The organism is Christiangramia sabulilitoris, from assembly GCF_007050985.1.
Taxonomy (GTDB): domain Bacteria; phylum Bacteroidota; class Bacteroidia; order Flavobacteriales; family Flavobacteriaceae; genus Christiangramia; species Christiangramia sabulilitoris.
On sequence record NZ_VHSF01000001.1, the window covers coordinates 1,384,117 to 1,441,787 of the forward strand.

General features: G+C 40.6%; 41 protein-coding genes and 2 tRNA genes (2 of these 43 only partly in view). 25 read left to right on the plus strand and 18 right to left on the minus strand.

The features are described 5' to 3' along the window. Positions 1 to 438 carry the 3' portion of a hypothetical protein gene (locus FGM01_RS06360; protein ID WP_143410278.1) on the plus strand. Its footprint begins 384 nt before the window's first position, so the window shows 438 of its 822 coding nt (coding positions 385-822); its start codon lies beyond the left edge, outside the window; its stop codon occupies positions 436 to 438. 81 nt (positions 439 to 519) lie between these two features. Here the strand turns inward: FGM01_RS06360 and FGM01_RS06365 are convergent, their stop codons facing one another. Then, a complete protein-coding gene (locus FGM01_RS06365; protein WP_143410279.1) occupies positions 520 to 2,892 on the minus strand; it encodes a S9 family peptidase in 2,373 nt (790 codons plus the stop codon). 146 nt (positions 2,893 to 3,038) lie between these two features. Between FGM01_RS06365 and FGM01_RS06370 the strand changes: the two genes are divergently transcribed. Continuing rightward, positions 3,039 to 4,595, plus strand: coding sequence for a M20/M25/M40 family metallo-hydrolase (locus tag FGM01_RS06370; protein WP_143410280.1), 1,557 nt, complete (start codon positions 3,039 to 3,041; stop codon positions 4,593 to 4,595). Positions 4,596 to 4,611: 16 nt separating this feature from the next. Here the strand turns inward: FGM01_RS06370 and FGM01_RS06375 are convergent, their stop codons facing one another. The 5 genes from FGM01_RS06375 to FGM01_RS06395 form a co-directional block, all read right to left on the minus strand. Further along, positions 4,612 to 5,766: a DUF3095 family protein gene (locus FGM01_RS06375; protein ID WP_143410281.1), complete on the minus strand. Its 1,155-nt coding sequence runs from the start codon at positions 5,764 to 5,766 to the stop codon at positions 4,612 to 4,614. Between the two features lie 63 nt (positions 5,767 to 5,829). After that, positions 5,830 to 6,192, minus strand: coding sequence for a hypothetical protein (locus FGM01_RS06380; protein WP_143410282.1), 363 nt, complete (start codon positions 6,190 to 6,192; stop codon positions 5,830 to 5,832). Positions 6,193 to 6,225: 33 nt separating this feature from the next. Then, a complete protein-coding gene (locus FGM01_RS06385; protein WP_143410283.1) occupies positions 6,226 to 7,209 on the minus strand; it encodes a DUF1028 domain-containing protein in 984 nt (327 codons plus the stop codon). 49 nt (positions 7,210 to 7,258) lie between these two features. Next, positions 7,259 to 7,948 carry a DUF2490 domain-containing protein gene (locus tag FGM01_RS06390; protein ID WP_208012706.1) on the minus strand — a complete coding sequence of 230 codons (690 nt, stop codon included), beginning with the start codon at positions 7,946 to 7,948 and terminating at the stop codon, positions 7,259 to 7,261. 38 nt (positions 7,949 to 7,986) lie between these two features. Further along, the gene (locus FGM01_RS06395; protein WP_143410284.1) at positions 7,987 to 8,298 is read right to left on the minus strand and encodes a hypothetical protein; all 312 of its coding nucleotides are present in this window, start codon (positions 8,296 to 8,298) and stop codon (positions 7,987 to 7,989) included. Between the two features lie 411 nt (positions 8,299 to 8,709). Between FGM01_RS06395 and FGM01_RS06400 the strand changes: the two genes are divergently transcribed. Next, a tRNA-Arg gene (locus FGM01_RS06400) sits at positions 8,710 to 8,781 on the plus strand. Positions 8,782 to 8,822: 41 nt separating this feature from the next. On the opposite strand, the gene FGM01_RS06405 is transcribed toward FGM01_RS06400, so the two are convergent. Next, complete coding sequence (locus tag FGM01_RS06405; protein ID WP_143410285.1) at positions 8,823 to 9,551, minus strand: phosphatase PAP2 family protein; 729 nt, start codon at positions 9,549 to 9,551, stop codon at positions 8,823 to 8,825. A gap of 545 nt (positions 9,552 to 10,096) precedes the next feature. Between FGM01_RS06405 and FGM01_RS06410 the strand changes: the two genes are divergently transcribed. The 7 genes from FGM01_RS06410 (at position 10,097) to FGM01_RS06440 (ending at position 17,117) form a co-directional block, all read left to right on the plus strand. Then, positions 10,097 to 10,306: a hypothetical protein gene (locus FGM01_RS06410; RefSeq protein ID WP_143410286.1), complete on the plus strand. Its 210-nt coding sequence runs from the start codon at positions 10,097 to 10,099 to the stop codon at positions 10,304 to 10,306. Between the two features lie 260 nt (positions 10,307 to 10,566). Continuing rightward, positions 10,567 to 11,253, plus strand: a complete 687-nt coding sequence (locus tag FGM01_RS06415) for a TetR/AcrR family transcriptional regulator (protein ID WP_143410287.1) — start codon at positions 10,567 to 10,569, stop codon at positions 11,251 to 11,253. Then, positions 11,246 to 12,913, plus strand: coding sequence for a peptidase domain-containing ABC transporter (locus FGM01_RS06420; protein ID WP_143410288.1), 1,668 nt, complete (start codon positions 11,246 to 11,248; stop codon positions 12,911 to 12,913). Before FGM01_RS06415 ends, FGM01_RS06420 begins: the two co-directional genes overlap by 8 nt. Positions 12,914 to 12,915: 2 nt before the next feature. Beyond that, complete coding sequence (locus tag FGM01_RS06425; protein WP_143410289.1) at positions 12,916 to 14,262, plus strand: HlyD family secretion protein; 1,347 nt, start codon at positions 12,916 to 12,918, stop codon at positions 14,260 to 14,262. Beyond that, entirely contained in the window at positions 14,259 to 15,647 is a 1,389-nt protein-coding gene (locus FGM01_RS06430) for a TolC family protein (protein ID WP_143410290.1), read from the plus strand. Before FGM01_RS06425 ends, FGM01_RS06430 begins: the two co-directional genes overlap by 4 nt. 139 nt (positions 15,648 to 15,786) lie before the next feature. Further along, positions 15,787 to 16,383, plus strand: a complete 597-nt coding sequence (locus FGM01_RS06435; RefSeq protein WP_243735767.1) for a lipid-binding SYLF domain-containing protein — start codon at positions 15,787 to 15,789, stop codon at positions 16,381 to 16,383. Positions 16,384 to 16,448: 65 nt separating this feature from the next. Further along, positions 16,449 to 17,117 carry a haloacid dehalogenase type II gene (locus tag FGM01_RS06440; RefSeq protein ID WP_143410291.1) on the plus strand — a complete coding sequence of 223 codons (669 nt, stop codon included), beginning with the start codon at positions 16,449 to 16,451 and terminating at the stop codon, positions 17,115 to 17,117. A gap of 76 nt (positions 17,118 to 17,193) precedes the next feature. Here the strand turns inward: FGM01_RS06440 and FGM01_RS06445 are convergent, their stop codons facing one another. Then, positions 17,194 to 20,811, minus strand: coding sequence for a BamA/TamA family outer membrane protein (locus FGM01_RS06445; RefSeq protein WP_143410292.1), 3,618 nt, complete (start codon positions 20,809 to 20,811; stop codon positions 17,194 to 17,196). Positions 20,812 to 21,025: 214 nt separating this feature from the next. Between FGM01_RS06445 and FGM01_RS06450 the strand changes: the two genes are divergently transcribed. From FGM01_RS06450 to FGM01_RS06485, 8 genes are all read left to right on the plus strand, one after another. Beyond that, entirely contained in the window at positions 21,026 to 23,809 is a 2,784-nt protein-coding gene (locus FGM01_RS06450; RefSeq protein WP_243735768.1) for a triple tyrosine motif-containing protein, read from the plus strand. 239 nt (positions 23,810 to 24,048) lie between these two features. Then, positions 24,049 to 27,069 (plus strand): SusC/RagA family TonB-linked outer membrane protein, encoded by a 3,021-nt coding sequence (locus FGM01_RS06455; protein WP_143410293.1) that lies wholly within the window; start codon positions 24,049 to 24,051, stop codon positions 27,067 to 27,069. A gap of 3 nt (positions 27,070 to 27,072) precedes the next feature. Next, positions 27,073 to 28,551 (plus strand): RagB/SusD family nutrient uptake outer membrane protein, encoded by a 1,479-nt coding sequence (locus FGM01_RS06460; RefSeq protein WP_143410294.1) that lies wholly within the window; start codon positions 27,073 to 27,075, stop codon positions 28,549 to 28,551. Positions 28,552 to 28,574: 23 nt separating this feature from the next. Continuing rightward, on the plus strand, positions 28,575 to 31,259 hold the full coding sequence (locus FGM01_RS06465; protein WP_143410295.1) for a hypothetical protein: 2,685 nt from the start codon (positions 28,575 to 28,577) through the stop codon (positions 31,257 to 31,259). Positions 31,260 to 31,271: 12 nt separating this feature from the next. Beyond that, positions 31,272 to 32,930, plus strand: coding sequence for a family 16 glycosylhydrolase (locus FGM01_RS06470; RefSeq protein ID WP_143410296.1), 1,659 nt, complete (start codon positions 31,272 to 31,274; stop codon positions 32,928 to 32,930). 135 nt (positions 32,931 to 33,065) lie between these two features. Then, entirely contained in the window at positions 33,066 to 33,941 is an 876-nt protein-coding gene (locus FGM01_RS06475) for a glycoside hydrolase family 16 protein (protein ID WP_143410297.1), read from the plus strand. Positions 33,942 to 34,136: 195 nt separating this feature from the next. Then, entirely contained in the window at positions 34,137 to 36,410 is a 2,274-nt protein-coding gene (gene bglX, locus FGM01_RS06480) for a beta-glucosidase BglX (RefSeq protein WP_143410298.1), read from the plus strand. After that, positions 36,410 to 37,198 (plus strand): glycoside hydrolase family 16 protein, encoded by a 789-nt coding sequence (locus tag FGM01_RS06485; RefSeq protein ID WP_143410299.1) that lies wholly within the window; start codon positions 36,410 to 36,412, stop codon positions 37,196 to 37,198. Before bglX ends, FGM01_RS06485 begins: the two co-directional genes overlap by 1 nt. A 34-nt stretch (positions 37,199 to 37,232) precedes the next feature. Here FGM01_RS06485 and FGM01_RS06490 read toward each other — a convergent pair whose 3' ends face one another. Continuing rightward, complete coding sequence (locus tag FGM01_RS06490; RefSeq protein ID WP_143410300.1) at positions 37,233 to 37,682, minus strand: nucleoside deaminase; 450 nt, start codon at positions 37,680 to 37,682, stop codon at positions 37,233 to 37,235. A gap of 90 nt (positions 37,683 to 37,772) precedes the next feature. On the opposite strand from FGM01_RS06490, the gene FGM01_RS06495 reads away from it, so the two are divergent. Both FGM01_RS06495 and FGM01_RS06500 read left to right on the plus strand, forming a co-directional pair. Further along, the gene (locus FGM01_RS06495; RefSeq protein ID WP_143410301.1) at positions 37,773 to 39,542 is read left to right on the plus strand and encodes a 1-deoxy-D-xylulose-5-phosphate synthase; all 1,770 of its coding nucleotides are present in this window, start codon (positions 37,773 to 37,775) and stop codon (positions 39,540 to 39,542) included. Positions 39,543 to 39,631: 89 nt separating this feature from the next. Continuing rightward, positions 39,632 to 40,573, plus strand: coding sequence for a DUF3078 domain-containing protein (locus FGM01_RS06500; protein ID WP_243735769.1), 942 nt, complete (start codon positions 39,632 to 39,634; stop codon positions 40,571 to 40,573). A 2-nt stretch (positions 40,574 to 40,575) separates the two neighbouring features. On the opposite strand, the gene dgt is transcribed toward FGM01_RS06500, so the two are convergent. The 4 genes from dgt to FGM01_RS06520 all read right to left on the minus strand — a co-directional run bounded on the left by dgt (position 40,576) and on the right by FGM01_RS06520 (position 46,742). Continuing rightward, positions 40,576 to 41,922: a dGTP triphosphohydrolase gene (gene dgt / locus FGM01_RS06505; protein WP_143410303.1), complete on the minus strand. Its 1,347-nt coding sequence runs from the start codon at positions 41,920 to 41,922 to the stop codon at positions 40,576 to 40,578. A 90-nt stretch (positions 41,923 to 42,012) separates the two neighbouring features. Continuing rightward, complete coding sequence (locus FGM01_RS06510; protein WP_143410304.1) at positions 42,013 to 44,472, minus strand: ribonucleoside-diphosphate reductase subunit alpha; 2,460 nt, start codon at positions 44,470 to 44,472, stop codon at positions 42,013 to 42,015. Positions 44,473 to 44,626: 154 nt separating this feature from the next. Next, complete coding sequence (locus FGM01_RS06515; RefSeq protein ID WP_143410305.1) at positions 44,627 to 45,604, minus strand: ribonucleotide-diphosphate reductase subunit beta; 978 nt, start codon at positions 45,602 to 45,604, stop codon at positions 44,627 to 44,629. A gap of 550 nt (positions 45,605 to 46,154) precedes the next feature. Further along, the gene (locus FGM01_RS06520) at positions 46,155 to 46,742 is read right to left on the minus strand and encodes a DUF3109 family protein (RefSeq protein WP_143410306.1); all 588 of its coding nucleotides are present in this window, start codon (positions 46,740 to 46,742) and stop codon (positions 46,155 to 46,157) included. Positions 46,743 to 46,876: 134 nt separating this feature from the next. Between FGM01_RS06520 and FGM01_RS06525 the strand changes: the two genes are divergently transcribed. The 3 genes from FGM01_RS06525 to FGM01_RS06535 are packed head-to-tail and all read left to right on the plus strand — an operon-like array spanning position 46,877 to position 48,277. Continuing rightward, positions 46,877 to 47,455 (plus strand): MarC family protein, encoded by a 579-nt coding sequence (locus tag FGM01_RS06525; protein ID WP_208012707.1) that lies wholly within the window; start codon positions 46,877 to 46,879, stop codon positions 47,453 to 47,455. Next, positions 47,455 to 47,649 (plus strand): hypothetical protein, encoded by a 195-nt coding sequence (locus FGM01_RS06530; protein ID WP_143410307.1) that lies wholly within the window; start codon positions 47,455 to 47,457, stop codon positions 47,647 to 47,649. Before FGM01_RS06525 ends, FGM01_RS06530 begins: the two co-directional genes overlap by 1 nt. Beyond that, positions 47,642 to 48,277 (plus strand): FAD-dependent oxidoreductase, encoded by a 636-nt coding sequence (locus FGM01_RS06535; protein ID WP_143410308.1) that lies wholly within the window; start codon positions 47,642 to 47,644, stop codon positions 48,275 to 48,277. The genes FGM01_RS06530 and FGM01_RS06535 overlap by 8 nt, the downstream gene beginning before the upstream one ends. Here the strand turns inward: FGM01_RS06535 and FGM01_RS06540 are convergent. The 5 genes from FGM01_RS06540 to FGM01_RS06560 all read right to left on the minus strand — a co-directional run bounded on the left by FGM01_RS06540 (position 48,254) and on the right by FGM01_RS06560 (position 51,756). Continuing rightward, positions 48,254 to 48,556, minus strand: coding sequence for a hypothetical protein (locus tag FGM01_RS06540; protein WP_143410309.1), 303 nt, complete (start codon positions 48,554 to 48,556; stop codon positions 48,254 to 48,256). The genes FGM01_RS06535 and FGM01_RS06540 overlap by 24 nt on opposite strands. A gap of 15 nt (positions 48,557 to 48,571) precedes the next feature. Then, a complete protein-coding gene (locus FGM01_RS06545) occupies positions 48,572 to 50,164 on the minus strand; it encodes a S41 family peptidase (RefSeq protein ID WP_143410310.1) in 1,593 nt (530 codons plus the stop codon). After that, the gene (locus FGM01_RS06550; RefSeq protein ID WP_143410311.1) at positions 50,161 to 50,592 is read right to left on the minus strand and encodes a deoxycytidylate deaminase; all 432 of its coding nucleotides are present in this window, start codon (positions 50,590 to 50,592) and stop codon (positions 50,161 to 50,163) included. The genes FGM01_RS06545 and FGM01_RS06550 overlap by 4 nt, the downstream gene beginning before the upstream one ends. A gap of 90 nt (positions 50,593 to 50,682) precedes the next feature. Further along, entirely contained in the window at positions 50,683 to 51,270 is a 588-nt protein-coding gene (locus FGM01_RS06555; RefSeq protein WP_143410312.1) for a HupE/UreJ family protein, read from the minus strand. Between the two features lie 258 nt (positions 51,271 to 51,528). Beyond that, on the minus strand, positions 51,529 to 51,756 hold the full coding sequence (locus tag FGM01_RS06560) for a hypothetical protein (protein WP_143410313.1): 228 nt from the start codon (positions 51,754 to 51,756) through the stop codon (positions 51,529 to 51,531). Positions 51,757 to 51,977: 221 nt separating this feature from the next. On the opposite strand from FGM01_RS06560, the gene FGM01_RS06565 reads away from it, so the two are divergent. Next, positions 51,978 to 52,059: transfer RNA gene (locus tag FGM01_RS06565), tRNA-Leu, on the plus strand. 344 nt (positions 52,060 to 52,403) lie between these two features. Further along, positions 52,404 to 57,671, plus strand: part of the annotated coding region (locus FGM01_RS06570; RefSeq protein ID WP_143410314.1) for a MopE-related protein (this coding region is incomplete at its 3' end). 3,668 nt of the annotated region lie beyond the right edge of the window; 5,268 of its 8,936 annotated nt are in view.

A 57,671-nucleotide genomic window follows, 5' to 3' on the forward strand; every position in this document is an offset into this window, starting at 1 on the left:
GGCCCGGGTTTTATGAAAGAGCACTTTGATTTCCATTTTTACTGGATTACTGAAGAAGAAAAACTAAGTATTCCGTTTATTATTGATAACGGCCCTGCGGCAGATCTGCCACCGGCGCAATACTGGCCGGAAGGCTATGTATATGATCCGGTTACCGTTCCCCAAATGGGAAGACACTGGATAACCGAAGAACAGGCAGCTTCAGAAGAATTCGATGAAACTTTTATCTATGGATCATATAATTCTGAATTCACCTTTTATGAACCTATGATCACCATGGAATATCTAACGGCGGGGAATTTTGAAAGTTCTTATCCAATAACTTCTTTAGAAGGTTATGCTATTCCCGGTTATTATGCGAATTCTTATGAAATTAAATTTGATCCGGTTAAAAAGCAGTATAGCATTATGCTTACCAACATGACCTGGAAGGAATAAACAGCTAACATACAAACAGAGCTACCTCAATGGGTAGCTCTGTTTTATTCAGTGAAGATCTGCAGATGAGGATCTTTTACTCTAATTTTTTTCCAGCAAACTTTCGTTAAAAAGTTCCAGTATTCGGCTATACTCATCGGTCCAGCTGCTTGGTTCTACAAATCCATGACCTTCTACAGGGTAAACTGCTAACTCCCAGTCGTCCTTGCCCAGTTCAATTAAACGCTGCGCCAGCCGGACCACATCCTGAAATTGCACATTGGTATCTACCATTCCGTGGGCGATCAAAAGATCTCCTTCCAGACCTTCCGCAAAATAAATGGGGGAAGAACGGCGATAAGCTATAGGGTCTTCCCAGGGCCTGTTCAAAATATTTGAGGTATAGCCATGATTATAATGTGCCCAATCTGTCACCGATCTAAGCGCAGCACCGGCCTTAAATATCTCTGCGTTGGTGAACATGGCCATAAGGGTAATAAAACCACCATAACTCCCGCCATAAATACCCACCTTCTCCGGGTCGATATTATGATTTTCTATTAGGTATTCTACTCCATCCACTTGGTCTGTAAGATCTTTTCCACCCATATGCCTGTAAATACCAGTTCTCCAGTCTCTTCCATAGCCGGCACTGCCACGGTAATCTATATCGATCACGGTGTATCCAAGATCTGTGAGAAGATTATGGAACATGTATTCTCTGAAATAACTTGACCACCATTTATGGGCATTCTGGAGATAACCGGCACCATGAACAAAAACAATAGCAGCATCATTCTTTACGTTCTCTTCAGGCTTATAAAGACGGGCCGGGACCTGAGCTCCATCACGTGCTTTAAAAGTTACTAATTGCGGTTCTTTCCAGTTATAAGCCGAAAAGGCTTCAGATTGCCCGCTGGTAAGTTGCTTCGCTTTAGCACCTGCCTTATTCGGCTTGAGGTAGAGTTCCTCGGGTTTATTTATATAAGAATGCGTGATCGCCAGGTATTTCTCATCGGGGGAGAGTTTTACCTCATTTTTACCTTCCATAGAAGTTAGTTGGGTCATTTTTCCTCCCATAACCGGCATCCTGTAGAAATGTCTTTCTCCCGGATGAATTTGGGATGAGGTGAAATACCAGTTTTTCTTATCATTTGAAAGCTGCGGATCAAAAACTTCATATTTTCCCGGCGTAAGGTCGGTTTTAACTCCTGTTTCAATATTCAGGATATATAGATGAGAAAAGCCAGACTCTTCACTTTGAAAGTAAATATGTTTGTTATCTGGCAGCCAGCCTAAAGTTTCATTGCCATAGAACGTATTGCCAATTCCCGGGCCCGCAAGCCAGGCTTCATCCCTTTGTCTTTCCAGAGTTTTTATTTCTGCCGTATTAAGGTCAATCAGGGCAATCCATCTGTCTTTGTTGTCTTTAGATCTTAAGTTTACCACGGCCTGTTCGCCGTTTTCAGAAAAATGGATTTGCGAAGGAATGATCTCCCTTGCCTTTTCTTCCCGTTCCACATCCGGGTAATCTGAAACGTAATCTGGCAGGTCCTTTATCCCGGGAAGTCCCGACAGATCTATCATGAAAACGCTATCTTTTTTAAGATCATAAAGAGCAAGTTCGGCGGAAAATCCTACTTCCCCAACCTTACTGCGTGCCGATAGATTTTCTGTATATCCGCTTTCATCCACATAATTGGGAACCATGGTTGCCCGGCCACGTTCACGCTCTATAAGACTAAAACCTACAAAATCCCCGGTTGGAGAAATATTTAAATTTCTTATTTCCTTTCCTGAAAGGTGAAAAACATAGTCGTCTTTCGCTTTTATAGATTCAAGATAAGCTTTGGCGTTTTCCTTATCCTGTTTTCTCTGGTTTACCACTTCGAGAAGCTTCAGGTTCTCATTTTCCAGCCATTCATGTTTTGCGGAAACTTCCTTTTCTTTTTCTTTCTTTCCTGAACCAGTTTTTATATGTGTAAGTTGTTTTAAACTGCCTTTTTTCAGATCGTATAAAAAAGCATTATTGTCGGCTTCAAAAGAGATGATATTTTCATTTCTCATGAATTTCGCATCCCTGATATAAAAAGGAAGGTCCAGTAATACTGTCTTCTCACGAGTTCTCATATCATAAATAAAAAGATCACCATCATCTGAGAAGATCATTTTTGATCGTGAACTGTTAAAGTCGCCCCGATTTGGTATCAGGTCTCTTTTTTCCTTTGCAGAAACCAAAAGGATCTTATCAGGATTTTTCAGGTTGATGCGATGCAGGGAATCTGCAGGGTGATCTTCAGGATTGTAATCAAAATAAATATTTTCACTGTGTATACCCCATTTAACATTACTGGGGAAAGTTCCCATCCACCGGGTATCCTGCATGATCTTTTCTACGCTAAGTTCAGAGGACTGACTAAAACTGTGAAGGGAGCAGGATAAAAAAAGTACGAAAACAGATAAATATCTTAACATAATTTGAAGGCTCTGGTATTAAAAGATCGCCAAGATAAATAAAATTGGATCGTAATTTAAACTATAACAGCTTATAAAGGTCTAAAACGAATAGTAACCTATATTAGCAGGAATGCAAAAAACTAAATCAACTAAACCTTTTTTTTATGACCAATAAATTGAATGCAGTATTGGTACTGCTCTTATTTACGATTTTCCAGGTCTCTGCACAAGATCACCAGGAAATGGTGGAAAAGATTGTGGCAGAAACTAATAAAAATTCTCAATTAGAAAATCTGGCGCATGAGCTGCTGGATGTGGTAGGACCTCGTTTGGTGGGAACGCCTCAAATGAAAAATGCCCATAACTGGGCGGTGAAAAAATATAACAGTTGGGATATAGCTGCCAGGAATGAAGAATGGGGAAAATGGAAAGGCTGGGAACGTGGAATCACTCACGTAGACCTTATCTCGCCAAGAATTCAAAGCCTGGAGGCCAGACAACTAGCCTGGAGCCCTTCCACCGGGAAAAAACCGGTATCTGCAGAGGTTATTATTTTACCTGCAGCTAAAGATTCCCTGGATTTTGTAAATAAATTAAATTCTGTCAAGGGTAAATTTGTGATGATATCGATGCCTCAGCCTTCAGGAAGACCAGATTATAACTGGGAAGAATGGGCAACCAAAGAATCATTTGAAAAAATGAAAACAGAGCGTGACTCATTGGATAAACTTTGGGATCAAAGATTAAGAAATACAGGTTTATCCAGAAAGGAATTAGCAAGAGCTCTCGAAGATGCCGGTGCTGAGGGAATTATTTCTTCCTGTTGGTCCAGAGGATTTGGAGTGAATAAGGTTTTTTCTGCGTATACAAAAGAAGTTCCCACAATAGATGTTTCCCTTGAGGATTATGGTTTGTTGTACAGGCTGGCAGAAAATGGTGATAAACCGGAGATAAGGGTGCTTGCAGAATCTACAGAACTTGGAGAAATGCCAACCTTTAATACTATCGCAGAGATAAAAGGAACAGAAAAACCTGAAGAATATGTGATTCTTTCTGCCCACTTTGATAGCTGGGATGGAGCTACAGGGGCGACAGATAATGGTACAGGTACTATCGTAATGATGGAAACCATGCGAATTCTGAAAAAACTTTATCCTAACCCAAAACGAACCATCCTGGTAGGCCATTGGGGAAGTGAAGAACAGGGATTAAATGGTTCCCGTGCTTTTGTGAAAGATCATCCGGAAATAGTTGACAATGTTCAGGCACTTTTCAATCAGGATAACGGAACCGGTAGAGTTGTAAATATCTCTGGTAATGGATTCCTGAATGCCTATGACTATTTAGGGAGCTGGTTATATGAAGTCCCGCAGGAGGTAAGCAGGCATATAGAAACCAATTTTCCGGGCTCTCCGGGAAGAGGAGGATCAGATTATGCCGCGTTTGTTGCTGCAGGTGCTCCCGCCTTCAATCTTAGTTCTCTTAGCTGGGATTACTGGAATTATACCTGGCATACAAATAGAGACACCTATGATAAGATCGTTTTCGACGATGTGAGAAATAATGTAATCCTAACGGCTGTACTTGCTTATATGGCAAGTGAAGATCCCGATAAAACTTCGAGGGAGAAGATTAATTTACCTGTGAGCAGAAGGACCGGCGAAAAAATGTCCTGGCCAGAGCCAAGAGATGCCGAGCGGGCAGGAATGCTTGAAGATTAAGATTTAACACAGGCAGCTAATTATGAAATTTTGCTTTCAGGTGGTTAGCTGCCTTTGTATAACCACCATTGCCGCCATCTACAAAATGTATATGCTGGTCTGTGCTCATGTCCTTCACATAACAGGACATGATACTCTCCCCGCTAACGTGATATCCATATTTTATCAAGCCTTTCTGTTCCAGCATATCGAGATACCTAATCAACCTCTTACGCTGTTTGCTGTTTCCTGTGATCACGGTATTTATCCGGCCGTCCAGGGTAAGATTATCTGAAAGTTCTACTAATTTCTGAAGGTAGCTTTTGCCGGCACTGGTATTCCTTAGATATAATTCTCCAAAATTGGCAATCATAAAACTTTTAATAAAGGTTCCCAGATCCCATCTCCCGAGTTTTGTCTTCATTTCATCCTTGATCCTTTGTAAACCCGCTTTGATCTTAAGTCTTTGCACACTAATGGGTTTTCTATGATCTGCAGAGCCATAAATCTCGTCTATGGCCATCATTACCTTAGAATATCTGCTTGAATAATCTGTTTCACCACAACCGGTAACAATTAAACTAAGTACCTCCTGGTCACTATCAGGTGGTTTTATTTTATCCCATTTGCATTCCATCCCATCAAGATTCAGGGGAGTTTCGTCCACAACAATATCCTGAACGATTCCATTATGTTTGATCCTGTCTTCAGCATACTGGAGACCGTACCCGAGAACTACAGGTATATTCAGGACGTGGTTGGCTTTCACCCTTGCGATCTTGAGATCTACATTTTCGCTATAGATATCTGATACGCTTACGCTGCCTATAGACAGGTTGAAGCCGAAATTCTTTTCGGCGTTCTTATGGTGTTTTTTCAGAGCGGCAAGCGATTTTTCCCGGATAACTTCAGGAATAAGAAAGGTAGCGCCGTCACCTCCAAAAAAGAAGGGGACATTTATATCGTTGGCATCTGCCAGATTTAGAACCGCCACTACACAGCCTGTAGCCACCAGATTTACCTGATGATGTTTACCATTTTGTACGGCCTGGGTCGAATTGCGAATATCTGCTACCAGGATATGCCAGTCACCAGGAATTTCGGTAAACATCTCCCTTTGACTTATCAGGCTGCTAATTGCAATATCCTGAACCTGCAGATCTGAAAAGAAATTAGTATTGGTAGCTTTCATACATTTTATGTCGCAATCAAGGCCAGATAATTTCTATTTCATTTCGAGCCGGAAAAAAAATGATTATTTAAGTTCTGCACCAACTGCAATACTGCAGTCATGTCCCGGTTCACCATGCGGCGGATTGATCTTTGGAGCTGCTTCCCGGAGACGAACCGGAGAACTGTTCATGGGTTGAGTGCTCTGGGCAGCAGTATTTTCAAGTGGAGCTCCAACAGGCAGATCACAGCGGTGACCTTCTTCTCCATGAGCCGGGTTGTACTTAAGGTCTGAGTTTTTAGCCATATTTTGTTTCAGGTCTTCCGGGGAGGCTTCGCTGGCAACCGGTTCTTCACTCGTGGTCGTTTTTTCTTCATCCTTGCAGGAAAACAGGCAAACTGATACCATCAGGATCAATAAAAGGGATATACTTTGTAAACTTTTCATAACTATAGCTTTAGACTTATAAATGTATTTAAATTAATCGATTATTTGCCGCAGTTCCTCTTCAGAAATAGTTAGAATTCCTGATGGTGGCAACCTGGTGATCATCTCCTTCCAGTTCCTGTCTTCTTTAAAAACCTTCGTAAATATTGGTTTTGCTTCTTCAATTCTTCCGCTGTTGGCTAAGGCCACAGCTTTCCAGAATTTCATTTCCAGGTTCTCCGGAAACATCTTCTCTGCTGCTCCATATTCGGCCAGAGCTTTTTTCATATCTCCCGCTTCCACGGCAAGATCACCCCGGTTCATATGTTCATAGGCACGGGCGACTTTTAACAGCCGCGATAATTCTTTGATAGGCTCTGTATGGTCATCTACCCTAAGGTCTATCTTTTTTTCTTCCCAGCTATTATCGGTTCGGTCTGGCCCAACTACTATTAAGGCTGCAGATTGTTTTCCCCGAATATCGCCTCCTGCTTCCTGGGCTGCTTTTAATGCTTCCATGACCCTTTCTGCCAGGGGATATTCTGAAAAGCGAACAAAAGCTTCGGCCATTGCCGGCACCACTTTATCATTTAGCATCATATTTGCCTGGACAGAAAAGTTTTTCCCTTGCAGATCTTCCGCAGCTTCCACACAATTCTTTCCGGTGAAACCCGAAACATTTCCTTTAGCATCCAAAAAAGCAACCTGTCGGAAAGCCCGGCCTTCATCTTTTTCTATTAACCTGGTCAAAGCTTCTTCCGCAGGAATCCCATTAGCCATTAATTCCAGGCCCTCGGGACCATAGGCAGGATTCACAAAAGATTGTGTAGCAACTACTCCAACCCCGGCCTTACCCCAGGAAACAATAGATCCAACTGAAAACCAGTGACTTTGAACCCCGACGGCCATTTCTCCGGTAACACTATCCCTGGCTACAATACTGTAGGTATGTGCAAAAGCATCTTTTTCTACGCCGATATTTTGAGAGTGAATGGAGGTTATGCTGAAAATTAATAGAATAAGAAACGCTCTGCCCATAATGAGAAATTTTAAGATTGAATAAAGATAAACTTTCCGCGTAAGAATTTTAGAAAGAATGGTGCAGGCTTAATTGCAGCTGTCCTTTATCTAAAGCGTTCGTGCTTTGAATCATATAACCACCCTGGATCTTTAAATTGTCTCTTAGGGCATATCCCAGGGCAGTATAGAACCTGTTCCGGTCAAAGATCTCTACTCTTCTTCCTCCACCAATATCACGCTGGCCATTAATGAAAAGCTCATTATACAAAGCAAGATAAATGGCATTACGGTTGAGGTCGGGCTGATTGAAGGGGATATTTATAAAAAGGTTATAGCGATAGCGCGTCCTGAAATCCTGGTCTTCCACCCAGCGTTGTTCATACCGAAATCTGTGCTTTAAATAGATGCGCTCACTTATTTTCTGAGGGATCAAAGCCTCCTGATATATCCGGCTTTCGGTAGTGGTAGAGTTACTTTCCCCAAAGGCACCGGTGGTAATATGCCCATATCCCAGGGTTAATTTAACCTGGGAAACAGGAGAGTAGGTTATCCCGCCTCTAATTAATAATTGTTCCAGATCTCCAATGATATCCCAGTTCCTGTATTGAATATCACCCTGTAATCCGAATTTGGAATCCTTGAAAGAAGTGTCCCAGAAATACATGTACCAGGCTCCTGTTTGTTCATCATTTACCTGGGAATAAGCGTTTAAATTAGGTAATAAGCATAGAATACTTACAAATAGTAGTTTTTTCAAAGCAGATTTTTGGGGTAAAGATAATTTTCTGGAAGCCGTCAATCAAGTTTTACCAGTTCAACTTTTTTCACCTCGAGATATTCCGGGCCACCATCTACCGGGTAACCTGCGATCTTCTCTGCCCAAAGTTTTACTTCCTGATCTTCAAAATTGGTCAGATCTGCCTCGGCACTTCTAAGCGCATAAAAATCATCACCGCTTTCCAGGATGTGTGTACCGTATTGGTAACTGGTGATCCCTGCCGCTTTTATGGTTCCGGTGTATTGAATATTATTACCCATGTATTCTGTTTTGCACCCCAGACCAAGGCCTGTGGTTAGGATGATCACTATCACAACTATCTTTCTCATATTTTGATCTTTAAATTTCCAATTTACGATTTAAACAAATTTGGGAAATGATTTCAGCAATTCGCCCTTTAAATTTTGAAATAAAGCATTTATTTTTGTGCAGCCTTTTTTAGTATTGTTCATTACAAAAGATAGTTCTGAAAGATCGAGACCTTTTATTTTTAGAAAGTGTAAATTATAGACTAATAAAGATCAGAACGAATTAGATTTTTAGGCCTCATAGTTCAATGGATAGAATAGTCCCGAAGCATCGGAATCCTAAACTTAAGAATTTTGAGCATTGTTGAAAATAGTAAAGAAAAGTAGTTAACCGGCCCCATAGTTCAATGGATAGAATAGTCCCGAAGCATCGGGATCCTAAACTTAAGAATTTTGAGCATTGTTGAAAATAGTAAAGAGTAGCAGTTAATTGGCCTCATAGTTCAATGGATAGAATAGAAGTTTCCTAAACTTTAGATCCAGGTTCGATTCCTGGTGAGGCTACAAATCAAAACCTGTGAGCAAGTTTCACAGGTTTTGTTTTTTTAGGCGACAGGATCCCTTCTGAAAATTTCTATCAGGTTCAGCACCAGAATACAGAAAACCACCCAAATCAAACCGGCGATATACCCTCCAACGATGTCTGAAGGGAAATGTACCCCCAGGTAGATCCTGCTAATTCCTATACTTAGGATAATGAAAGCTATTAGAGCAATAAGACCCATCTTCAAAAATTTGTTGATCCTGAATTTAGTACACAGATAGATAAGGAAGCCATAAAAAGCCATGGCACTCATGGCGTGACCACTGGGATAGCTCAGGGTTTCAACCGAAACCATATGCTCTATGCCCGGGCGGGCACGGTTGATAAAACGCTTCAGCATGACGTTGGATGCCGTGGCCAGGATAAGGACCAGGCTGGTCTGGATCACATATTTCCATTTTTTCAGGATCAGTTTTGAGATCAGCAGGTAAATTCCAACTACGATAAGATAGCCATAAAGGTCTCCGGCTTTGGTCATGAATATAAAGTACTCGGTCAAAGCTGGAGTCCTGAATGAAATAATAAATTGCGTCACTTCATCGTCCAGTCGCGCCAGGGTATCAGTTTTCAGGGTATCGGTTAGTTCAACAAAAAGGTTTATGCTTCCTACAACCACGATCAGCGATACAATCACGATAATCACATAAGGTAGCTTTTGGTTGTAAGCCTGGAATTTCTGCACCAGAAAATCCCTGATTCCTGAGATAAATTGAATTAAAGTTTCTCGCATAGAATTAATATTTATGGGTATAAACAGGTGGATAATTTTCGATCATCCTGTGCACGGTCATTTTCATTTGAGTTTTAAGAATTTTTCCTAGTAATCTTTTAGATGTAAAAATATAAAAAGACTAAATGTTTAGATTTTTAGTTTAAAAAAGACTGAAAGAGAAATTACTTTTTTTATTTAATGAACAGAATGCCTAAAGGTGATTGTTTTCTCTAATTGATTTTCTGCAGGCTTGATATCTTCTAAATCTGAGTTAAAGAAACTGGTTAGCGTGCTTCTTTTATACTGTAAAATAAAGGGTTTCCCGATAAAATAAGATTGAGCATTTATAAGCGCTGATGTAAATAATAAATATGGTACTGTGCCATAATCAAAAATAGAATAGGTTAAAATCTATGCTGGTTGTTAATATCCTGTTTATAAACTATTTGGAACTCCTAAAAAACCAACTCATTCTCTTTTTAACTTGCAGGTAGCCAGAACTGCCCTACTTATAATAGCTGAATTTCAGTCATTTGATGATTGTTTTACTAATAAATCAGACTATGAGACTTTTTTTGCCCCAAATCGATTTAAGTGACCATTTGGAAACTGATTTCAATATTTTCGGTTTTCTATTCAAACTGATTTTAATTGGTGCTATTGCTTTGCTGGTCTTTTTTCTAACAGACAGAAGCTACCACGCAAAAGCATTTAATGATCAGGGTAATGCTACCCCGGAAGTATTAATGGCAGGACCGCCAGTGCCTTATTAAGATCTGTTGACATTCAAATTTTAAAAAGGAAAAACATTTGTTTTTCCTTTTTTACTTTCCTCACTATTGACCAAAACTGTTTAAGCATACGTAATTGTTGTTCTACAAGTTAAAAAATCGTAAGTTCCCGGTATTCTGGGTTCTGCAGGCTATTCCGTCCTTTTTAACTTGCTGAAATACACTGTACAGAAGTTAAAATAATAGTAATACTATTATGTTTAAAAGAAAAGATGTTATTTTTGAAAGCAATAATTTTAGGTATGAAACATCTTTTACAGAATATAAGGATTGGTGTAAATGAAAAGATCTTTTTGAAAGATCCGGAAACTACCGCCCTGGGTAAACGTATCGTGGAAAACAGTATTTTGTTAATCGATGAGATAGGTTTTGAAAGCTTTACTTTTAAAAAGCTGGGGGCCAGCATTAATTCCAATGAAAGTTCGATATACCGGTATTTTGAGAATAAGCATAAGCTACTGGTTTACCTGACCTCATGGTACTGGGGCTGGAAAGAATACCAATTGGTTTTCGCCACTAACAGTATTTCCAAACCAGAAGAAAAATTGCTGAAGGCGGTTGAGATTGTAACGCAAACTGTGGAAAAAGATGAAAGTTTCAGTCATATAAACGAAATCATGCTGAACAGGATCATCATTAATGAAGCTTCCAAATCTTACCTTACCAAAGAAGTAGATGTGGAAAATAAGGATGGCTATTTCGCTGTTTATAAAAGATTGGTGAACAGAATAAAAGATATGATCACGGAATCGGCTCAAGATTATCCTTTTGCCTTTAGCCTGGCCAGCATGATCGTAGATGGAGCGCTGCACCAGCATTTTCTGAAAGATCATTTCAAATCTATAACAGATTGCAATAATAAAGTAAGTGTTCAGGACTATTTCAGTGACCTGGTGGTTAGAACTTTAAATTTTAAAATTGATGAGTAATCCTAAACTTTCTGTCTGGCAACGCTTTATTGGTCTTATAAAACTCGAAAAAAAGGATTTTCTGCAAATCCTTTATTACGCCATCTTCGCTGGATTGGTAAACCTGTCTGTTCCTCTTGGAATTCAGGCGATCGTAAACCTTATCCAGGGTGCCCGAATAACTACCTCGTGGATCGTACTGGTAACTGTAGTTACCCTGGGGGTAGCTTTCGTAGGGGTGCTTCAACTCATGCAGATAAGAATTCTGGAGAATGTTCAGCAAAAGATCTTTACCAGGGCCTCCTTTGAATTTGCGTATAGGTTTCCCAAGATAAAAATGTCGCAGTTAAAAGACTTTTATCCACCGGAACTGGCAAATAGATTTTTTGATGTACTCACCATTCAAAAAGGTATCTCCAAATTGGTACTGGATTTCCCGGCAGCAGTACTGCAGATCATATTTGGATTAATTCTTCTTTCGCTTTATCACCCTTTCTTTATACTATATGGATTGCTTTTGGTATTACTAATCTTCCTTGTTTTTAAATTTACGGCACGTACAGGATTGAATACCAGTATGGACGAATCTAAAATGAAATATCGTATAGCCCACTGGATCCAGGAAGTAGCGAGAACCCTGGTGAGTTTCAAAACCTCGGGCAGGACTAATCATGCTATTACTAAAAATGACAAGCTGGTGACCAAATATCTGGATGCACGTGAAAGTCACTTTCAGATCTTACGCCTACAATTTATCCAAATGATCGTTTTTAAAGTGCTGGTAACTGCGGGTCTTTTGATCATTGGTGGACTGCTTGTGCTGAACCAGCAAATGAATATTGGACAATTTGTGGCCGCAGAGATCATCATTCTTCTTATCATTAGTTCAGTAGAAAAGATGATCATTGGCCTGGAAAATCTTTATGATCTTTTGACCTCCCTGGAGAAACTCGGGGAAGTAGTAGACAAAGAACTGGAAACACAGGGTGGAGATAAAACATTTGCTGATAGTACAGAATTCAATGTGGAGCTTAAGAATGTTAGTTTTACCGGATTTAGCAAAAAAGTAGTCCTTAAGGATATAAACCTTACTATCCATCCGGGTGACAAGATCCTTCTCGAGGGACCTAATGGTTCCGGGAAATCTACCCTTTTGAAGATAATTGCCGGGCTAATTGAACCAACCTCAGGTAAAGTATATGTGAATGGAATTTCTTTGCAGAACATCGATCTCAATTTTTACCATTCTTTACTTGGACAGTCATTAACTGAAGAATCTCCGTTCGAAGGAACCCTGATTGAAAATATCACCTTCGGGGATAAATCTATTGGACAGAAAGAAATTTACGCAGCTCTGGAGAAAACCGGCTTAACCGAGTTCGTAAGGCAACAGCCCGATGGCCTGGAAACGATGATCTTCCCCGAGGGCATGCAACTCCCTTACACTATCGCGAAAAAGATCGTACTGGCACGGAGTCTGGTTAGAAAGCCCGGACTTTTAATCCTCAATGAACCGTTAGACCAAATAGACAGAAAAGAACAAAGCAGGATCGTTGATAATCTTTTTGCTGAAGACAACCCCTGGTCTATTATTGTGACCAGCCAGGACGAAATTTGGAGAGAGAAGTGCAACCGGCATATCGTCATTGTGAATGGCGAAATTCAAAATAAATCCCGATAATCATGCTGAATATTACTAAAAATACACTGCACGAAAAGGTAGACCTTACCAGGTATGAGGCCGGGAAAAAGGTTTTTCATACCAGGCATTACAAGTATTTCAATCTGTTTCTCAAGATTTTTGCCATAGGTGGGATAATAATTCTTTTTTTACCCTGGACTCAGACCATTTCCGGGAAAGGTTCAGTAACTACCTTAACGCCGGAGCAAAGACCTCAAACCATTCAATCTGCAATTCCCGGAAGGATCAATAAGTGGTTTGTAAGGGAAGGAGATTATGTGGAAAAAGGAGATACGATTTTGCATATTACCGAGATCAAAGATGAATATTTTGATCCTGATCTTGTGGAAAGAACGGGTGAGCAGGTACAGGCGAAGACAAACTCACTTACTTCGTACGACGAAAAAATTTCAGCTCTGGAAAATCAGCTGGCTTCACTTCAAAGAGAAAAGAACCTGAAACTGGAACAGGCAAAAAATAAGCTTAAACAGGCCGGTCTTAAAATGAAGAGTGACAGTATAGACCTTGAAGCGGCAAAGACCAATTTGAATATAGCTGAAACCCAGTTCAACCGGACGCAATTATTACAACAGGAAGGTTTAAAAGCGATGACAGATGTGGAAGAGAAGAAGCTGAAATTGCAGGAAAATCAGGCTAAACTTATTTCCCAGGAGAATAAATTGCTGGCGAGCAGGAATGATATCATTAATGCGAGGATAGAACTTAACCGTATTGAAGCAGAATACAGTGATAAGATATCAAAGATAAGTAGCGATAGGTCCAGTGCCCAATCTGGTAAGTTTGATGCAGAGGCTGAAGTAAGTAAATTGAAAAATGCCTATGTGAATTATGGAATGCGAAAAGACTTATATTATGTACGTGCTCCCCAGAACGGATACATCAACACAGCTATTCGTGGAGGGATAGGAGAGACCTTCAAAGAGGGAGAAAAACTTGTAAGTATCATGCCGGCAAATTATGACCTGGCGGTAGAAACTTTCGTTGAGCCCCTGGATCTTCCTTTATTGCATAAGGGAGAAAAAGTACGGGTAAGGTTTGATGGATGGCCCGCCATAGTTTTTAGCGGATGGCCAAATGTTAGTTATGGAACCTACGGGGCTGAGGTGGTCGCAATAGAAAATTTTATAAGTCCAAACGGGAAATACCGTGTCCTCCTGGCTCCAGACCCTGAAGATCACGAATGGCCTGATGCTTTAAGAGTTGGCTCGGGTGCGAATACCCTGGCACTTCTGGACGATGTACCTATCTGGTATGAGATATGGCGACACTTAAACGGATTCCCTCCAAATTATTACACGCCGGAAGATCAAAAAACTGCAGCTAAATGAGAAAATTTCAGATCATAATCTGTTTGGTATTTGCTCCTTTTCTGGTATTCAGCCAGGAGGTTGATAGTACCTTCCTAAAACTGGACGATTATCTCGAGATGGTGAAGAAATATCATCCCGTGGTGAGACAGGCCAGGTTGATCACCGAGCAGGGAGAATCTAATTTGTTAAGGGCCAGAGGTGCTTTTGATCCGAAAGTAGAAGCTGGTTATGATCGTAAGGATTTTAAGGATACCGAATATTTCGACATCTTCAATGCTACCTTTAAAATACCAACCTGGTACGGGATAGAATTGAAGGCTAAATTTGAAAACAACCAGGGGGTTTTTCTAAATCCTCAGAATACGGTACCCGATAATGGTTTGCTGGCCGCCGGGATCTCGATACCCGTGGGGCAGGGACTATTTATTAACGAACGCATGGCGGCTTTGAAACAGGCGAAAATATTCCGGGATCAAAGCGAAGCAGAGCAGCAACTGGCGGTTAACGAAATCTTGTTCGATGCTTCCACAGCGTATTTCGATTGGTTTACCAGTTACAATGAGTTAAAAATTTACCAGAATTTTATTGAAAATGCCGAAAGGCGTTACCAGGGTATTCTTAAAAGTCATGAAGCCGGAGATAAGCCGGCCATAGATACGCTCGAAGCCAATATCCAGATCCAGGACAGAAAATTGAGCCTGGAACAGGCCAGGCTGGATCTATATAAAGCTTCCCTCAAACTAGCCACGTTTTTATGGACAGATAATAATACCCCGCTCGAGATTAGGGAAGATGTGTATCCCGAAGCCTCCTTCTTTGAGGAAATGAAAGATTATTTAAGAAGTCTCGATGAGGATTTGATCGTTTCTCATCCTAAAATTCAATCTCTGGGCTATAAAATTGAAATGCTGGAATATGAAAGGAGACTGAAAGCAAATAAGTTACTGCCAGAATTAAATCTTGAATACAATTATTTAAGTGGTGATCCGGAGGTTTTAAATAGTTTTGTAAATGATAATTATAAATTCGGCTTCAGTTTTAGTGTTCCCTTGTTTTTAAGAAAAGAACGGGGAGATCTGCAGTTAACCAGGCTGAAACTGGAAAACGCAGAATTCGAACTGGTAAATAGTGAGCTGGAATTAAGAAACAAGATCCTTGCTCTGGAAAGGCAATTCTCTTCCTATTTAGACCAATTGCAACTGGTGGAAGATCTGGTACAAAGTTATACCAGAATGCTGAGTGCTGAAGAAAGAAAACTGGAGCTGGGGGAAAGTTCTGTTTTTCTGGTAAATACAAGGGAGAAAAATTTGATCTCGGCTAAACTAAAAGAGATTTCCCTAAAACAAAAGCTCCTCAATACCAGGGCAGATCTTTATCGGGTACTTGCCCGTTTCGAAATATGATTATAGATCAGCAGGATTCATCGGTTAAATTTTTTAACAGGACGTAGGCATATATGCTAATTGAGCGTGAAATAACAAGTGCTTAACACCAAAAAAAACGCTTATTCGCTATCTTGATGTAAATCTAAAATTTAATGTTATGAGATTTCGAAATTCTATTTTGTCAGGTTTAATGATGCTATTCCTCTTATCCGGGATGCAATCTGTGGCTCAGACAGATGATGAGAATTGGGATGAGAAGGAGAATGAGCAGATGGTTGATGCCGACAAGAAACAACAACTAATTAGAGATGCTAAAGATTCCAAACAAGCATTCATAAAAAATTCGTCTAATTTAAAAGAGCTTTTTGATAAAGCGGTAGGCTATGTGATTTTTCCGAACGTTGGTAAAGGGGCATATATTCTTGGTGGAGCAGCAGGAAATGGCGTTCTTTTTGAAAACGGGAAAGTTGAAGGCTTTGCTGAATTAAGGCAATTAGATATTGGATTACAAATTGGTGGACAGGCTTACAGACAGGCTATTCTTTTCCAGACACAATCTGAGCTGGATAATTTTAAAAAAGGTAATTATAGCTTATCAGGAAATGCTTCCGCAGTTATTATCGAAAAAGGAAAGGCTAAAAATGTTGAATTCAACAACGGTAGAGCAATCGTCACCATGCCTAAAGCGGGAGCGATGGTCGAAGTATCTGTTGGAGGACAGAAATTTGAATACGCCAGTGCCGGGGATTATTAATAATTGAATTCACATATTTAATTTAAAAGCCGGTTTTTGCCGGCTTTTTATTTTTTGGAAATAACATGAGAAATATCAGCACCATTATTTTTGACGTTAATGAAACACTGCTGGATCTAAGCCCTTTAAAGGATAGTATAGATTCTAAATTGGGTGAGGGAGCAGCAGAAGTTTGGTTTGCAGAACTACTCCAGTATTCCCTGGTTGAAAGTATCTCTGGTTCGTACCATGATTTTAGCAAGATCGCTGAAGCGGTGCTGCAAATGAACGGCAGCAAGAAAGGAATTGAGTTGACCAGGGAAAAAATACAGCAAATTCTTGATCCTATTACTAAATTAGAAGCTTATCCAGATGTAGAAGAAGGTTTGTCTAAACTTGGTAATGCAGGGTTTAAATTGATCGCTTTTAGTAATGGTAAGCCGTCGGTATTAAAGGACCAGCTATACTACGCGGGGATAGCAAATTATTTTGATGAGGTGTTAAGCGTTGATGCCGTGAAAAAATATAAACCCCATCCGGAAACTTATAGATTTGCTTTAAAGAGATCTGATTCTATAGCGCAGGAAACCGTCATGGTGGCTGCTCATGGTTGGGATATCGCCGGTGCCGATCGCGCCGGGCTCAAAACAGCCTTTATGCAAAGGCCCGGAAAGTTTTTATTTCCACTCTCTAATAAACCAACCTGGGAGTTAAAAAAATTATCAGACCTGGCTGAAATTTTGAAGGATATTTAAGGAGGGCATAAATCTGTTAAGGCAAAAAAAAACCGCGCTGATCATATCAGCGCGGTTTTTTTCAAATAATTCCTGCTTAGAAGGCAAAATTAAAAGTGAAATTCAATCGTCCACCTTCATCACCAACATAGTAACCTATATTTCCGGTTGCTGCTTTAAAGGCATTGATAAAGATAGAACCTCCATAGTTCGTATGCCATTCAGAAGAGTTGTCGTTATCTACCCATACACGGCCATAATCAAAGCCTGCACTTGCACCGATTCTTACCGGTACAAAATCTGATCTGAATTCGGTGATCCCGCTTCGAAGATCTATATTCTGATAAAAGGCATATTTACCATTAAATCGATCGTTTCTATATCCACGTAAACTATTGGTATTTCCACCACCTAATGTAGCTGCATGATAAAACTCAAAATCATCCCCGATAATTGCTTCTCCTCCAATCTTGGTAGCCAACGCAGCAAATCCGCTTTCATGTAAAGGATAATTCAGAGAAAGCATAGGTCGCACATAGCCAAATTTGTTATCATTTTCATCGATATTAGACTTGTACCCGGCTGTAAGGTCAAGCTCAATTCCCCTGGATGGAAAAGCAACCCTATCCTTATTGAAATAATTATAATTTATTTCTCCGCCGGCATATAGCTGGCTATCGAAAACAGGATTCGTAGCTGCAAAAATATCTGATACGAAAAAGCCCTCGTCGTTTTTAACTTCAATCGACTCAATCATAGGTTTAATACTGAATGAGCTCTGGGTATCATTTCTCCAGATAAGGGACGGAGCAAATCTCCATTGCTGCATTCTAACCCGGTTGTATTCTTTGTCAATTTCATCGGGATCATAATCTGTTTCATTTCCCGTTCCAAAGTAGTTCATGGTAAAATTTGGACTGGAATAATAGGCATTCAGGCCAAAATTCCAATTATAAAATATATGAGCGAATTCACCGGTATAATCGGCTTCAAAACCTTGCGTTCTGAAGAAGTAATTAAGCGTTACGCTTTGCCTGGTAGTAAATGGATTTCGTACCAGTCCATAAGTGGTATAAGTGTTTCGCACTCCCAGCTTGAAACCCACATCAGAGTTGAAATCTGCACTTGGGAATAAAGTAAACTGTCTTATTTTTTTCTTTTTAGGGTCATAGTTGTTGATATCATAACTATCTACCAGCATTTTATTTACACCCGGGGTTTTGATCGTGCTTTTCTTACTCTTAAAGTCATAAAGTTTCGCCTTTCTGGTATTCTGAAAATCATAGATATCATTTTCTTCTCCTCCTATGATCTTTAAAGGAACCAGATTTGATCCATCACCTATGATCTTGAATTCATCGTCTCCATCCAGGCCATAAATCCATACTTCCCGGGTTTGGTCTGAGTTATATTTCTTTTCTGCTAAAAGTTCTCCGTCCTTATTCTTTAGTTCCACCAAGGTTATCCCGTCGGCCATTCTGGTTATTAGGAATTGGTCATCTTTCTGGGTACCGGTGAATACGTCAAATTCTGTCAAATGTTTGTAATATTCCCGGGCAATTTTTTCCAGATTTGCTCTACGCGCTTTCATGGTTTTTTTGATATCGCCAACATAGCCTTCTTCTACAATTCCCTGGGGAAGGACATCAAAGGCTTCTTTAATTACTTCATCTGTTATATTATTCTGGATATAATCCACCTGTGCTTTCCAATCCTCCCAGTCTGCATTTCTAATAAAGGCTTTATCAAGAGGGTAACCCGCAACATTGAACCATTTAGGTCTTTTAACTTCGTCACTGTATTCTTCCATAGCTCGAAGTGGTGGGGAAGCCAGTCTTAACATGGAAAGGGCGAAACCATCGGTTTTTGGAAAAACCTGGTCCCGGTCTTTTGCAATTGGCAGGTATCTCTTTTTGCCATTTTCTTCTTCAAATTCTGCCCATTCATATTGCCCTTCATGGCGATCCCAGTCTCCTAATAACATGTCCAGTAACCTGGCCCTGATGAACATTTCTTCATCTACATAAACATCTTTCGTTTCCTGCATTTCCAGCATAAGGTCTGCTGTATTTAGAATATCATCAGCATTTCCGAAGATTTCCAGGTCTTTATTTTCACCCCCTACATGGGCTTCGAACATATACAGTTCATTTCCATAATCTTCATTATAAACTCCAAGTGCTTCCTGTTTAGGTACATAATAGAGTTCTGAATTGGGGTGAAAAATACCCAGTTCATCCATGAATCTTCCGGCCGGAAATGTTCCGTATGGGAAAGCGGTGGTATAAAAATCTTTTACATACCTCTCTGCAATGGTATTTTCCAGATAGTCTTTGATATAATGCGTGGTGATCACTGTAGTTTGTAAAAACTGCAGGGCACTTTTTTCCAGTGCTCTCATGGTATATTCATGACCATCCTCGTCTCTGAAGCCAAGAGACCTTGATTGGTGTCCTCCACCGGCACCTAATACCTGCAGGTTTCCGGGCAGGGTGTCCAGGTATAATACCGGGAACTCGAATTTTTTACTGTATAGGGGTCGGTAATGTTCTCCCCACAGACTTTTATGGAAACCACTTTTATCGGTTTGCTCTTCGGTATAAACAGAGGCTGTGGCCGTGGGCCCTATTCTGGTTTCTGGCCAGGATACCTCTTCTAAAGTTGGTCTTTCCCGGCTAATATGATGGCTAAAAATCTTTTTGGTTCCAGATGGATTTACCTCGTAAAATTCAACATTAGAACTTCCGTTTCTGTTTATATTCATTTTAACATAACCCAGCTCATAAGAAGCAAAGCCATCCTTATCTTCTTCCGGTTTTGCTTTGGCCGGCTTTTCGGTAACCCCGGCGATTACCTGTTCTATTCCGTCATCTTTGATGTACTGAAGGTTTTTATCCTGTCCCGAAAGAAAAATGACATCGTTATATTGTCTCGCAATGGTTTCAAGAATACCCATTAACTGACCTAATTGCGGATTTCTCCTGGTTTGGTCACCAGCTCCAACCATCATTTCCCAGAAACTAAGTTTGGTTTTTGTCATAACAGGATGAAAAACGGCTACGAGCACTGTTTTTTTCTGGTTGTCTTCAAGCTCATCGTTGAATTCTTCCCGGAATTGAGCCCTCGTCTTGATCTCACATTTATTATTAATATAGGGGTGATCATCCCAGTTTTCTAGATACCATTGGGAGTCGACCATAATTAATTGTACACCATTTCCAAGACTTTCACTTTCAATGGGGCATCCGTCATTGGGCCAGAATTTTCCACGAGAATTATCCTGTAAAAATGATTCGAGATCATCAATATTGTCCGGGGCATCGGCCTGCCACTCGTGATATCCGGGAGTAAAAACAATATTTCCCTTGAAATCACTAATCTTTTCCAGGAGATTCTTTTTTAGTTCCTTTTCTACCTCATTTCTACCGTTATCTTTATCAGGATAGCCTTTTTCAGGGACAATATTTCCAACAAATATCAGCGTTGAAGAATCCTCTTTTTTCGAGGATTGTACGATCTCATTGAGAATAAGGTCATTTGAAGCATTGGTTCTTAAAGCAGTATTGGAGGTAATATATACCGAATGTACCTTTTCTTTGGTCTGTACAGAGTCTTTCTGCGCACTGGCAGGAATACAAACAGATAAAATTAGAACGGGAAGAAACAGAAATGAAATTGAAATCTTTAATTTCTGAGATCGGGTTATTATGCTCATAAAAGCCAGGTTGTTAGATTGTATCAAGTAGTAAAATATTGATTAGATATTAACCTTCAAAAAAATTCATTTTTCGCAGGCAATCATAGGTCTTTATCATAATTTAACATCCAAGCCTAAAAGTTTTACTAATAAAATCAATATTTAAAATCTTAATAAAATTTTCCATTTAAGCTGGGACTGGTTAACTTTCGCAGCCAATCCTATATTACTATTGAGTAGAATTTACTTTTTTATACAGATCATTTTTTCCGTTTTTGTATCCTTCGGGCAGGAACTGCCTCCGGTGATAAATTACGGGCCAAATGTATATGCCGGCGGTAATCAAAACTGGATGATCGCCCAGGCAGATAACAATAATCTCTATTTTGCCAATAGTACCGGCTTACTTGAATATAATGGTGAAAACTGGAATTTATATCCGGTTCCAAATAACTCGATTGTAAGATCTGTTAAAGTTATAGATGAGCGTATTTATACCGGAGCTTATATGGAAGCCGGATTCTGGGAGAAAAATGAATTTGGGACCCTGGAATATACCAGCCTCATGTCTTTGTTTGATGGCAAAATTGGTGACGGAGAACAATTCTGGGAGATAGACTTTCTGGATGGTCTGGTGATTTTCAGAAGTTTTGGAGGAATATACTTTTATAATCAAGAAACCAGTTCTGTTGTGAAAATGAAGAATCCTGAAGGAAAGCCTGTTTCCGGGATCTTTAAAGTTGAAAACGAACTTTATTTTCAAATAGTAGCCGGCGGTCTTTATAAAGTCAATAATGGTTCCTCAACATTGGTTATTCCCTACGAGGCTCTTGGCGACAGGACCATCATGCAATTTTATATAAAGGAGAATGCCTTTTACCTGGTTACCGGCAAAACAGAATTTTTGGTGTGGGAGAAGGGTAGTATGCTTGAAAATAAAAAACCTGTAAATGCCGAATTAGGGAATCCCACTATTCTGGATGCGATCTATTTGCCAAATGGGAAGATGGTATTAGGTACTGTTGGAGAAGGGGTACTGGAATTAAGTGCCGAAGGAGCTATCATAAATAAGTTCAACCAGGAAAATGTACTTCTTAATAACACGGTTTTAGATCTCTTTATAGATAAAGAAGATAATCTCTGGGCCGGTCTTGATTATGGTATAAGTATTATCCAGCTTAAATCTTCATTCAGATCATTTCAGGATAACCGTGGTGAAATTGGGTCTGTTTATGCTTCCTTCAAAAAAGATGGTGATCTATACCTTGGTACTAACCAGGGTCTTTATTATCGCAAATCTGGAGATACAAAATTTGAACTCATTCCGGGAACCAATGGCCAGGTATGGTTTATAAATGAAGTGGGAGGAGTCATCCTTTGTGGACAGGATAGCGGAACTTTTTTAATAAAGGAAAATAAGGCAGAAAAGGTATGTGACCGTTTAGGTACCTGGGTCATTAAAGAATATAAAGAAGGTGTTCTTATACAAGGTCATTATAATGGTATAAGCTTTTTAAGGCTGACTAACGGGGAACTGGAAGCTTTACCCATGCTTCCCGATTTTCCCCATTCTTCCAAGTTTATTGAAATAGATGAAGAAGAAAATATCTGGATAAGTAATGAGCACAAGGGAGTATTCAAATTAAGTCTTCAGGAATCTCTTGGAATATCTGATTCTGAAAATTATAAATTTACCGGCGAATCGGGGATTACTTCCAGTCTTTTTCAATTTAATGATACCATTTACTACAGTTCAAAGCAGAGCATCTATCAGTTCCGGGAGGATCTAGATCAGTTTTCTTCTGAAAACCAGCTTAATAATTTAATTGCCAGTTATGAAAGAGTGTCCGGAAAAATGGTTGGTGAAAATAACAGAGATAAGCTGTGGGGCTTTGCTGAAGATGGCATCTTTTCAATTCAGAAGGCAAAATTAAACAATGCTTATGATTTAAATTTCATATTCGTTAATCAGGAATTCAGGAATATAGCAATAGGTTATGAAAATATTTCGCATCTAAAAGACGATAAATATTTATTAGGTACCGCTAATGGGTACCTTAAATTGAATGACCAGGAAAAAGCTACCCGGGAAGTGGCTATAAGACTTAATAGAATAGAAGTGAGTGCCCTGGACGCTCCTTTTGAGCCTGTAAAACTGGATGAATTTAAGGAATTTGATTTTGACCATAACAACATTAACTTTCATTATAGTGTTCCGGTTCATAATAAATATTTGGAGGCTTTATATAGTTACAGGCTGGTTGGCTTAAGTAACAACTGGAGTACATGGAGCAGTTTGCCAGAGGCGAATTTTAAAAATCTTGGCTATGGAGACTATGCTTTCGAGGTAAAGGCGAAAGTTGGCCCTGCAGAAACAAATGTAGCAGTTTATGAGTTTTCTATTGACAGACCGTTTTATCTGAGTATATGGGCTATCGCGGCTTATGTGATACTATTTGTATTGATCTTGTATGCCGTTCATATTCTAAACAGGAGGCATCATCGCAAAACCGTGCAGGAAAATGAGCGTGAACTTAAAATGAAGCATTTACAGGCTGAACAGGAGATCATAAAGTTGAGGAACGATAAATTGGAGCAGGAGATGGCTAGTAAGAACCGGGAGCTTGCGGTATCTACGATGAGCCTTATTAGAAAAAACGAATTTCTTACCAATATTAAAGACAAATTAAAGGATGCCGAGGGTTCGTCTAAAGTAAACTCGGTCATCAAAACTATAGACAAGGATATTAGCGAGGAAGATAACTGGAAATTCTTCAAAAAGGCATTTAGTAATGCAGACAAGGATTTTTTCCAGAACATCAAACAGAAGCATCCAGAGCTTACATCGAACGACCTGAAATTATGTGCTTACCTAAGACTGAATCTTTCTTCAAAAGAGATCGCTCCGCTGCTTAATATTTCTGTAAAAAGTGTGGAAATTAAACGATATCGTTTGCGTAAAAAGATGAATTTGGACCGCGAAATCAATCTTACCGATTATATTCTGGCTCTATAAACTTTACAAAGCCTAAAAAAAACTCTACATTACCTCTACATTTTATTATTATATTAGTGCTTAGATCGTTAGGTTCAGTTAATATTATCTTCTGAAATGCCCTTTACTATTGTTATTTCGACAAAATCATAGCAGTAAAATTGTCAAATCTATAATTGTAGATTTTTTGTAAAGGTCATTTTTAACTTATCACAACGATCTGTTAATATATTCATAGAGTAATTAAAACTTTAAATCACATGAGGAAATTTACCTGTCTTTTGATTGTATTTCTAAGCGGGTTTTTCGGTGCTTATGCGCAATCGTTTTCGGTTAGCGGATCGGTTACCGATGAAAGCGGAATGCCTTTACTGGGGGTTAACGTAATTGTAAAAGGAGAGTCGCGCGGTACAACTACCGATTTCGACGGGAATTATACAGTACAGGATATCTCCCCGGGAGATATACTTCAGTTTAGTTATATCGGTTTTGAAACCCAGGAGGTTACTGTAAACAATCAGGAACCTATTAATGTAGTATTGAAGACCGATTCAGAATCTCTTGACGAGGTCCTGGTAATTGGATATGGTACTCAAACAAAAAAGGAGATCACTGGTGCCGTTAGTGTGGTAGGATCTCAAACAATAGAGGACCTTAACCCGGTTAGGGTGGAACAGGCACTTCAGGGAACTGTGCCTGGTGTAAACATTACATCAGCTTCAGGATCTCCGGGTAGTGCATCTACCATTAACATCAGGGGAATTAGTACCAATGGTGATAACAGACCATTGATCCTTGTAGATGGTAACGTAATTGAAGATCTTAGTGTAATTAACCCTAACGATATTGAAAGTATCAATGTCTTAAAGGATGCTACGGCCGGTATATATGGAGTGCGTGCTGCCAACGGGGTAATCCTGATAACTACAAAATCTGGAACTTTCAATACAGAACTTAAAGTGGATTTTGATGCTTATACAGGTATACAGGAAACCACCAGGAAATTACCGGTTCTTAACTCGGTAGAATATGCTGCTATTGTTAATGAAGCTTATGCCGCCGGTGGTGAAAATCCTCCTTTTCCTAATTTCAGAGAAATAGGGCGTGGCGTAAACTATCAGGATGAAGTCTTTTCTACTGCACCAATATCAGACATGAACCTAAATGTCTCTGGTGGAACAGAAAAGTCAACCTATTCTGTAGGTGCCTCCTATTTCAACCAGGATGGTATCGTTGGCTTGAGTAAAGCCAATTATAACAGATTAACTGCAAGACTTAATTATAATCTCGAAATTTTAGATAACCTTAAACTTAATGTTTCAGGGATCTACACCAATACGAATAGAAGAACCTTAGCCGAAAATGCTTTAGGTTCGGTTCTATTCAACGCGGTGAATATGAATCCTACCCTGCCTATCTTTGATGAGAACGGTGAATTTACTTTAGCCGAAGGATTAGGGAATGAGGTAATTAACCCGCTCGCTCAAATAGAGAATACTTATAATGATACCGAGATCAACAAAATAAGTGGTGTTGGTGGATTAGAATATACCTTATGGGATAAGCTTTCGGCAAAAACACAATTCCAGTTTAACTATTCTGAAGTGGACGGTAGATTTTTCTCTCCCGAAGTATTTTACGGATCGGGAAAGGTTTTTAACGTAGACAGGAATAGTGTTACCGAAAATTTTGACATTTATCGGGATTATACCTGGGATAACTATTTAACTTATGACGACAGTTTTGGTGATCATAATATAAAGTACCTTTTAGGTATGTCTGTCTTTAAGACTACCGGGGATCTTTCTTCTTTCACCGGGTTTGAATTGCCAACGAACGAATACTCTGCAGCAAGCATTGCCAATGCAGCAGAAGTTCAGGACAACTATCAAAACGGAGGAAATACATTCGACTCAAGGCTGCTTTCTTATTTCAGTAGATTGCAGTATGATTACCGCGGGAAATATTTATTCTCTGGGTTAATTAGACGTGATGGTTCTACTGCCTTTGGTCCTGAAAATAAATTTGGTTGGTTCCCGTCTGCTTCTGTAGGTTGGGTAATCTCTGATGAGAATTTCCTTAGAGACAGTGATTTCCTTAGCTTTTTAAAACTACGTGGTAGTTACGGTATTATAGGGAATGACAGGATTCCGGCATTTAGATTTACTTCTTTGCTTAATGGAGAAGGAACATATGTTTTTGATAACGAACTTGTTTTTGGTAAGGCCAGTGGAGCTCTTGGAAACCCGGAGATCAAATGGGAAAAACAGAAAACACTCGATATTGGTCTGGATGCAAGATTCTTGGATTCAAGGGTAGATGTTACCATGGATTACTTCAAGAAGCGAACTGAAGATCTTTTAGTGGTGTCTCAGGTTTCAGGAATTTTAGGAATTGGAGCACCTGGTGCCGCGCCACCTGTAGTGAATGGTGGTATCGTAGAAAACGAAGGATTTGAATTTTCCATTGGATATAATCAAATGGTAAATGATGATTTTAAATTTAATATCAATTATAATTTAACTGCTCTTCGCAACGAGGTGCTGTTTGTAGACAGTGAAAATGGCTTTTTAACCGGAGGAGCTTTCGGTATTGGTCTGGAGCCGCCTTCAAGAATGGAAGCGGGACAGCCACTTGGTTATTTTTATGGCCTTGAAACCAATGGGATCTTTCAGACTCAGGAAGAAGTAAATAATGCCGCAGTGCAACCAAATGCAGCTCCCGGAGATCTTCGTTATGTAGATCAAAACGGAGACGGTAAGATAGATACAGAAGACAGGGTGAATATTGGAGATCCTATTCCAGATTTCACCATGGGTATGAATTTCGGCTTTACGTATAAGAATTTTGATTTTAACGCCTATGCTTTTGCATCTTTAGGTAACGAGATCGTGAGAAATTATGAGCGTAATCAGCTAAATACGAACAGGACAAATTCTTATTTAGGCAGATGGACAGGTCCTGGAAGTACAGATAGTTTCCCTAGGGTTACTATAGGTGCTAATTCCAATAACCTGTTTTCAGATTTTTATGTAGAGGATGGTTCATATTTAAGACTACAGAATATTCAGGTTGGTTATAACCTGGATTCAGATATGATCGCTGCAACGGGATTGACGAAATTCAGAATATATGCTTCTGTTAATAATGCCTTTACACTTACAGAATATACCGGATACGATCCTTCAGCTTCAACCGGAGCTCCTATTGGAGGTGGTATAGATCAGGGATTTTATCCTGTACCCAGAGTTTATATGTTAGGAATTAATTTGAAATTTTAATAAATGAGAACGAAATTATATACAATCAATTGGATCCTTGCTTTTGCCTTTCTGGCACTGGTCGGATGTAGTGATGACTTCGTGGATGTACCTAGTGAGGATGAAAACTCTGAAGACTATTTTAACACTCCAGAAGAATATGATCTGGCACTTGTAGGAGCATACGATCTGTTACAAGCGACCTATCTTAATGTAATGCTGGGAGAAATTGCCTCAGATAACACCCTCGCTGGTGGAGAGAGTGCTACAGATGTTCCTGGGATTCAGGAAATCGATGATATGGTGCATACGCCGGTAAATGCACAGCTGCGGGATATCTGGAGTTGGATGTTCGCGGGAGTGAATCGTGCGAATTATGTTTTGGAATTCCAGGATAATATAGATTTTGCCGGAAAGAACGAGATCATTGCCCAGGCAAGGTTCCTGAGAGCCTATTACTATTTTGAACTGGTAAAATGGTTTGGAGATGTGCCATTGGCAATTGATAGCAGAATCCAGTTTGGTGATCAATTCGATATTCCAAGAGCACCAAAATCTGAGGTATATGCTCTAATTGAGCAGGACCTGATGTTCGCTGCGGCGAATTTACCTGCAACGCAGGCTGAGAAAGGAAGAATTACCTCCGGAGCTGCTCAGGCATTGCTTGGTAAGGCTTATTTATATCAGAATAAATTTGGTGAGGCGGCTTCAGCTTTCGAACCGGTGATCAACGGGCCATACAGCCTGGTGGAAGATTATGAATTTATATTCGAACCAGAAGGTGAGAATAATGCCGAATCTATTTTTGAAGTTCAGTATACCGATAAAGAAGGTGCTGGCTTCGGATGTCTGCAGTGTAGTGAAGGTAACGTAGCTGTAGGATTTAACGGAGTACGTAATATTTCTTACCCTCCAAACTTTGAAGGTGGGTTTGATTCCGGGTTTAGTTTTAATGTTCCGGTTCAGGAAGTAGTAGACCTGTTTACAGAAGATGACATTAGAAAAGATGTTGCGATCCTGGATATTGAAGCCCACGCGGCAGAAACCGGAGCAACTTATGCTACAGGGTTTGAACATACCGGATATTTCAATAGAAAATATATCGCCAGAAGAGGTGATCTTAATACGGGAGATGCCAATCTTACCAATCCGAATAACTACCGGGCTATACGCTTAGCAGATGTTCTGTTGATGGCTGCTGAGGCTAACTTTAAAAAATCGGCGGCAGATGAAGACAAGGCCAGAGCTTATTTGAACCTTGTAAGAGAACGTGCAGAACTTGATCCGGTTACTTTATCTGGAAATGCTCTTCTGGAGCAGATCTACGAAGATCGTCGCCTGGAACTGGTAGGGGAAGGACACAGATTCTTTGACCTTGTGAGAACAGGAAGAGCTGCAGCAGCAATTGATGGTTTCCAGACTGGAAAACACGAATTGTTCCCTATCCCAGCAATAGAAATTGAACTTGCCGGCAATAACTGGCAACAAAACCCAGGTTACTAAAAAAATAATTAAAACGAATAAAGATGAAAATATTCAAATTCTTAGCAATGCTTACCATCTCGGTGCTGTTCTTTACAGGATGCGAAGATGAAGAAATTACTAATTACGCCTTCCAGGAGATCTCTGCTCCCACAAACGTTTCTGCTATTTTTGATGTTTCGCAGGACGATACAGGAACAGTAACTATCACCCCTAGCGGTGAGGGCGCACAGGTTTTTCAGGTCGATCTTGGAAATGGAGAGACAGCAGAACTTGCGGCAGGCGAGTCTGTGACCACTGCCTATGCAGAAGGAGAGTACATGGTAAAGATCGTAGCTGTAGGATCTACGGGTCTTACCAGTGAATACAATCAAATGCTGAATATTTCTTTCAAGGCTCCAGAAAATCTTGAAATTATTATAGATCAGCCTGCTTCAAATCCAAAATTAATTACCGTTTCTGCCACTGCAGATAATGCTACGGTATTCGATGTGTACTTTGGAGATGTTGATGATGAAGAGCCTACACAATTGATGCCTGGAGAAAGCGTTCAGCATACTTATGCGCCGGGAGTTTATGAAATTACCGTTGTAGCAAGAGGTGCTGGTGCTGCTACTGCCGAGGAAGATGCTATTGTTATTATTCCTGAAGCTACAGACCCACTAAAATTACCTATCACTTACGATATGGGGACTGTGAACTATGCAGCAGATGTATTTGGAGGAACCAGTTATGAAATAGTTGTAAATCCAGATCTTTCTGGAGCTAATACTACCGAGTCTAATGTAGCAGCAGTAACAAATTCCGGGGCAAACTGGGAAGGTATAGTATATACCCTTGGGGAACCTGTAGATTTTAGTGGTGACGATAAGATCATAACCATGAAAGTATGGTCTGATGTTGCTCAGCCTGTATTACTGAAGTTCGAAGGTGGTGTAAATGATGAAAGACAAACAGAAGTTGTGGCCAATCACGGTGGGACCGGATGGGAAGAACTTAGTTTCAATTTTGCCACAGATGCGGTTAAAAGCTTCATAGACGGCAACCAGGGTGTTGGTGAACCGTTTGTTCCAACAGGACAATATGCTGCGATGGTTATCTTTTTTGATGGTCCTGGTACAACAGCAGGTACTTTCTATATCGATGATATCATGCAGGAGTCAACGGCACCAGACTGTGTGGCTGAAACTACAGAAAATATAGATGCCGCTAATGGCCCTATTAACTGGACATTTAAAACTGATGATGACGAAGATTTCGATTTTAATCCATTTGGGAATATCGAATCAGAGATTGTTAGAAATCCAAAAACAGATGGTATTAACAACAGCTGTAACGTTCAAAGAGTAATAAAGACTCCTGGTTGCGAAACCTGGTCTGGTGTTGGAACTGAAATTCCTACAGCTATAGACTTTACTACAACAGACAAGAAGATATTCAAGCTAAAAGTTCTTGCAGAAACACAAACTGCAGAAGTTACTTTAAGACTTGAAAGAGAACCGTTCCCAGATGTAGACCCTGCAGAAGACAGAGTAGCACAAATTACTGAAACCGGAGTTTGGCAGGAATTAACTTTCGATTTCTCTGATGTTGATGATAAGACTTTCAGGAGTATAATCATCTACTTTGAGAGAGATGCCTCATGTGATGGTGATGTATATTATTTCGATGATCTTATCCAGACAGATGGTACAGGTGGAGGAACTCCTCCTGCCTCTACTACTACCAGCTTCCCGGTAGATTTTGAAACTGCTTCTAATGGCGGTGCTTCTGCCAATTGGACTGTATTTGAAAATGTGGATAACCCTGCATTAGAGATCATTGCAAACCCTGATATGACCGGAAATGCTTCTGCTACGGTAGCTAAGTTTACCGCGAGACAGGATGGCCAGCCTTTCGCAGGTACTATCACTCAATTAACAAATCCATTTACTCTGGATGCATCTAATGCTATTGTGAAGATGTGGGTTTGGAAATCTAAGATCAGTGATGTAGGGATCAAATTTGAGAACGCTACTCAGGGATCAACCGGTGAGATCAAAGTTGCCAATACAAAGGTGAACGAATGGGAGGAACTTACTTTTGATTTCTCAGGAGTGATTGGAGATCCTAACAATACAAATATTACAGGTCTGGTAATATTCCCGGACTTTGAGGACAGAGCGGCAGAATCTGTGTCTTATTTTGATAATATTACTTTAAATTCCACAACCGGAGGAGGTTCTGGTGGTGGAGATCCGGTTGTGGCTACCAGCTTACCTATAGATTTTGAATCTAATGAAACCTTACAGGGTGTATTCGAATCATCACAGGGAGTTACTGGTATGCCGGTTTCGAACCCGGATATGACGGGAAATAATTCCAGTACGGTGTATGAGTTTAATAAAGCAAATAATGCAGCATGGTATTCTGGGATCTTCCATATTTTCCCAAATAATATTGACCTTTCGCAGGGAACTACGTTCTCAATTAAAGTATGGTCACCAAAGGCCAATGTGAATGTAAGATTCCAGTTAGAACTTGAAGGTTCAGATGCAAGTCCAAATATTTCCGTAGATCAAACAGTGACTCAGGCAAATACCTGGGTTACCCTAACGTATGATTTTGCAGGAATTATTGACACAAACAATAATTACGATAAATTCGTGATATTCCCGGATTATGACGACGTAGCACAGGCACCAGCCGATGGTTCAGTTTACTACATCGATGATATCGAACAGAATTAGAAAAATTAAACTATGAGATATTTTAAATTAATTTTTAGCTTATTAGCGGTTAGTTTGCTGCTTTCCAGCTGCCAGGAGGATGACCTCGAGCTGGGTACCATTCTGGTCCCAACTAACCTTACTATTAATAGCAATATTAGTGACGATGGTTCAGGAGTGGTTGAATTTACAGCATCTGCAGATAATGCTATTACCTACGAATATAACTTTAGTGATGGTACCTCGGCAGTTGCTGCCGGCGGTACTTTTACCAAGCGTTTTACCCGTGTTGGTTTAAACACCTATCTGGTTACTGTTGTAGCCTACGGTAAAGGTGGCGTGAGTAGTTCCAGGACTATAGAAATTGAAGTTAGAAGTGATTTCGACGATCCTGAAACCAAGCAATTCCTTACCGGTGGTTCTTCAAAGACCTGGTACATTGCTTCACAGGTAGGCGGTCATTTAGGAGTTGGACAGAATATTGATGACGATGGTAATGCTATCGTAGACGGTGGTGCCTTTTTCCAGGGACCTCCGGGATTTGGTCCAGATTGTTTCTACGATGACCAGATAATCTTTAGCCTTGATGCTAACGATAACCTAACTTATGACTATAATGATTTTGATGCTTCTTTTGTAAACTGGCAATATACCACCCAGTTTGGTGGGAATGGAGAACAATTTGTAGATGAGTGTCTGGATACAGATGTTGCAGATGGGAGTGTGCCGGCACAATTAGTGCCTTCAAGCGCCGGTATTTCTGAAGATGTATCAACGGGTACTGTTATCGAACTTCCGGCCGATTCATTTATTAGCTACTACATTGGTCAGAATCAATACGAGGTACTATCGATAGATGAAAACAGTATGTACCTGCGTGCCGTACAGGCTAATGATACATTCCTTGTATGGTACCTAATCTTAACTACTTCTCCTGATGGAAGTATTGGTGGCGGAGGTGGAGAACCCGATCCCGGATTCGAATCTCAGTTTACTACAGAGATCTGGGCAGATGAATTTGATGGGGATGCTCTTGATACAGATAACTGGCAATACGCCATTGGTGACGGTTGTCCCGACCTTTGCGGCTGGGGTAACGGTGAAGCACAGTACTATACTGATTCTGAGGAAAATGTAAAAGTAGAGAACGGTAATCTTGTGATCACTGCGAAAAGACAGGCTATGGAAGGTAAAGACTTCACTTCTGCCAGGATCTTCACAAAAGATAAAGTAGAATTCACGTATGGTCGTGTAGAAGTTAGAGCAAAACTTCCTGCCGGAGGTGGAACCTGGCCTGCAATCTGGATGCTCGGTGCCGAATGGCCTGAAGAAGCATGGCCTGGAGTAGGTGAGATGGATATTATGGAATTTGCCGGTAACAGGCCAAATGTAGTTTCATCTGCACTTCATTTTCCTGGAAATTCCGGTGGGAACCCAATAATGGGTGAAACCACAGTAGGCGATGTAACTTCAGAATTTCATATCTACGAGGTAGAATGGACTGCAGATAAGATCACATTTTTAATGGATGGTGAACCGCATTTGGAATTTGATAATGATGATTCCACACCTTTCCAGGATGACTTTTTTATATTATTAAATGTAGCCATGGGAGGATCTTTTGGCGGAGCTATAGCCGATGATTTCCAGGAGTCATCGATGGAAGTAGATTACGTGAGAGTATTTCAATAATTGTTTGTTTAGGCTAATTCCCGGGGTGCAAGCTTCGGGAATTTATTTTTATAAAGAATTATTGACTCAGTCCTGGGGTCTTGAGATTAAGTATTTCTCAGGAACAGGATAATGTTACTTTTAAAAATAATAGATATGAGACACCGCTTCTTAAAAACCTTTATGTCACTGGCGTTGATTTGTAGTTGCAATTTATTCGCCCAGGACTCATTTGTAAACAAGGAACCGGATACTCTATTCTTTGATGATTTTTCCGGGAATTCCCTTGATCGGGAAAAGTGGAACGTTATTGGACCCGATTTTTGGGTTAATAATGAGCAGCAGATCTACGTGGATTCCACCGCAACCATTTTCATAGCGAAAGGTGATTCTGCCAAGGGAGCAGAAAATGCACTTGTACTAAAAGCTCACTACAGTCCGGATTATATCACATTTCGTGGAAATCAATTTGACTTTATTTCGGGAAGGATAGACACCCGGGACAAAGTGATGTTTACCTATGGGACGGCTTCGGCCAGGATGAAACTACCGGAAGGCAACGGCTACTGGCCTGCATTCTGGGCTCTCGGTGGGGGTAATTGGCCTGAAACCGGGGAGATAGATATCATGGAATATGTGGGTGAAACAGATTGGATAGGGGTTGCCCTGCACGGTCCGGGGTACTCCGGAGAAACCCCGCTGGTGAATAAGTATTTTTTTCCTGAAAATGAAGATGTGACCAGCTGGCATATTTATTCAGTAGACTGGTCACCACAGGGTTTTGATTTTAAGGTTGATGGCAGGTTGATCTACCGGGTGACCAAACCAATGGTAGAGCATTATGGAAAATGGGCTTATGATAACCCAAAATTCCTCATCCTCAATTTTGCCCTGGGTGGTGCATACCCATTTAAAACCAATGGAGTTCGAAAACCTTATAACGGTCTGCCTGAAGCTACAGTAGAGCTAATAAAAGAAGGCAAAGCCGAAGTGCTTATCGATTGGGTTTTAATAAGTAAAAAAGATAATTAAGTATTTGTCATTTTAAAAATACTCTGGAAGGTATTTTACTGAGTTGAGGTTTTTGGCTAGTGAATTGTTAGACTGAAGTAATAATCAGTCGCCGGGTCATGACTTGAAAAATAAGATTGGAACCAAACTGCGGACGGTCTTGTAAAAAATAAATTTGGAGAGGATTCTGTTCTCCGGGAATTAATTTTATAGAATATGAAAAAATATTTATTAATAACGACACTTTGCCTGGGAAGCTTTTCTTTCTACGGCCAGCAATCAGGGATTAAAAGTTCTGTTCAGGAGGTAGAAAAAAAGGTGGATTCAGTTTTAAACCTGATGACCCTTGAGGAAAAAGTTGGGCAAATGATCCAGTATAATGGTAGCTGGGACTTAACCGGTCCGGCTTCTGAAACTGGAAATAAAGAAAAAGAAGAAAGACTTAAAAAAGGCCTTGTTGGTTCCATGCTCAACGTTCTTTCTGTAGAAGCTACAGAAAAAGCACAGCGTTTAAACATGGAAAATTCCAGGATCAAAATTCCACTCATTTTTGGTTATGATGTGATACATGGTTACAACACTATCTTTCCGGTCCCTTTGGGGGAAACTGCCAGCTGGGATATGGAAGCGGCACAGGAATCTGCACGTATAGCTGCTCTCGAGTCTGCAGCACAGGGTGTGAACTGGACCTTCTCGCCCATGATTGATATTTCCAGGGATGCCCGTTGGGGCAGGATCATGGAAGGATCGGGTGAAGACCCTTATTTAACCGCAAAAGTAGCTGTAGCGAAAGTAAAAGGTTACCAGGGAGATGATCTTTCAGATCCACAATCCATAGCTGCCACCGCGAAACATTTTGCCGGTTATGGTCTAGCTGAAGGCGGTAAAGACTATAATTCTGTACACATCGGTGAGAACGAACTGCGCAATGTTGTACTTCCTCCATTCAAGGCTGCCGCAGATGCCGGGGTGGCAACTTTTATGAATAGTTTCAATACCATAGACGGAATTCCGGCGACCGGTAGTGAATATCTGCAAAGAGAAATTCTTAAAGGAGAATGGGACTGGCAGGGGTTTGTGGTTTCAGACTGGGGTTCTATCTCTGAAATGATCCCGCATGGATTTGCACGAGACAAAGTTCACGCGGCAGAGATCGCGGTTACTGCCGGGAGCGATATGGATATGGAAGGCGGTGCTTACCAGGCGGGTCTTGAGCAACTGGTAGAAGAAGGGAAAATTGACGAAAGTCTTATCGACGAAGCTGTAAAAAGAGTACTTCGAGTAAAATTCAAATTAGGTCTTTTTGAAGATCCTTATCGTTATAATAACCCGGAGCTGGCAAGTGAAATACCATTTGCTGAGCACCGGAAGACGGCGAGAGATATCGCTAAAAAATCTATTGTTCTTTTAAAGAACGAAAAAGGTCTTCTACCACTAAAATCTTCAGTAAAAAGTATCGCGGTGATCGGGCCACTGGCAGATGACAAGGATACTCCTATTGGGAACTGGAGAGCACAGGGGGAAGCTAATTCTGCTGTCTCTGTTGTAGAAGGTTTGAAAAATGCTGATATAAATGCAGAGATCACTTATGCCAAAGGGGTAACCCTTGGCGAAGGTGAACGTAGTTTCCTGATGCCATTGAAGATCAATAAAACCGATACAACAGGAATCTCTGATGCTGTTGAAAAAGCAAGGAAAGCCGAACTTGTTATAATGGTTCTGGGAGAGGATGCTTTCCAGTCTGGGGAAGGTCGCAGCCAGGTAAATATTGGTCTGGCCGGTTTGCAGATGGAACTATTGAAGGAAGTCCAAAAAGTAAATAAGAATATTGTTCTGGTGCTAATGAATGGAAGACCGGTGGAGATCACCTGGGCTGCTGAAAATGTTCCTGCAATTGTAGAAGCATGGCAGCTGGGAACTGAAAGCGGGAATGCCATTGCAGATGTGTTAACCGGGGATTATAATCCTTCGGGAAAACTGCCGGTATCATTTCCAAGAGCAGTGGGACAGGAGCCTTTGTACTATAACCGTATGAATACCGGGAGACCTTCTAATGATCAGCACGTTACTTACTCGCATTATACAGATATTACCAATGGGCCACTTTATCCTTTTGGATATGGACTTAGCTATACCACTTTCGATTACGGAGATGTAAGTCTTTCGGCTTCTGAATTATCTTCCGGAGGATTACTTACTTTAAGTGTGCCGGTAACTAATTCTGGTAGCGTAAAGGGTAAAGAAGTAGTTCAGCTATATATGCATGATCTTGTGGCTAGTGTCGCCAGGCCAATAAAAGAATTAAAAGGTTTCGAGCTGGTTGAATTGAACCCCGGGGAAACTAAAACTGTAGAATTCAGCATTGATGAAGAAATGTTAAAATTTTATACTGCTTCTGGTAAATGGGAAGCAGAACCGGGAGAGTTTGAATTAATGGTAGGAGGTAATTCAGTAGACGTGAAAACCGTAAAATTTGATTATAAAAAGTAATGATCAGTTTTTCTAAAATATTATTAACCGGGAGCTTTCTATTAGGCAGTATTTTTTCATTTAATGCTCAGGAAAAGATCATCTTCGAAGAGGATTTCGACGGAGACAGCCTGGATATGAATGTATGGAATTATGAGGAAGGTGACGGTTGCCCTAACCTTTGTGGCTGGGGAAATAATGAAAAACAGATCTACGACCGCAAATATGTGGCGGTAGAAGATGGTAAGCTGGTAATTACTGCCGTTAAAAAGGATGGTAAATATTATTCGGGTAAGATTAACTCTAAAGATAAAGTCGAATTTACCTACGGCGTCATCGAGGTAAGAGCAAAATTAGCCACTGCCAAAGGTCTCTGGCCGGCGATCTGGATGTTAGGTTCAGATATTAACGAGGTAGGATGGCCTGCCAGCGGTGAAATCGATATACTGGAATATATTGGCAGGGAACCCGGAATTGTGTTTACATCTTTACATACCCCGGCAAGTCACGGTAATACCATAAATACCAAAAAGACTAAGATCGAGGGTATAGAAGAAGGTTACCATGATTTCAAAGCCGTCTGGACTGAAAAATATATCGAATTTTTTGTAGACGGCCGGCAGTTGTACAGGTTCACCCCGCAACAGTATAATGAAAGGGATTATCCTTTTAAAAAGAATTTCTATTTCCTGATCAATATGGCCGTAGGAGGAAATCTTGGTGGTGCAGATATCAATGATAGCGCACTACCCGATAAATTCTATGTAGACTCTATTAGGGTAACCGAGTTACCCCAAGAATTGCAATAATTAAAAAAAGCGAAACCTGAAAGTTTCGCTTTTTTTAATTCAGGTTGCGACGTTCTATAAAAAACCGCTTTAATAGTCTGGAGGCTTCTTCTTCAAGAACTCCAGATTTAACTTCGGTTTTGGGATGAAGCTGAACACCAGACTTTCGATACCCGCGCTGTTTGTCTTCGGCTCCAAATACGATTTTTGAAATCTGGCTCCAATACAGGGCACCTGCACACATCTGGCAGGGTTCCAGGGTAATATACATGGTACATTTCTGAAGATATTTTCCACCCAGATAGTTAGCTGCCGCCGTGATCGCCTGCATTTCTGCATGAGCCGTCACATCATTGAGAGTTTCCGTTAGATTGTGGCCCCGGGCGATGATCTTATCGTTGATTACCACAACAACTCCAACCGGTATTTCCCCTTTTTCATAAGCAGTTTCAGCTTCTTCCAAGGCTTTTTTCATAAAATATTCATCGTCAAATGGAGAGAGCATGTTTGAATTTTTGTGAAAGATATAAATTTTGTCCCTTCAATTTCAAGACCCGGTATGCAATTCAGTTTGCAAAATGTAACTTTGCTGTATATGGCCGGAATTTTAGAAAAAATAAATATACCAGAAGACCTTAGAAAATTGGGGGAAGATGAGCTAATTCAGCTTGCTGTTGAACTTCGCAGATTTATTATAGATATTGTAGCTACTAAAGAAGGTCACCTGGGTGCCAGCCTTGGGGTAATAGAACTTACAATCGCCCTGCACTATATTTTTAATACTCCTGAAGACCTGTTGGTCTGGGATGTGGGCCACCAGGCTTATGGCCATAAGATTCTTACCGGCAGAATGGATGATTTTGAAACCAACCGGCAATTACATGGCCTGAGCGGATTCCCAAAAAGAGATGAAAGTGAATATGATACTTTTGGGGTAGGACACTCCTCCACATCAATTTCTGCAGCCCTGGGAATGGCCATTGCCTCAAATCTAAAGGGTGAAACAGAGAAACAGCATATTGCCGTAATAGGTGATGCCTCGATCGCCAGCGGAATGGCCTTCGAAGGCCTGAACCATGCCGGGGTTACCAACGCCAATCTGCTGGTGATCCTTAATGATAACGCAATTGGTATAGATCCAAGTGTAGGTGCACTTAAGGAATATTTGACCCGGGCGAGGGTGGGTTATAAACCTGCACGCGATAATATAATTGAAGCGCTGAATTTTAAATATTTTGGACCGGTTGATGGTCATGACCTAAAAGGACTTTTAAAGGTGCTTAAAGAGATGAAAGCTATTAAGGGGCCTAAGTTCCTTCACGTGATCACAAAGAAAGGCAAAGGTCTTAAAAAAGCCGAAGAGGATCAGGTTAAGTATCATGCGCCGGGTAAGTTCGAACCAGATACCGGGGAGTTATTGAAGTATGATACAGATGGGTTGCCCCTGAAATATCAGGATGTATTTGGACTCAGCCTGGTGGAACTGGCTCGTAAAAATAAAAAGATCATTGGTATTACTCCGGCTATGCCTACCGGCAGCTCCCTTAAATATATGATGGAAGCCTTTCCCGAAAGAGCCTTTGATGTGGGTATTGCCGAGCAGCATGCGGTCACACTTTCTGCAGGAATTGCTACTCAGGGGTTTACGGTCTTTTGTGCCATATATTCCACCTTTTTGCAACGGGCTTATGATCAATTAATACACGATGTTGCTTTACAAAACCTGCCGGTGATCTTTTGCCTTGATCGTGCCGGCCTGGTGGGTGAAGATGGTGCCACCCATCACGGGGTATTTGATATTGCCTATGCACGTGCTGTTCCCAATTTAATTATCGCGGCACCATCTAATGAAGTAGAATTGCGAAATTTATTATATACTGCCCAGCTGGGATTAGAGAATCCTTTAATTATAAGATATCCTCGGGGAAGAGGGGTATTAAAAGAATGGCAGCTTCCTTTTAAAGAAGTTGAATTTGGTAAAGGTGAATGTTTGCGGGAAGGAAATGATCTGGCCGTTCTAAGCATTGGCAATATGGCAATCAATGTGCAAAAGGCCATCGCCCAAATCAATAAGCCAGGGAAGATCGCTCATTACGATATGAAATTCATAAAACCTCTGGATACACATTTACTCAAAACTATTTTTGATAAATTCACCAGGATCATTACCGTTGAAGACGGGGTCATTACCGGCGGATTTGGAAGTGCTGTCCTGGAATTTGCCGCAAAGTCTGGATTTAGAGGGGATATAGAGGTTCTGGGAGTGCCCGATGAATTTATTGAACAGGGAAGTGTGGATGAATTACAAGAAATTTCCGGAATTAGCGTTGAAGGTTTAAGACAAAAAATGAAATCAATGAGTTGATTTTTTTATTTTTGCGAATCTGAAACCCGAATCGATAAATGAAGTTGCCCATCCTGCTGTTTTTCTGCTGCATTTTTTTCCTGAACTCCATGGCCTCAGAAAAAAGATATCTTGCAGTAAAGGATACCACATCAACCATTACTAAAGACACCACCAATACAGATTCTATGATGATCTATTGGACCGAGAAGAACACCTTCGGGGTGAATCTTAGCGAGGTTGCTTTTGTAAACTGGAACTCGGGGGGTAATAATTCTGTTTCAGCTTTATTTTATGCGAACTTCCAGAGAAATTTCGAGCGGGACCTTACCATGTGGCGTAATACTGCTTCCTTAAGATATGGTATCAATGCCCAGGAAGGTCGTGAAATAAGAAAAACCGAAGATGAATTACGCCTTAATTCTTCTTTTGGTTTCAGGACAGACAGTACTTCCAACTGGTACTATTCAGGAAAATTCAGTTTTAACTCGCAGTTTTCCAATGGATATAAATATCCAGATACAGAGGTTGCGATCTCCAGATTTATGGCGCCGGGATATACTTTCCTGGGGGTGGGTACAGAGTTTTCTCATCCTGAAGAGGATCTTACGATCTACCTGTCTCCAATAACCTTTAAATCTACTTTTGTACTCGATCAACGACTTGCCAATGAAGGGATGTTTGGGGTTGAAGCTGCGGTAACCGATGAACTCGGGAATATCCTCAGGGAAGGAGAAAATGTGAGAACAGAATTTGGTTTCCTGGTTACCAGCGATTTTAGGAAGGAGGTCTATGAAAATATAGATCTAAGTAATCAATTGAGCCTGTATTCAGATTATCTCAATAAGTTTGGAAATATCGATGTGGACTGGCAATTGACGGTTAATATGCAGGTGAATGACTTTGTAAAGGCCAACATAGGCTCCCACATACGGTATGATGACGATGTTAAGTTCAAGGAAGACACCAACGGTGACGGGAAGTTAGAAACTTCCGGTCCTCGTATTCAGCTCAAGCAAATGCTGGGTGTTGGTGTGGTCTATGAATTTTAATATTATAAACTTTGTCCTTTGTACTTTTTAAAGGATGCCACCGTCATGCCATCTGTAAGTGATGCAGTATAAGAGCAGATCCCTATCAATTTATCATAAACCGAATCAATTTCCTGTAACGGCTCCAGCTGAGGTACAGATTTTAATACCAGGCTTGTAAAATTGGAGTCCACAGATTTTTCTTCTGGCAGCAAGGCATTGGTATAAATATCCAGCAGATAAGAAAGCATTCTGTAACCTGCAATTTCTTTACTTATCACCTCTTCGCTCTGGTAGATCTTTTCTATGCTTATCTTGATTATATCCTTGATCTGGGCTTCATAGCTGCTCATATCAAAAAGAGATTGATGAAAATCACCATCTAAAATAGTCTGCTCATTCTGGATGAAGATATCTGCCGCCTCTGTAATGAGGGTGTTGATCGCCAGGGAGCGTAAATAGGCAAGCCTGTCTGCCGTATTTTTTAACTGGTTGTATTTAGTGGTATTGATATTATCCTTGACCAGTTTGATGAGATATTCCAGGGCATAGTCCTCGTCGATTAGCCCAAGATTGATCCCATCCTCAAAATCGATAATGGTGTAGCAGATATCATCTGCTGCTTCTACCAGGAAGGCCAATGGGTGCCTGGCGTAGCCAATATCCTTTCCTTCTCTTGTTTTCTTGAGGCCTAATTCTTCGGCTACCTCCTCAAACACAGCCTTTTCACTCTGGAAAAAACCAAACTTCTTATCTTCTATCTTCCTGCTGGGTTTATGCGGTAATGATTCTTTCGGATACTTGGTAAAAGCACCCAGGGTGGAATATGATAGCCTGAGACCACCGGTGATACCCGGCCTGTTCTCTGTCAGGATCCTGAAGCCATTGGCATTACCCTCAAATTTCACCAGGTCCTGGAATTCTTTTTCTGACAGCTGTTCCTTAAACCGTTTTCCGTTCCCGTGGCTAAAATACTCGCCGATCGCTTTTTCTCCTGAATGGCCAAAAGGTGGATTACCGATATCATGAGCCAATGCCGCTGCTGCAACGATCGCCCCGAAGTCGTTCATCCGGTAGCCGAAAGTGTCTTTGAGATGGGGATGCTTTTCTATTAGTTTTTGCCCGGCCAGTCTTCCCAGAGAACGACCAACGACTGAAACCTCCAGGCTATGGGTTAATCGGGTATGTACGAAATCTGTTTTGGAAAGTGGTATTACCTGCGTCTTATCCTGTAAACTTCTAAAGGCCGAAGAAAAAATGATCCGGTCATAATCTACCTCAAAACCAAGCCTGGTCTCATTTTGTTCTTTTCTTAGTCTTTTGTGTGTATCTCCATATCGTTTTAGTGATAAGAGTTGCTCCCAATTCATAGTATTTGCTTTGTTGTGGCCCAAAAATATTAAAAAAGGGAAGTAATCACTACTTCCCTTCCTTAATTCAAATTCGAATTAGCCAAATTTTTAAGATCCGCACATCAGACAGTCGTCTCCTTCTGCTTCCTTTGATTGGGCTATGATCGCTCTCAATTCTTCGGGAGACAGAGCTCCTTCTTCTGTTTCCGAGGAAACCATAGCTTTGGATTGCGCCTGCAGTTTTTCAGCCGCTTTCGCCGGAGCTTCTGAGGCAACTGCTGCAACGGGTTCTTTTTTCTTCTCTTTTTCCAGGGTAAATTTAATAGCATCTACCGCAGATTTTGTGCGCAGGTAATACATACCTGTTTTTAAACCACTTTTCCAGGCGTAGAAGTGCATGGAAGTAAGCTTGCTGTAATTCGCATTTTCCATGAACAGGTTAAGCGATTGGGATTGGTCTATAAAATATCCTCTGTGCCTGGACATATCTATAATATCTTTCATGCTCATTTCCCAGACTGTTTTGTAAAGCTCTTTGAGATCCTGAGGTATGATGTCTATATCCTGGACGGAGCCATTATTTCTCATTATGGCATTTTTCACATCTTCGGTCCAGAGATCTCTGGAAACAAGGTCTTCCAGCAGATGTTTATTGACTACAATAAATTCTCCGGAAAGAACCCGCCTGGTATAAATATTAGAAGTATATGGTTCAAAAGCCTCGTTGTTACCAAGGATCTGCGAAGTAGAAGCAGTAGGCATTGGTGCAAGCAGCAGTGAGTTTCTAACTCCTGTTTTCATTACCTGCTTGCGTAATTTTGCCCAGTCCCATCTTCCGCTTAATTCTTCATCTTTAATTCCCCAGAGGTTATACTGAAACTCTCCCTGGCTTATAGGTGATCCTTCAAAAGTTGAATAAGGTCCTTCCTCTTTGGCCAATTCCATGGAAGCCGATACGGCAGCGAAGTATAAAGTCTCAAAGATCTCCTGATTGAGTTTTTTCGCTTCATCTGAAGTAAAAGGTAGACGCAGCCTGATAAAAGTATCTGCCAGTCCCTGAACACCCAGGCCCACCGGGCGATGACGCATATTGCTGTTTTCAGCTTCCTGTACCGGGTAATAATTACGGTCAATCACCTTGTTCAGGTTTTTTGTAACTCTTTTGGTGATCTTATATAATTCCTTGTGGTCAAATTCATCGCCTTTAATGAACATAGGCAAAGCAATAGAAGCCAGGTTGCACACCGCTACTTCATCTTTGCTGGTATATTCCAATATTTCTGTGCAGAGGTTGGAAGAGCGAATCGTTCCAAGATTTTTCTGATTAGACTTCCTGTTGGCCGCATCTTTATACAGCATATAAGGTGTACCTGTCTCGATCTGAGACTCCATGATCTTTTCCCAGACTTCACGTGCTTTTATAGTTCTTCTGCCTTTGCCTTCAGCCTCATATTTTTCATAGAGCTTTTCAAATTCATCACCATAGGTATCAAAAAGTCCAGGGCATTCATGCGGGCACATCAGGGTCCACTTGCCGTCTTCCTGTACTCTCTTCATAAAAAGATCTGGTATCCACATGGCGTAGAAAAGATCACGCGCTCTCATTTCCTCTTTTCCGTGGTTCTTTTTCAGATCAAGAAAATCGAAAATGTCTGCATGCCATGGCTCTACATACATCGCAAAAGATCCTTTTCTTTTTCCGCCGCCCTGGTCTACATACCGGGCAGTATCGTTAAAGACCCGTAGCATGGGCACAATTCCGTTAGAGGTACCATTGGTTCCAGAAATATAAGAACCCGTCGCCCGTACATTATGAATAGATAAACCTATTCCGCCGGCCGACTGAGAGATCTTGGCAGTCTGCTTTAGGGTATCGTAGATGCCGTCGATGCTATCATCCTTCATGGTTAAAAGGAAACAGGAAGACATTTGAGGTTTTGGTGTACCGGAGTTGAAAAGCGTTGGAGTAGCGTGGGTAAAATATTTTTTAGACATCAGCTCATAGGTTTCTATGGCTGCGTCGAGGTCATCTATATGTATACCAATAGAAACTCTCATCAGCATATGCTGTGGCCTTTCGGCAATTTCTCCATTAAGTCTTAAGAGATAAGATCTTTCCAGGGTTTTAAATCCGAAGTAGTCATAACCAAAGTCACGGTTATAGATGATCGTGGAATCAAGTTTTTCCTTGTTATCCATGATTACTTTATAGACTTCTTCAGATAATAGCGGTGCTTTCTCTTCGGTACGTGGATTCACATATTCGAAAAGATCTGTCATCACCTCAGAAAATGTTTTCTTGGTATTTTTATGCAAATTAGAGACAGAGATTCGGGCCGCAAGCTTTGCATAGTCGGGGTGGGCCGTGGTCATGGTTGCCGAGATCTCGGCTGCAAGATTGTCCAGCTCGCTGGTAGTCACATTATCATAAAGCCCTTCGATAACCCGCATGGCAACTTTTACGGGGTCTACTAATTCATTAAGGCCATAGCAGAGTTTTTTAACTCTGGAGGTGATCTTGTCGAACATGACGGGTTCCCTTCGCCCATCTCTTTTAACTACATACATACACTGCGGTTTTAGTTGGTTGTGCTAAACTGTCTTGCAGGAAGAATATTAGCATCCAGGCCGGTGGTTAATCCGGATTAATAAAATAAAATTTTCGGGTGAATTAATTAAAGGTCAACCTGCACCGAATTGGGGGTTTCGGCGCAGTTGTCCTTTAGAAATCAGCATCAAAACTGATCTCGTCTGATTCTTTATCCTTATTCATTACTCCTGCTTTTTGATATTCGCTTACGCGTTTTTCGAAAAAGTTGGTTTTACCCTGCAGGTTGATCATATCCATAAAATCGAATGGATTGGAAACATTGTATTCTTTTTCACATTCCAGTTCTACCAGCAGACGGTCTGTTACAAACTCCAGGTACTGTGTCATTAGCTTGGCATTCATACCTATCAGGCTAACCGGAAGTGACTCGGTAACGAATTCACGTTCTATGTTGAGGGCATCTATTATGATCTCCCTTATCTTTTCTTTAGGAACTTTGTTTACGAGGTGGTTGTTATGAAGGTGGACCGCAAAATCACAATGCATCCCTTCATCCCTTGAGATTAGCTCATTCGAGAAGGTGAGCCCCGGCATTAAACCACGTTTTTTTAACCAGAAGATGGAGCAGAAAGCACCGGAGAAGAAGATCCCTTCCACCGCGGCAAAAGCGATAAGCCTTTCTGCAAAGGAATCTGATTCTATCCATTTTAGTGCCCAATCTGCTTTTTTCTTTATTGCCGGGAATACTTCAATGGCTCTGAATAATTTATCCTTCTCCTTGTCATCTTTAACGTATGTATCTATCAACAGGGAATAGGTTTCAGAATGAATATTTTCCATCATGATCTGAAAGCCGTAGAAAAATTTGGCTTCAGAATATTGCACTTCATTTACGAAATTTTCGGCCAGGTTTTCATTTACGATCCCGTCAGATGCCGCGAAGAACGCCAGGATATGTTTAATAAAATAACGTTCATCAGAATTTAATTTATTACTCCAGTCCGTAAGATCCTGGTGAAGATCAATTTCTTCTGCGGTCCAGAAACAAGCCTCCATTTTTTTATACCAATCCCAAATGTCATGATGTTTGATCGGGAAGATCACAAAGCGATCTTTGTTCTCCTGCAAAATGGGTTCGTTCTGGGCCATAATTGTTAAATTTTTGGATCTTTCGGGTTATTATTGAAAAGTGTCTAACAAATATTTAAAAATGAGACAGATAATGAAAGAATATAGCGCAAACGTTTTCAACAAAGTTGTCAACATGACTCAGCCTAAGTTTTTCATACTGTTTTGTTAAATCAAGCATCTAAAATACTGTAAGGCAGCACTTTATAAATTGTTAATAAAATTATTACCAAAAAAACATTGAACTAATTTGCGATGTATTTGGAAAGTACGAAATCAAGCCCTGAAATGCCTAAAACAGGGCCCTAGTAAACACGAAAACCGGCAAGAAAAATTGCCGGTTTTCCAGAAAACAGAATTAATTTTTTGGTTGGTCCACCTATAAAAATTTGTGGGATAGGTAAACTTTTAATTCTGTAATTACTTTAAGATTCAGGAGAGACAGATCAAACTGTCCTGCTGAAATATGATTCTAAAATTCTCGGGGGGATCAAAAGAACGGAATTTCTTTTGCTGTACAGACATAAATATAAAAAAATATAGCCTGAAATAAGAATTGCAGGAGTTAAAGTTAATCCTGCGCACTTCGCTGACCCTGAACTTCTTTGGCGATTACCTCGAGTTCATTATACCAGTCTTCTCCAAACTTCCGAACCAGTGCATCCTTGACGAATTTATAGATAGGCACCTGTAATTCTGCACCAAGGCTGCAGGCATCGTCGCAAATTTCCCAGCGATGATAGTTTACTGCAGAAAATGAGGTGTATTCTTCAACTCGAACGGGGTAGAGGTGACAGGAAACAGGTTTCTTCCAGTCGATATCACCCTGGTTGTATGCCTCTTCTATACCGCATAAGGCCGTACCGCGGTCATCGAAGGTTACATAGGCACAATCTGCACCATCGATCAAAGGAGTTTCGATTTCACCATTTTCCCGGGTAATATAGACGCCCTGTTCTTCAATTGCTGCTATTCCTTTTTCCCGTAGATAGGGCTTCACCTTAGGATAGATCTCTTCAAGAATGGCCCTTTCCTCCGGCTCTACCGGTGCGCCGGCTTCCCCGTCTATACAGCAGGCTCCTTTACAGGCTGAAAGGTTGCATACAAAATCATTTTTTATGATTTCTTCTGATACTAAAGTTTTACCTAATTGAAACATGCCACAAAGATAATTTTCTATGTTTTAGGCAGAAGAAATTTGCCAATAAAATTTACATAAATTTAACCTGCCTACTCGATTGTCAATCAGATAAGTTGAAGTACTTTTGCCGCCAATTTTGAAAACAGGCAGTTATGTTTAAAGTGTTAGATTTCAAGCAAATATTTACCGCGGGGATGGTGCTTTTTGCAGTGATAGATATTATTGGAAATATCCCCATCATTATAGATCTCAGGAAAAAGGTAGGTCATATACAGAGTGAAAAAGCATCTGTTGTTGCCGGTATCATTATGGTGGTTTTTCTGTTCCTGGGTAAGGAAATCCTTAACCTAATTGGTATAGATGTAAATTCTTTTGCCGTGGCGGGTTCATTTATCCTGTTCTTCCTCGCGCTGGAGATGATCCTGGGTATAAGCCTGTATAAGGATGATGCCCCGGAAACTGCCTCGGTGGTGCCCCTGGCTTTTCCATTGATCGCCGGTGCCGGGACCATGACCTCGCTGGTTTCCCTTCAGGCAGAATATGAAACCATAAATATCATTGTCGCTATAGTTATCAATATTATATTTGTATACCTGGTTCTAAAATCTTCATCCAGGATAGAGAAGATTCTTGGATCCCAGGGTATTAATGTAATTAGAAAGGTTTTTGGAGTGATCCTGCTTGCGATTGCTGTAAAACTTTTCGCTGCTAATATTCAGAATTTATTTTAATGAAGTATTTAATTTATACCATTATTCTTTTGGCTTTAGTGTTTATTGGGATAAGTATCAGTAAACTCGATTTTCAGAATTTAATGGAAGGTGATAGTGCTAATGCGTTAATCGTGTCTGTAGCCAGTTTATGCGTCATAGTCCTTATGATCATTCTACTGGTATCCAGAACGATCTCTAAGAAGCATGGCTAAAACCCCAGATTTTGATGTATTGATAATTGGTGGTGGTGCAGCAGGTATCTCCTGTGCACTTGTAATTGGCTCTGCGATGGAAAAAGCTTATGCCCGGGGTAGGAAAGCTGGTATCATTTTACATCAAAAGAACTCTCATTTACAATCTGCACTGCTGAATAATGTTTTCGGGATTTCTCCCGGAACAAAAGGGAATCACTTGCTGGAACAGGGAGTGGATCATCTGGGAGATCTATATCCCCAGATTCTTCAGATTGGAAAGGAAAAGGTAAAAGAGGTTGCCGAGGTTGATGGATTTTATAAGGCGCTAACCAATAGAAGAGAATATACCGCAAAAATCATTGTCGTTGCTGTAGGCTATACCAGCCCGATGAGGATATCTGGTTTTGATCAATATCTTATACCTCATAAAAAAGCCAAAGCTTCCAAGAATAGAATCCAATTGCAAAATAACGATCATCTCGTAAAACCGGGTTTATATGTAGCCGGAACGCTTGCGGGATGGCGCAGTCAATATGCCATTGCCTGTGGAAGCGGTGCTGCCGTAGCTACAGATATTCTCACTATTTGGAACGAAGGTGAGCACACAAAGGTGCATGATAAGCTAGTACAGGAAGAAAAACAGTAAGCTTAACGGAAGGCTGATCAGGGCGAATGCAAGGAAGCTCTTATGCAGATTTCTAAATATTAGGGCCCGTCTCAATTGCCTGATAAAATCAGGATCTCTAGCCATTCTTATTTCCTTTTTTATAACACTCCTGGAAACGTTGGGCGAAGTCGTGACGATCTCCTTTTGCAGGAACAGATAAGCACTGTTGTCCATTAGTTTGAAACTAACCGCAACTATAAAAAGAAATAAGGGAGTTAAAGGCCAGATCCCCGAGAGATATAAAAGAAAATTCTGCATTGGCCATCCAAAATATTATTTTTCATTGGACAGCTCAATCACTTTTTCAATTATTCGGTCATCTTCATTTAAAAATCGTTCAAATACATTAGTTCCGAAAAGTTGCTGGGCTATTTCGGCCTTCAGATATTTTCTGAGAAGGGGTTTGTGGTAATCACTGGTTGGTTTTACTCCAACATTCATTTGACTTATATACCGGTCAAAATCGTTGATCATCTGGTCGGTGATTTCGATCTCATCCCTGAAATCTTCCTTGGAAATGCTATTGTAGTATTCCCTGTTTTGTTCCAGGATATAAAAAACGTAGCGGCTCATATATCCTCCTCGAAGAAGAAAGGTGAGTTTTTCCTTTTCTGAATCTGTATCCTTGGGAACAAAAATATCCGGAATGATCCCACCGCCACCATAAACTATCTTTCCTCCCGGAGTTTTGTATTTTAGTGAATCATTTACCTCGATACTATCTTCGCTATTTAATTCTCCATTCTTATATCGGCGCATATAATCGTTGAAATAGCTCTCATTTCCATTATCGTAGGGCTTTTGAATAGACCTTCCCGTAGGCGTATAATACCGGGCAATAGTAAGTCTTACTGCGCTGCCATCACCTAATTCCATTTCCCGTTGTACCAGGCCTTTTCCATAAGAACGGCGTCCTATAATGGTTCCCACATCGTTGTCCTGTAAAGCTCCGGCAACTACCTCACTCGCTGAAGCTGAGTTTTCATTGATGAGAACATACACCTTTCCATTTTCGAAACTACCCTTTCGTTGCGCATAAGTTTCCTCTATAGCGCCGCTTTTATTCTTAGTGAAAAGTATCAGCTTTTCATCTGCTATGAATTCATCTGCAATATTGATCGCTTCAGAAAGATATCCTCCCGGGTTGTTTCTAAGATCCAACGCGATCTCTTTTGCTCCTTCGGCTTTTAATTCTTTTATCGCTTCACTGAATTCGGTAAAAGTGGTTTCAGAAAAGCGGTCAACTTTGATATAACCAAGTTTATCTGTAAGCATATAAGAGGCATTCACACTTTTCAAAGGAACTACCCCTCTTTTGATCTTAAAGGTAAGCAGGTCTTTTATGCCTTTCCGTAGAATTTTTAAGGTGATCTTGGTATTGGCTTTTCCCTTTAACCTGGTAGTAATGGAATCTTCGCTGATATCCAGGTTAAAAAGTTTTTTTCCATCGGCATAAAGAATCCTGTCGCCCCCGCGAATACCCATTTTTTCACTGGGGCCACCTTCAAGAGCCTTGATAACCACGATAGTATCCTGGATATTGTAAAAACTAACCCCGATTCCCACAAAATCTCCTTTCATGTTATCTGTTACCCTGGCATATTCCTCCTTTGGAATATAAACTGAATGAGGATCGAGATTTTCGAGGATCTTATTGACGGTAACATCAACAATACTGTCTGTATTTACATCATCAACATATTCATAATCGATATAATCGATGAGTCGGTTTAATTTCTGTTTTTTGGGATTTGCGGTAAACAGTTCATCGGTAGGATCAAAGTTTAACCTCGCGCCAAGAATAAGTCCTATGGCGCAGGCAATGCTCAAAAGAAGCGGGATATATATTTTATTTCTTCCTTTCAATCTTCAAGTTCTGTTATTTGCTCTAATTCTACACCTGCCCTGGCTAAAAATTCCAGACCAGAATTATCTTTATAATCTATCTGGTAAACCAGCCTGCTAATACCAGATTGGTGTATCAATTTACTACATTCCTTACACGGTGACATGGTAATATAAAGAGTGGAGTCTTTACATGACTGCGTTGAACCTGCAACCTTTAATATCGCATTAGCTTCAGCATGCAACACATACCATTTTGTATAACCTTCCTCGTCTTCACAAAAATTTTCGAAGCCGGTTGGAGTCCCGTTATAACCATCAGAAATGATCATTCTATCCTTTACAATTAACGCGCCAACCTGCTTTCTATTACAATGAGATAATTTACTCCATTCACGGGCAATTCTCAAATAAGCTTTATCAAATTTTTGCTGTTTCTTTTTATTCATGGAATTTGGGGAGACTTAATTGAATTCTAATTATTAACGGACTGCAAATTAAAAGATTATTGGCAGAATTTCTTCTGAAACCTTTAATTTCTAGAGTGCCAGGTAACTTTTATGCAGGATCGGTAAAATAACCCCGATAACAATAGATGCAGTAACCAGGATCCAGTCTCTTTTAGAAACATTCAATACATTCTGTAATAAGAAACCTATGATCATGACTGCCAATACAACGATAAGCTGGGCAGCTTCAATTCCTAAAGCGAATTCTACCAGGGGAAGGAATTTACTTTCTGCACCTGAGGCTATCATTTTAAAATAGGAGGAGAAACCCAGGCCATGGATCAAACCAAAGAAGATGGTTGTAAAATACAGGATATTATAATTGGTATTCCTAACTTTTTTTCCGGCAGTTGCAATGTCGAAAACAGCTGTAGCCAGAATGGTAACCGGAATCAAAAATTCTACATAATCTGAATCTACTTTTACAATTTCATATACAGAAAGGAAAAGGGCGAGAGTATGTCCCAGGGTGAAAAGTGTCACCAGCCACAAGACCCGCTTCCAGGTGCTAAAACCATAAGACGCAACCAGCACAATTAAAAAAAGTACATGGTCATAAGCCTGCCAGTCCAGTACATGATCCAGTCCAAGCCTGAAATAGAGCCAAAATTGAGACATTTTTCGGTTTTAATTTGAAAAGACCCGAAAATACAACTAATTCAAATAATAGCAAAAGTGTGGATTCTGTACCTTGATGAAAAAGGTTGTAAAATGTCTCAGTATCGAAAACATTCGGCCGGTTTGGATTAGATAGGCAATTAAATATTCCTGGTTTTAGGTTTAAGAGTTATTGATCTTACCTGGTCTGAAATTGATCAAAATAAAAAGTCCTGCTTTTGGCAGGACCTGAAAATTTGAAATCTCTGGGATTTCTTATTACTTGATTTGTGCTTCCGGCGTTACCTCTGTCTCAGTTTGCAGGGAATCAACTTCTGCAGAATTAACCTCAAGGCTATCTTCAGCTTCTACATTCATTTCCTGAGTTGTAGATTCATTGATCGCAGTTTCTTTAGCTATTTCTTCAACAGCTTCAGCTTTTTCCTCGCGACAAGAAGTTACAGTAAACATTGCCAGTGCCAAAGCACCAAAAATAAGTTTTTTCATTTTTATTATTAAATTAAAAGTGAGCGAATATATACCAAAAACTAATACGGAATTTAAATTTTAAATAAATTATAACTAAAACTAATTCAGGTTTTTACGTGATTTTTAAACCTAAGGCAGACCTGATGGCAATGGTAAAAAAGCAGGAAAACACCCTGACAAATAAATTATATGAATATGATATCTGAAATCTAAAATTTTTATACTTTTGCCCTCCACAAGCTCGAGTGGCGGAATTGGTAGACGCGCTGGATTCAAAATCCAGTTCTTTCGGGAGTGCGGGTTCGATTCCCGCCTCGAGTACTAAGAAAATATTAACAAAAACCCTGTAATTGTTTAATTACAGGGTTTTTTTATGGTAAAATTTTTGGGTTCGCTTTGTAAAGCCTTTATTTGCAGCCGGGTTCTGATCAACCAGGACCACTTATGACTGGTTGTTGGTCGATACTTAGATGCTTTTTGTCGAAAGCACAGATAAGTGTTAACGAAATATTTAAGATTTTCTTTTATTGCCGGCCGAATAACCTATTTATCTGTTTTTATGCGTTGCTACACCCTCTTTGAATTACAATCCATGCCGATGTGAAATGTAAAAATCGGTTCCTAAATTCAAAACACTAACCCAAACCTATTATTGAATTTCTAATATGAAGAAATTTTTACTCCCCGGAATATTTACTATTCTGTTTCTATTATCTTTTGTCAATCTTTCAGCCCAGACCAAGGGCCTTATTTACAAACCCGCAACTTCCAGTGGTCAGGCCGTTCTTGATCCTAACCTGGATGGGTACACCTCAGATTCCAACCAGGGGTTCGTAGCCAATGACGAATCTGAAAGTGAAATCCCTTATACTCCGCTTCCTTCATTAGGTGCGCCTGAACCTCCTAGGGATTTGGGTCCGGGGCCGTCGTGTGGATTTACCGACCTGGTAAAGTCTAGTGATAATCATACTATCTATACCTACCTGGATGCCAATGAAAACCTGATGTTCAGATTCAGACTTGGGGGCACAGCAGAAAATTCCAAGGCCTATTCCATTTTAATCGATACAGATGAGAAGTTTGGGGCTACCGGGCCTAATGCCGATCCAAATTATATTCCGGGCAACCCTGGATTTGAGATAGAAGTGGTTTTACGAACTAATTTTGGGGTGGGGCTGTATGACGTAGACGGAACCGTTGCGGCGACTGAAATTGGTGATGCTACCGTGGACCGGCCTTATAACGATTTTGCTCAAAAGTCCATTGCTTTTTCTGAGATCTGTAATGACGATGATTACTTCTACGATTTCTATATTCCATTTGCAGATATCACGGCTGCATTTGGGATTACAACTTCAACGCCACTGAGAATGGTGGGGAATACGGTGATCAATCCCAACGAGGCGATAGGAAACAATGGAATTTCAGATCTGGGTGGGGCAGATGATTCCACAGGAACTATAGATAATTTATGGGGAGAACTTATTGATGTATTTCCTCCAACCAGTGTTTCAGAAATTGGAACCGGGACAACTTTGGCTCCTAGAGCGAATTGCCCTGGGATAGATAGTCCAATTGATATAAATGATACGTCGATTTCTGGTACTTCAGATTATAACGGTGCTACCATTGAACTTTTTCGAAATGGAATTTCTGAGGGAACCACATCTACTCAGGCTGACGGGAGCTGGGTGATGAGTGGATTATCACCTGCGCTCGATGATGATAGTTTTAGTGCAACTGTGACCCATTTAAGTGGAGATCCTGCTTATTCAACATCATACAGAGATTGTAATGAAACGGCAGTGGGAACCTGTACTAATCCCCCAATTATCGAAGGGTATACCTCTGGATCAAAAGGGCTTGTAGGAACAACAGATGGTCCCGCCGGGACTGTTATAAGAATTTATGAATATCCTTCCAATACTTTATGGGCTGGATCTGCAGACAATCCTTATACAACTGTAAGTGATAATGAAAGATGGGTAATCGAAGGTGGTCAGGGACAATCATTGCCTCAAGGAAATTATTATGCCACAGCACAGGCACCCGGACAATGTGAATCAGAAATTTCCATCATTGTTTGTCGTTCCAAAAATAATGGGGGTACGGCAGTAGTGCCAACTATATCTACTTCCCCAATATATACAACCGCTACCACTATATCCGGTACTTCCGGCTCTGGGGCATATATAGAACTCTATATAGATGGAATTAGAAGTAGTTATAATACTACAGCTTCAGGAACTACCTGGACTATAACGGGGATTACAGGTCTTACCCAGGGGCAATCTTTAATCGTTTTGAGCACAGAAAGCGGGGTTACCTGTCCTTCACAGTCTGAAGTATATTATGTTGAAGGAATTTCTCAGGCACCTCAAATCACCGGGGATTATTGCGTAAGCTCCGGTTCGTCAATATCTGCCGTACAGGGAATTTCCAATGAACCTGAAAACACAGAGATTAATGTATATAGCTCAAGTGTATCATCAGATCCCAATCCAACACTTGTAGGAACAGCTTTGGTAGATGCAACAGGAAATTGGGCTCTAAATGGATTAAATTTAAATTCCGGAACTTTTATTAGGGCAACAGCAATCGCGGCAGGTGAGTCTGAAAGTAATTATTCCAATGAGATCCAGATTCTCGATCAAACCAGTGATGCTGCTTTGGCGATTACTTCAGATCCAGTAACCGAAGGTGATGCAAGTATTTCAGGAACAGGGACGAGTGGAAACACGGTTTATCTTTATTTAGACGGAAATATCGTAGATGGATTTTCAGCAACTGTTGCCGGGGATGGAACCTGGACTATTTCAGGACTTGATGCTGCTTCTGCCGGTTATGACGTATTATATGCCGGGGCTGAAACCGGGGTGACCAGTAAGGAAGGGTCTTTATGTGAAAGCGTCGAGGTGACCGGCCCAATTGTACAATGTATTCCTCCAGCAGCACAGGGGTTTGCAGCCATTAGTCCGGTAGATATTTGTGATAATGAAACTATATCCTTTGAAATAAATCCTACCGAGGAATTTATAGTGTACGAACTAATAGATCAGGCAGGTAATCCAATAGGACCGGCGAAAATAGGAAATTCCAGTGGTGCTCCGGTTACTTTGACCACTTATCCTTTAAGTGCTTCAGCTAATATAATTTCTGTGAAAGTTAAAACTCAGAAGGTCGGCATTGAATGTGATGATGAATTTGGTCCGGCTATAAATATTTCTGTTAATGCCGTACCACAAATAAGCATGTCTAATGCTGCACTTGAGGTTTGTAAAGGTGAGACTAATGTAGATCTTACTTATGTTATCGATGCTAATGGACCGGCGCTGGATTATAGTATAGATTTTGATAATGATGCAAATTTGGCCGGGCTTACAGACGTACTGAATGATACGAACGTAGCCAGTCCAGTTGCCGTAAACATTCCATCAGATATATCTGGCGGAATTTATAATGGTGTTTTTACAATTCGAAATTCTGGTTCCACGGCTTGTACCAGTAATCAGATTTCCTTTACCATAGAGGTAATAGCTCCTGAAATCACATCAGCTTCCAGCACCGACCCATCTTCATGCGTAAGTACAAACGGAATTATTACCCTGCAGGGATTACTGCCTTCAGAAAATTATTCAGCATTAACTTATACAGATAATGGCGTTACTGTAAATAATGGGGTGTTTACCACAAATGCCTCGGGTGAATACCAAATAACCGGCCTGGACGCAGGAACATATGAAGATTTTGTAGTTGAATATAATTCCTGTGCATCCCCTGCTTTTAATGGACCTGTGGTTCTTGCTGATCCGGGAGCGGCCACCATCGCTTACGCCGGTCAAACAGATCCTACTAATTGCGATACTCCGAATGGTGAAATAATACTATCGGGGGTAACTTCCGGTAATTATACCGTAAATTATATCTTCGGGGGTAGTTCCGTTAGTCAATCTATTACGGCCGATGGAGGAGGAATAACGATTGGCGGTCTTCAGCCCGGTAATTATTCTCAATTTTATATCACTGATGCCAGTGGCTGTGATTCCAATGTATTATCGGGACCCATTTCACTGGCCAACGCCGGTATTCCAACAATTACATTAGGATCAAATCCATCAGTGCGAACCGGTACGGGAAATACAGAATTTACATATAGCGGTACTTCTAACAGTCCTGATACATATAGTATAGATTTTGATGCTGCCGCAGAAACTGAGGGATTTGATGATGTGTCTAATTCGTTATCATCTTCGCCAATTTCAGTATCGGTTCCAGCTACCGCCGGTGCAGGTGTGTACAATGCTACTTTTACAGTGCGTAATTCTACTACCGGTTGTGTTAGTACAGGATATCCGGTGACAATAACAGTAACAGCGAATACAGCTCCAAGTCTTACCAATTTTTCCAGCAATCCTTCTGCTAGTCTGGATTACGCTGAAAACGGAACCGGAAATGTGATCGACTGGGATGCTACCGATGCCGAAAATGATGCTTTAAGCTTTACCTTAAGCGGAGCTGATTCAGTATTATTCAATTTATCTGCCGATGGAATATTAACCTTTATAACCGCGCCAGACTTTGAAGATTCTTCGAGCGATAATATCCATAATGTAACCATTACGGTGAGCGATGGCTTGCTTAGTGATACACAGGATTTGACAATAAATGTAACCGATGTTGTTGAAGAGGCTAATTTCACGATCGATCCAATAGCTGACGCTACGGTAGGTGAGAATTCAGCTTACACCGGTCCGACACCTGCTTTATCCGGAGATACTCCGGTTGGAGCAGTAACCTGGACGATAACTGGTGATGATGCTGCAGATTTTACTGTTGATTCAAATGGAGTAATTAGTATGGTAGCCAGGGATTTTGAAAATCCACAAGATGCTAATACCGATAATATATATGAAGTAACTCTAACCGCTACCGATGCCGATGGGAATACCGATACTGAAGCCTGGACGGTAACCGTAACTGATGTTACTGAAACTTCCAATTTCACGATCGGTACCATAGCTAATGCTACGGTGGCTGAGAATTCAGCCTACACCGGTCCGACTCCTGCTTTATCAGGAGATGCTCCGGTTGGATCAGTAACCTGGACGATAACCGGTGATGATGCTGCAGATTTCACTGTTGATTCAAATGGAGTAATTAGTATGGTAGCCAGGGATTTTGAAAATCCACAGGATGCTAATACCGATAATATATATGAAGTAACTCTAACCGCTACCGATGCTGATGGGAATACCGATTTAGAAGCCTGGACGGTAACCGTAACTGATGTTACTGAAACTTCCAATTTCACGATCGACCCTATAGCTGATGCAACGGTGGCAGAGAATTCGGCCTCCACCGGTCCGACTCCTGCTTTATCCGGAGATACTCCGGTTGGATCAGTAACCTGGACGATAACCGGTGATGATGCTGCAGATTTCACTGTAGATTCAGCAACCGGCGTAGTAAGTATGATAGCCAGGGATTTTGAAAATCCACAAGATGCTAATACCGATAATATATATGAAGTAACTCTTACCTCTACCGATGCCGATGGGAATACCGATACTGAAGCCTGGACGGTAACGGTAACTGATGTTACTGAAACTTCCAATTTTACGATCGATGCAATAGCTGATGCCACGCTAGCTGAGAATTCAGCTTACACCGGTCTAACACCTACGTTATCAGGAGATACTCCGGTAGGAGCAGTAACCTGGACGATAACCGGGGCTGATGCTGCAGATTTTACTGTTGATTCAAATGGAGTAGTAAGTATGGTAGCCAGGGATTTTGAAAATCCACAGGATGCCAATACCAATAATATATATGAATTAACTCTTAATGCTACCGATGCTGATGGGAACACTGCTTCAGAAGCCTGGACATTAACCGTAACCGATGTAACTGAAACTTCTAATTTCACGATCGAT

Coding starts and splice junctions, on each gene's coding strand:
- FGM01_RS06475 (WP_143410297.1), top strand. CDS start 33,066: ATGAGACACCGCTTCTTAAAAACCTTTATGTCACTGGCGTTGATTTGT.
- FGM01_RS06520 (WP_143410306.1), bottom strand. CDS start 46,742: ATGTTTCAATTAGGTAAAACTTTAGTATCAGAAGAAATCATAAAAAAT.
- FGM01_RS06425 (WP_143410289.1), top strand. CDS start 12,916: ATGCTGAATATTACTAAAAATACACTGCACGAAAAGGTAGACCTTACC.
- FGM01_RS06555 (WP_143410312.1), bottom strand. CDS start 51,270: ATGTCTCAATTTTGGCTCTATTTCAGGCTTGGACTGGATCATGTACTG.
- FGM01_RS06405 (WP_143410285.1), bottom strand. CDS start 9,551: ATGCGAGAAACTTTAATTCAATTTATCTCAGGAATCAGGGATTTTCTG.
- FGM01_RS06510 (WP_143410304.1), bottom strand. CDS start 44,472: ATGTATGTAGTTAAAAGAGATGGGCGAAGGGAACCCGTCATGTTCGAC.
- FGM01_RS06550 (WP_143410311.1), bottom strand. CDS start 50,592: ATGAATAAAAAGAAACAGCAAAAATTTGATAAAGCTTATTTGAGAATT.
- FGM01_RS06490 (WP_143410300.1), bottom strand. CDS start 37,682: ATGCTCTCTCCATTTGACGATGAATATTTTATGAAAAAAGCCTTGGAA.
- FGM01_RS06455 (WP_143410293.1), top strand. CDS start 24,049: ATGAGGAAATTTACCTGTCTTTTGATTGTATTTCTAAGCGGGTTTTTC.
- FGM01_RS06370 (WP_143410280.1), top strand. CDS start 3,039: ATGACCAATAAATTGAATGCAGTATTGGTACTGCTCTTATTTACGATT.
- FGM01_RS06420 (WP_143410288.1), top strand. CDS start 11,246: ATGAGTAATCCTAAACTTTCTGTCTGGCAACGCTTTATTGGTCTTATA.
- FGM01_RS06395 (WP_143410284.1), bottom strand. CDS start 8,298: ATGAGAAAGATAGTTGTGATAGTGATCATCCTAACCACAGGCCTTGGT.
- bglX (WP_143410298.1), top strand. CDS start 34,137: ATGAAAAAATATTTATTAATAACGACACTTTGCCTGGGAAGCTTTTCT.
- FGM01_RS06380 (WP_143410282.1), bottom strand. CDS start 6,192: ATGAAAAGTTTACAAAGTATATCCCTTTTATTGATCCTGATGGTATCA.
- dgt (WP_143410303.1), bottom strand. CDS start 41,922: ATGAATTGGGAGCAACTCTTATCACTAAAACGATATGGAGATACACAC.
- FGM01_RS06445 (WP_143410292.1), bottom strand. CDS start 20,811: ATGAGCATAATAACCCGATCTCAGAAATTAAAGATTTCAATTTCATTT.
- FGM01_RS06525 (WP_208012707.1), top strand. CDS start 46,877: ATGTTTAAAGTGTTAGATTTCAAGCAAATATTTACCGCGGGGATGGTG.
- FGM01_RS06440 (WP_143410291.1), top strand. CDS start 16,449: ATGAGAAATATCAGCACCATTATTTTTGACGTTAATGAAACACTGCTG.
- FGM01_RS06435 (WP_243735767.1), top strand. CDS start 15,787: ATGAGATTTCGAAATTCTATTTTGTCAGGTTTAATGATGCTATTCCTC.
- FGM01_RS06515 (WP_143410305.1), bottom strand. CDS start 45,604: ATGGCCCAGAACGAACCCATTTTGCAGGAGAACAAAGATCGCTTTGTG.
- FGM01_RS06460 (WP_143410294.1), top strand. CDS start 27,073: ATGAGAACGAAATTATATACAATCAATTGGATCCTTGCTTTTGCCTTT.
- FGM01_RS06470 (WP_143410296.1), top strand. CDS start 31,272: ATGAGATATTTTAAATTAATTTTTAGCTTATTAGCGGTTAGTTTGCTG.
- FGM01_RS06430 (WP_143410290.1), top strand. CDS start 14,259: ATGAGAAAATTTCAGATCATAATCTGTTTGGTATTTGCTCCTTTTCTG.
- FGM01_RS06530 (WP_143410307.1), top strand. CDS start 47,455: ATGAAGTATTTAATTTATACCATTATTCTTTTGGCTTTAGTGTTTATT.
- FGM01_RS06375 (WP_143410281.1), bottom strand. CDS start 5,766: ATGAAAGCTACCAATACTAATTTCTTTTCAGATCTGCAGGTTCAGGAT.
- FGM01_RS06485 (WP_143410299.1), top strand. CDS start 36,410: ATGATCAGTTTTTCTAAAATATTATTAACCGGGAGCTTTCTATTAGGC.
- FGM01_RS06535 (WP_143410308.1), top strand. CDS start 47,642: ATGGCTAAAACCCCAGATTTTGATGTATTGATAATTGGTGGTGGTGCA.
- FGM01_RS06385 (WP_143410283.1), bottom strand. CDS start 7,209: ATGGGCAGAGCGTTTCTTATTCTATTAATTTTCAGCATAACCTCCATT.
- FGM01_RS06495 (WP_143410301.1), top strand. CDS start 37,773: ATGGCCGGAATTTTAGAAAAAATAAATATACCAGAAGACCTTAGAAAA.
- FGM01_RS06365 (WP_143410279.1), bottom strand. CDS start 2,892: ATGTTAAGATATTTATCTGTTTTCGTACTTTTTTTATCCTGCTCCCTT.
- FGM01_RS06410 (WP_143410286.1), top strand. CDS start 10,097: ATGAGACTTTTTTTGCCCCAAATCGATTTAAGTGACCATTTGGAAACT.
- FGM01_RS06560 (WP_143410313.1), bottom strand. CDS start 51,756: ATGAAAAAACTTATTTTTGGTGCTTTGGCACTGGCAATGTTTACTGTA.
- FGM01_RS06540 (WP_143410309.1), bottom strand. CDS start 48,556: ATGCAGAATTTTCTTTTATATCTCTCGGGGATCTGGCCTTTAACTCCC.
- FGM01_RS06465 (WP_143410295.1), top strand. CDS start 28,575: ATGAAAATATTCAAATTCTTAGCAATGCTTACCATCTCGGTGCTGTTC.
- FGM01_RS06500 (WP_243735769.1), top strand. CDS start 39,632: ATGGCCTCAGAAAAAAGATATCTTGCAGTAAAGGATACCACATCAACC.
- FGM01_RS06415 (WP_143410287.1), top strand. CDS start 10,567: ATGAAACATCTTTTACAGAATATAAGGATTGGTGTAAATGAAAAGATC.